The following is a 53926-nucleotide window of genomic DNA, read 5'->3' on the forward strand; positions in this document are numbered from 1 at the left end:
GCTCCTGCGTCGTCGCCGCCTTCGCCGACGCCATCAGCGCGCTGTTCGCCGACACCGGGCAGGAGCTGTTCAACGCCGGCGTGCTGCTGATCGCCGTGGTGATGCTGGCCTGGCACAATGCCTGGATGGCGCAGCACGGCCGCGAGCTGGCGCGCGACATGAAGGCCGTCGGCCATGCGGTGCGGAGCGGCGAGAGGTCGTTGGCGGCCCTGGCGATCGTCATCGGCGTCGCCGTGCTGCGCGAAGGGTCGGAGGTGGTGCTGTTCCTGACCGGCATCCTGGCGTCGGAAGAGGGTGGCATCGCCACCGTCGCCGCTGGGGGGCTGGGTGGCATGGCGCTGGGCGCGCTGGTGTCCGTGCTCCTCTATGCCGGTTTGGTGCAGATCCCGACGCGCCACCTGTTCTCCACCACCACATGGCTCCTGACCCTGCTGGCAGCCGGCATGGCTGCGACTGCGGTCAGTTTCCTGGCGCAGGCCGGCATCCTCATGACGGGCGGAACCATCCTGTGGGACAGCTCCGGCATCCTGCGCGACAACAGCCTGATCGGGCAGGCCCTGCATGTGCTGGTCGGCTATACGGACCGTCCGACCGAGGCGCAGTTGATCGCCTACGTCGCGGTGGTCGCTGGAATCCTGCTGCTGACCCGCTGGGCGGCCCGCAATTCCCCCCGCATCGCCAGCTCGGTCCGGTGATTCAATAGACACAAGGTATAGCCGGGCTGACAGTTAAGTGTCTGGTGCCTGCCCCGGCAATCGCGCCATAGTCCCCCGATGACAGACGGACGGCGGGGGCTATGGCGGAACTGGTGACGTTGGTTGTGCTGCTGGCGGCGATGGTGGTCGCGGTGCCGGTGGCAAAAAGGTTCGGATTCGGTGCGCCGCTCGGCTATCTCGCCGCCGGTCTGGCCGTGGGGCCGGCAGGTTTGGGGCTGGTCACCAATGTGTCGGCGATCGCCCATGCCTCGGAACTCGGCGTCGTGATGCTGCTGTTCCTGATCGGGCTGGAGTTGAGGCCGGCCCGCTTGTGGGTGATGCGCAAATCGGTGCTGGGGCTGGGCGGGGCGCAGGTTGCGGTCACCGGCGCCGTAATCGCGGGATTGTGCGGCTGGGGCCTGGGTCTGGCTTGGCCGACGGCGGTGGTGCTGGGCTTCGGCTTCGCCCTGTCCTCCACCGCCATGGCCCTGCCGATGATGGCGGAGCGCGGGTTGCTTGCCAACCAGTCGGGGCGCAATGCCTTCTCCGTGTTGCTGTTCCAGGACCTCGCCATCATCCCGGCTGTGGCGCTGTTGCCCCTGCTGGGCAACGGGACCGTGCCCCAGGCAGGCGGAGCATGGCTGGCGGTCGGCAAGGCGGCGGTCGCCGTCGTCGTGGTGCTGATCGGCGGGCGCTATCTGCTGCGCCCGATCTTCCGCGCCGTCGACCGGGCGGGGGCTCCGGAGATCTTCACCGCCACCGCCCTGCTGATCGTCATCGGCACCGCCGTGCTGATCCAGGAGGCCGGGCTGTCCATGTCGCTGGGCGCCTTCATGGCCGGCGTGTTGCTGTCCGACTCCGAATACCGGCACGAGGTGCAGGCGGATATCGAGCCGTTCGAAGGCCTGCTGCTCGGCCTGTTTTTCGTTTCGGTGGGGATGGGCGCCGACATCCCGGCCTTGCTCGAGCACCCGATCCGCTTCCTCGGCCTCGCCCTGGTGCTGCTGCTGGTGAAGGGGCTGGTGATGATGGTGCTCGCCCGCATCGCCGGGGTGCCGTGGGCCGGTGCGATGCGAATGGCGACGGTGCTGAGCCAGGGCGGCGAGTTCGGGTTCGTGCTGTTCGGGCTGGCGGTCGCCGGTGGGACGATGGCCGGGGAACAGGCCTCGGGGGCCATGCTGGTGGTCACCCTGTCCATGCTGGCCACCCCCTTCCTGTTTGCGGCGGAAGAGCGCTGGCTCGCCCCGCGCCTGATGACGGCGAAGCCCAAACGGCCATTCGATGCCTTGCCCGACGACAACCCGCGGGTCATCATCTGCGGCTTTGGCCGGGTGGGGCAGGTGGTCGGCCGCGTGCTGCGGATGCGCGGCATTCCCTTCACCGCGCTGGAGCAAAGCGCCGCCCAGGTGGATTTCGTCCGCAAGTTCGGCAGCCAGGCCTATTACGGCGATCCGACCCGGGTGGAGCTTCTCCGCGCCGCCGGGGCGGAGAAGGCCAAGGTCCTGGTGATTGCGCTGGACGACATGGAGCAGTCGTTGCGCGTGGTGGAGATGGCGACGCGCCATTTCCCCAACCTGACCATCTTTGCCCGCGCCCGCAACCGCCGCCATGTCCACCACCTGATGGACCGCGGCGTCACCCACATCGTGCGCGAGACCTTCGATTCCAGCCTGCGCCTGACTGGTGATGTGCTGCGCCAGATGGGGTTGGCGGAAGGGGAGGTGACGCGGACGCTCGAGACCTTCCGCGCCCATGACGAACGCACCCTGGTCCGCCAGCATGCCGTCCATAATGACGAGACCAAGCTGATCCAAAGTTCCCGCGATGCCGCCGCGGAGCTTCTGTCGCTGTTCGAGGCGGACCGGGAAGACGACGTGGACGGCGAAGCCAGGTCGAAGGCCAAGGCCTAACCGATCAGCAGACTGTCGTCGCTGATCTCCATTCCGCCGCGCTGCTTGGCGAACAGCGCCAGCAGGTGCGGGACGTCCAGGCCGGCGCGCTCGTCGCCGGCCACGTCCAGCACGACGCGGCCCTCGTGCAGCATCAGCGTGCGGTCGCCATAGTCCAGCGCCTGCCGCATGGAATGGGTGACCATCAGCGTGGTCAGCCGGTTGTCGCGGACGATGCGCCGGGTCAGGTCCAGCACGAAGTCGGCGGTGGCGGGATCGAGGGCGGCGGTGTGCTCGTCCAGCAGCAGGATCTTGGAGCCGGCGAGCGTCGCCATCAGCAGGCTGACCGCCTGGCGCTGGCCGCCCGACAGCAGGCCCATGCGGTCGTGCAGCCGGTTCTCCAGCCCGAGGCCGAGCGCGGCGATGCGGTCGCGGAAGCTCTTGCGCCGGTCGCTGCCCAGCGCCAGACCCAGGCCGCGGCGGCGCCCGCGGGCAGCGGCGAGCGCCATGTTCTCCTCGATGGTCAGGGCGGCACAGCTGCCCGCCATCGGGTCCTGGAAGACGCGGGCGACCAGCCCGGCGCGGCGCGGCGTGTCCCAGCGGGTGACGTCGGTGCCGTCGATGGAGATGCGCCCCTGCTCCGCCAGCACGTCACCGGCCAGCGAGCCGAGGAAGGTCGACTTGCCGGCCCCGTTGGAGCCGATGACGGTGACGAACTCGCCCTCAGGGATGGTCAGGTCGATGCCGCGCAGCGCGTGCTTCTCCAGCGGCGTGCCGCGACCGAAGGTGACGTGGATGTCCTCGACGACGATCATTTGGCTACTCGTGCACTGCGTGATGCCTTGGCCTTCAGGCGCGGCAGGATCAAAGCGACGGCGACCAGCACCGCAGTCACCAGATTGAGGTCGGAGGCCTGCAGGCCGATGCTGTCGGCCGACAGGGCCACCTGCACCGCCAGGCGGTAGAGGATCGACCCGGCAACGCAGCCGATCAGCGCCAGCGCCAGGGCGCGGGCGGGCAGCACCGTCTCGCCGACGATCACCGCGGCCAGACCGACCACGATGGTGCCGATGCCGGTGGTGACGTCGGCGAAGCCGTTGGTCTGCGCGAACAGCGCGCCGGCAAGGCCGGTCAGTCCATTGGACAGCGCGATGCCGGCATAGACATGGGCGTCGGTGTCAACGCCCTGGGCACGCGCCATCCGGGCATTCACGCCAGTCGCCCGCATCGCCAGCCCGAACTCGCTCGCCAGGAAGCGGGCCAGCAGCAGGACCACCACCGCCACGATGAGGCCGACCACCAGCGGCCGGACGATATGGTCTGGAATCCCGAGCCCATAGAAGGGCGTCAGCACCGTGTCCTGCATCAGCAGCGCCACGTTCGGCCGCCCCATCACCCGCAGATTGACGGAGAACAGCGCGATCATCGTCAGGATGCTGGCGAGCAGGTGCAGGATCTTGAAGCGTACGTTCAGCGTCGCCGTGACCAGCCCGGCGACCGCGCCGGCCAGCGCCGCGGCAAGGCTGGCAAGCCAGGGATTGACCCCGGCGATCAGCAGCACCGCACAGACGGCCGCGCCCAGCGGGAAGCTTCCGTCGACCGTGAGGTCGGGGAAGTCCAGGATGCGGAAGGACAGATAGACGCCGATGGCGACCAGCGCATAGACGAGGCCGATCTCGATGGCGCCGAAGAGGGCGATTTCGGTCATTGCGGTGCTTTTGTGTAGGTGCAGGCACTTGCCCCCACCCCGACCCTCCCCCCGCTCTCAGCGGACCTTCGGTCCGCCTGTCGCGTCAGCACAAAGCGCAGCTTTGTGCGAGAGCTGGGCGGGGGAGGGGGCAGGATGCTTGTCGGCGTTCGGCAGAGTTCCCTCCTCCGCCCAGCGGGGGAGGGTTAGGGTGGGGGCATTCGGAGCCAGCAGCCTTACTGCCCGACCACCTTCGTCGCGCGCTTCACCACCGCCTCGGGCAGGGTGACGCCCATGGCGGCGGCGGACTTGGGGTTGACGAACAGGTCGGTGCCCTTGGCGAGGGCCACCGGCAGGTCGCCGGGCTTCTCGCCCTTCAGGACGCGGGCGACGATGGCGCCGGTCTGCTTGCCGACCTGGAAATAGTCGAAGCCGATGGAGGCCACCGTGCCGCGGGCGACGCTGTCGGTGTCGGCGGAGAAGATCGGCAGCTTGGCCTGCTGGCCGACCGCGATCACGCTCTCCAGAGCCGAGACGACCGTGTTGTCCAGCGGGATGTAGACGGCATCGGCCTTGCCGACGAGGCTGCGCACCGCCGGCTGGGCATCCGACGATTTCGGGACAGAGGCCTCGACCACCGTCAAGCCGGCCTTCGCCGCCTCGTCCTTCAGCGCCTTGATCAGCACGACGGAATTCGGTTCACCGGGGTTGTAGAGCACGCCGATCCGCTTGGCCTGCGGAACGATCTCGCGGATCAGCGCGACATGCTCGGCCACCGGGGCCATGTCGGACAGGCCGGTGATGTTGGCGCCGGGCTTGTCCATCGACTTCACCATCTGGGCCGAAATCGGATCGGTCACCGCGGTGAAGACCACCGGGATGTCGCGGGTCGCCGCCGCCACCGCCTGGGCCGAGGGGGTGGAGATCGGCACGATCACGTCGGGCCGCGATCCGGCGAACTGGCGGGCGATCTGGGCGGCGGTGGCCGGGTTGCCCTGCGCGCTCTGGTATTCGACCTTCAGGTTCTGGCCCTGGACGAAGCCGGCCTCCTTCAGCGCCTCCACCACGCCGTCACGCGTCGCGTCGAGCGCCGGGTGCTGGACGATGGCGGTGATGGCGACGGTCTTGCTCTGCGCCAGCGCCTCGACCGGGGCGGCGAACGGACCGACGAAGGCGGCGAGTGCCGCGGCGGCGCACAACAGACGGGTGAAGGACATGGCTGCGGATCTCCTGGACACGGAAGGCCTTCCCCTAGACCGCGGCGGCTCCGCCGTCAACTCGGCAGCGGGGCACCGGCGGCCGGAGATGGAACATTTGAAACGCTGTGAACCATAGTCCGGAGACTGTTTCACTGTTCCATCCGATGTTCGATCGAACATGTCCCTACGCAGCCGCAGACGGTCCGTGCCGTCATACCACGAGGCGGGACGTGCGATAAGAACGGCTTGAAAAAGCTTCGATTCCGACGGGAAGCAACTTGGCATGGCCGACCCGCCCGCAATCGGGGGTGTGGTTTGGCGGGCAAGAGGCTATATTGTCCGCAGCACGGAAGGAGTGGTCATGACCGTTGGAACCGAAGCGGCCCCGTCGAAGTTTCTCGCCTCCTTCCGCGGACTGATCGGCTGCTGCCCCAATTGCGGGCAAGGCCGGCTGCTGCGGAACTTCCTGAAGCCGGTCGATCGCTGCGCCGCCTGCGGCGAGGCCTATGGGCATCTGCGCGCCGACGACGCGCCGCCCTGGATGACGATCCTGATCGTCGGGCACATCGTCATCCCGGCCCTGCTGTCGGTCGAACAGAGCTACGAACCACCGACCTGGGTGCATCTGGCGGTGTGGCCGTTGCTGACCCTTGTGCTGACGCTGATCCTGCTGCCGCGCTGCAAGGGTCTGGTGCTGGGGCTGCTGTGGAGCACCGGCGCACCGGGGTCGGAGCGGGCCTGAGCGCCGACTCCCCTATTGCTTGAAATGGAACGGCCTGAAATGAAGAACGGCACCGCGCGGCGTCGCGCAGTGCCGTTCTCTTCACGTATGGCTGGACCTTCCCGAACCCGCTGCCGGGCGGGTTTATCGGTCAGCGCGCGCTCGGGCTCAGCGCCGCCGGACCGTGATGGTCACGGTCGCCGGACAGGGTGGCGCGCAGCTTGCCGAACAGTTCGCGCAGGTAGTCGGCGCGCATCTGGCGGGCCGCCAGCATGATTTCTTCGTGGCTGCGAGGATCGCGAACTTCATTGAAAAGCGTGTTCATGGCTCTGGGAATCTCCACGTGAGGTGAGAGACGTCCACTCCCTTGGAATTTGTTTGCCTTGTGAGGCTTAAGATAGGGCAGAGCCGTTGCCCTAAGAAGCGCGGTCCACGCAATGCCGCCTGACGTTTTCCGTATCAGCTTCCCCAATTAACGGAGGTGCGAACTATTGTCGCAGGCTATGGTCGGTCAACCTTCGACAACAGTTCGCCTGCCCGATTATTTGTCGTCCCTGGCTCCATCCACAGCGACATTGCGATCGGAGATGATCCGATCATCGGGCGCCGCCTCCCTCTGCCCCGCCGTTTGCCCTGCCCTTTGCCCCATTGGGCGATCGGGCTGGCGCGGCGGCAGCGGTCCTGTGCCGAGACCGCTGGCCTCTTCGCTGCCGGGGATGCCGAAATCCTCGTCGGGCTGGTCGATGGGACCACCCGCACCGGGACCGATCACGCGCTGAAAACCCTCGATCTCTTCGTCTACGTCCAGGTGATCGCGCGTTTCGCGGATGTCGAGCGGAATCGGACGTTCGTCGATGCCGCCGCTGTCGCTGGGTCCGGTGGCGTTGCCGATGTTCCTGTCGTCGCGGGGCCGGTCGTCACCGGTCCGGTCGCCACCGGTCCGGTCGGAGGCGTTGCGGCTGTCGATCTTGCCGCTGTCGATCTTGCGGTCGTTGGGGGCCATGGGCGCTCTCCCGTCTGCTGTGTGAGGTCTCGGTCTTCCTCAACAGGGCGGAAGCGCGCTCGTCACCGCATGCACGTCGAACCAGCCGCCGACGCTGTGGCGCAGGTCCTGTCGGCGGTCCTGTTCCGGCGCCGGGGCGATGTCCCACAGCCAGGACATGTCGGGCGCGGGCAGGGGAAGGCCCCAGGTCGACTCCTCCACCTCCATCACGGTGCCGCGGTCCAGCCAGGAACTGTCGATGTCCGTGAACAGAGCCGCCCGCTCGGCAATATCGGACAACCAGCAGAGATGGCCCTGGACCATGCGGCGGGCGAAGGCCAGCCGCTCGGCATCCGGCGTGTGCGGGGCGCGGCGCTCCACCGCCTCCAGCGGCAGAAGCGGCAGCTGGGACAGCAGGTTGCAGGACAGGGCGAAGCGGAAGGGCTCTCCGTTGATCGGCGGTGGCTCGAAGCCGGTGGGGAGGGGAGCGCCTCCGTCGAGTGCCGCGGCGAGCGGGGCGAGGGCACCGCTGACATCGAGTTCAACCAAGTGAACGTTCGGCAGACCGGTGGCGCGGCGACGGACCGCCCGGCTGTGCAGCATGTCCACCAGCACCACCTGGTCGAATCGCGCGGTCAGTGTTTCCAGGGGAACTTCGATCAGCAGCCCGGATCCGGCGACCAGGGCCCGGCCGCCCGGCTCCACCCGTTGGATCGCCTGTTCGATGAAGCGGTGGCAGGCGACCACATGCGGTGCCCAGGCCCGCCGCTGCCGCCGGTAACGGGCGCTGAGCGCCACCATCTCCGCCAGGTAGCCGAAGCGGCGGGCCAGCGGTGGGCAGGGCGTGGTCAGGTATTCGAACGCTTCGCGCAGCATGGCCGGTTGCTTCTCCCCCCTTGACCCGCGGCGGTGGCAAGGTACCTATGGCGGCATGGTCGAGATCAAGAGGAAAGCGGCCCTGGTCACTGGGGCCGGCAAGCGCATCGGGCGGGCCATCGCGCTCGATCTGGCGGGGCAGGGGTGGGACGTCGCCGTCCATTACCGAAGCTCCCGCGAGGAGGCCGATGCCGTCGTCGCGGAGATCGGGCGGGCAGGCGGCAGGGCCATGGCCTTCGCCACCGACCTGGACCGCGAGGCGGAGGTGAAGGCGCTGGTGCCCGCAGTGACCGAGCAACTCGGCCCGCTGACCCTGCTGGTCAACAACGCTTCCCGGTTCGAGCGCGACGAGGTCGCCGACGTCACCCGCGAATCGTGGGACGCGCATATGGAGGCGAACCTGCGGGCGCCCTTCGTGCTGTCGCAGGATTTCGCCTCACGGTTGCCGGAGAGCGAAGGCGGTCTGATCGTCAACATCATCGACCAGCGCGTGTGGAACCCGACTCCGCATTTCGTCTCCTACACCCTGTCCAAGATGGGGTTGTGGGCACTGACCCGCACGATGGCAATGGCGCTCGCCCCGCGCATCCGCGTGAACGGCATCGGCCCCGGCCCAATCCTGCGCAACGACCGCCAGACCGAGGAGGAGTTCTCCGCCCAGTGGGACTCGACCCCGCTCAAGCGTGGCAGCACGCCGGAGGAGATCTGTGCCGCTATTCGCTTCCTGATCGCCGCTCCGGCGGTGACCGGCCAAATGATCGCGCTGGATGGTGGAGAGCATCTGGGATGGGCGCAGCCGACGCATGGCTTCGACCCCAACGGATAGAAGCCTGTTACAAACCGGAAACGGCGCTGAGCCAAGCCGGGCATGGCCGGATCATGGCCCCGGCGTCCCTGCCGCCAGGAAAATGACCGCGCGTTTTACACAGGTGCCCCACCCCGCGCAAGAGGCGCCTGCGACCCCGCGACAATTTTGCGGCCACGCGCCAATTCCCTCCCTTGACTCGAGCCTGACCTAAAGAAATCAATGGGTTGGCGAAAATGACCAAAAAATAGGCAGAAGCACGGGAGCCCTTGCGGCGCCTAGCTCCGGACGTGCTACCCCCTCCGTTATCGACAAACTTATCCACAGGTTTCGTGGATATTCTTTCGGAGGGGTGAGTCGCTCCATTTGTTCCCTGCCTGTGCCCAACGGTTGACCCGCGCCGGCCGCTCGACGACATTCTGGTCATGTCCGAAACGCATTCCTCCGACCCCCAGGCTCCTGTCGCCGCAGAGCCGGCAGACGCCGCCGACGCCATGTCCTCCGCCGATGCGGCGGCCGGCGAAAGCGGTGCCGCGCGGCCGAAGCGGCGCCCGGCCGACATCGACCGGGGCGTCGAGATCATTCGTGAGCATCTGAAGACTCTGCCGCAGACGCCCGGCGTCTACCGCATGCTCGCGGGCGACGGGGCGGTCCTGTATGTCGGCAAGGCGCGCAACCTGAAGCGCCGGGTGACCAATTACACCCAGGTGGGAAAGCTGCCGGTCAGGCTCCAGCGCATGGTCGCGGAGACCGAGACGATGGAGTTCGTCAACACCCACACCGAGGTGGAGGCGCTGCTTCTCGAATCGAACCTGATCAAGAAGCTGATGCCGCGGTACAACGTGCTGTTGCGGGACGACAAGACGTTTCCGCACATCATGATCACCCGGGATCACGATTATCCGCAGTTGACCAAGCACCGTGGCGCCCGCGGGCGCGAGGCCGACTATTTCGGTCCCTTCGCCTCGGCCGGGGCGGTGAACCGGACCATCACGGCGCTGCAGCGCGCCTTCCTGCTGCGCAACTGCGCCGACACCGTGTTCGCCAGCCGTACGCGGCCCTGCCTGCAATACCAGATCAAGCGCTGCACCGCGCCCTGCGTCGGCCGGGTCACCCCGGCGGAGTATCAGGCCCAGGTGAACCAGGCGCGCGCCTTCCTGTCGGGCAAGAGCCGCGACATCCAGACGGAATTCGCCGACCGGATGATGGCCGCCTCGGACGACATGGATTTCGAGACGGCGGCGCGCTACCGCGACCGTATCCGCGCGCTGACCGCAATCCAGGCCCACCAGGACATTAATGTCGAGGGGGTGGTGGAGGATGCCGACGTCATCGCGGCCTATGCCGAGGGCGGCGTGACCTGCATCCAGGTCTTCTTCTTCCGCGGCGGGCGCAACTACGGCAATCGGGCCTATTTCCCCAGCCACGACAAGGCGGCGGAAACCGACGAGGTTTTGGCCGCCTTCATCGCCCAGTTCTATGAGAACAAGGCCGCGCCGCCGCTGGTGCTGGTGAGCCACGCCCTGCCTGAACTGGAGTTGCTGAGCGAGGCGCTGGCGGTTCGTGCCGGGCACAAGGTGGAACTGGCCGAGCCCAAGCGCGGCGAGAAGCGCCGGATCGTCGAGCATGCCCTGACCAATGCGCGCGAGGCGCATGGGCGGCGTCTGGCCGAAAGCTCCAGCCAGGCGCGACTGCTGGACGGGGTGGCCGCCGCCTTCGGCATGGATGCGCCGCCGGAGCGGGTCGAGGTCTACGACAACTCCCACATCCAGGGGGCGCACGCGATCGGCGCGATGATCGTCGCCGGGCCGGACGGCTTCATCAAGAACGCCTACCGCAAGTTCAACATCCGGGAGCAGGGCGCGGCCGGCGACGACTTCGCCATGATGCGCGAGGTGCTGACCCGCCGATTCGGCCGGGCGGTGAAGGAGGATCCGGAACGCAGCCTGGGAAGCTGGCCCGATCTGGTGCTGATCGACGGCGGGCTGGGCCAGCTGAACGTGGCGCTGGAGGTGTTTGCGGAGTTGGGAATCGACGACGTGACGCTGGTCGGCATCGCCAAGGGGCCGGATCGCGACGCGGGCCGAGAGCACTTCTTCATGGAGAATCGCCCGCCCTTCCAGATGGAGCCGCGCGACCCGGTGCTGTATTTCCTGCAGCGGCTGCGCGACGAGGCGCACCGCTTCGCCATCGGCACCCACCGGGCCAAGCGCACGAAGGCCATCGGCAAGTCGCCCATCGACGAAATCGCGGGCATCGGCCCCGCCCGGAAGAAGGCTCTGCTGCACCATTTCGGCAGCGGGGCGGCGGTCGCGCGGGCCGGACTGGCCGATCTTGAAGAGGTGGAAGGGATCAATCGTGCCGTTGCGAAAAAGATATACGATCACTTCCATCCCGATGGTTAGAATGCGGGCACCTTCGAACGGGCGGCTTCCTCAGGGGCGCCGTGCGGCGACATCCTCCAGCGGTTCGAGTTTTCCGTCATGCTGACCAGCCTGCCCAACCTGCTGACCCTGTCGCGCATCGCGGTGATCCCGGTGGTGGTCGGGCTGTTCTATGTGCCGGAGGCCTGGGCCGCCTATACCGCCTGCTCGCTCTATGCCGCCGCCTGCATCACCGACTGGTTCGACGGCTATCTCGCGCGCGCCTGGGCGCAGGAAAGCGTGATCGGCAAGTTCCTGGATCCCATTGCCGACAAGCTGCTGGTCGCGGCGACGCTGATCATGCTGGCGGGGTTTCACCGGCTGACCGGCCTGTCGATCCTGCCGGCGGTGGTTATCCTGCTGCGCGAGGTATTGGTGTCGGGCCTGCGCGAGTATCTGGCCGGCCTGCATGTCGGCGTTCCGGTGACCTGGCTGGCCAAATGGAAGACGACGATCCAGATGATCGCGCTGGGCTTCCTGATCGTCGGCGATTATGGTCCGGCTGAACTGCCGGTGACCATCATCGGCACGGTGGGTCTGTGGATCGCCGCGGCCCTGACCTTCTACACCGGGTGGGATTACATGCGTGCCGGACTGACCCACATGATGGCCGAACAGCCGGCGAAGCCCGGTTCCGCCCGTTCCGCCCGCAGCGCCGGTTGAGAGTTTCCGACAGGAAGAAATTCGGGCCATGAAGATTTTCGGACTGACCGGCTGGAGCGGCAGCGGCAAGACCTCGCTGATGGTGCGCCTGATCCCGGCGCTGACCGGCCGGGGCCTGCGCGTCTCGACGGTCAAGCATGCCCATAAGGGCTTCGACATCGACCATCCCGGCAAGGACAGCCACAACCACCGCGTCGCTGGTGCGACCGAGGTGCTGGTCAGCTCCCCCCGCCGCTGGGCCCTGATGCACGAACTGCGCGACGGCGAGCCGGAACTGACGCTGGAGCAGCTGATCGGCAAGGTGGCGCCTGTGGATCTTCTGCTGATCGAGGGCTTCAAGCGCGACCGGCACGAGAAGATCGAAGTGTGGCGGGCCGACGTGGACAAGGCACTGATCGCGCCGGACGATCCCACCATCGTCGCCGTGGCCAGCGACGGTCCGGTGCCTGGCTGTCCGGTTCCGGTGCTGGACCTGAACGACGCGGAAACGGTTGCGGCCTTCGTTGTGAAGCGCTGCGGATTGGGGTGATCAAAGCGGCTGTTGGTAACTGCTGCATTTGTAGGACGACATGGACATCGCACATTTGGACAGGCCGCAGGCGCTCGATCGCCGCGGCTACCAGCTCGCCGTCTTCGATTTCGACGGCACGCTGGCCGACTCGTTTCCCTGGTTCATCGGCGTACTGAACGGCGTCGCCGACCGCTACGGCTTCAACCAGGTGCGGCCGGACGAGGTCGAGCAGCTGCGCGGCTACGATGCGCGGCAGATCATGCGGCACCTGCGGGTCCCGAACTGGAAGCTGCCCTTCATCGCCAACCATATGCGCCGCCTGATGGCGCGCGACATCGACGGCATCCGGCTGTTCGACGGGGTGCCGGACATGCTGCGCGCGCTGAGCGACCGGGGCGTGACCGTCGCCATCGTCAGTTCCAATTCGGTCGAGAACATCCGGATGATCCTGGGACCGGACGCGGCGGAGCAGGTGGCCCATTACGGCTGCGGCGCTTCGCTGTTCGGCAAGGCGGCGAAGTTCCGCAAGATGCTGCAGATGACCGGCATTCCGGCAGATCGGGCGATCGGCATCGGTGACGAGGTGCGGGACATCGACGCGGCGCGGAAGCTCGGGATGGGATGTGCCGCCGTCACCTGGGGCTATGCACGCGGCGACGCCCTGGCCGCGCGGCGGCCGGACCGGCTGCTGACGCGGGTGGAGGAGATATCCGGGCTTTTCGGCGGCTAAGTGCCACGCTCCGGAAACCACGCCTTTTCCCTCTTCGCAGCCGGCGCCGCGACGGACTAGAGTGGCGGCCATGGTGCAACTCGACAATGATTGCTTCGCCTTCGGCGGGCCGATGATGGCGGTGGAGCCGGCGCTTGCGCTGCTGGCTGGACGGGTCGCGCCGGTGACGGCGACGGAAACGGTTCCGCTGAGCGGCGCGCTGGGCCGGGTGCTGGCCGCCGATCTGGTCGCGCCCTTCAGCGTGCCGCCGCACGACAACGCCGCGGTGGACGGCTATGCCGTGTTCTTCGACGATCTCGCCGCCGACGGTCCCACGGTCCTGCCGGTCACCGCGCGGGTCGCCGCCGGGCAATGGCTCGGCCGGCCGGCGGTGCGGGGGGAGGCGGTGCGCATCTTCACCGGCGCGCCGATGCCCAAGGGCATGGACACCGTCTTCATGCAGGAGGACTGCCGCAGCAGTGACGGTTCCACCGTCACGCTTCCGGCCGGCAACCGCCGCGGCGTGAACCGGCGGCTGGCGGGTGAGGATGTGCGCGAGGGATCGGTGGTGCTGGCCACCGGACGCCGCCTGCGGCCGGAGGACATCGCGCTCGCCGCCTCGCTTGGCCATGCGACGCTTGAGGTGCGCTGCAGGTTGCGGGTGGCGGTGTTCTCCACCGGCGACGAGCTGCGGCAGCCGGGGCAGCCGCTGGAGGCGGGTGCCGTCTATGATGCCAACCGCTACGCGCTGATCGCGCTGCTGACCCGGCTGGGCTGCGCCGTCACCGACCTCGGCATCCTGCCCGACCGGTTCGAGGCGATCCGCGACGCCCTGGCGGAGGCTGCGGCCGGCCATGACGCGCTGATCACCTCCGGCGGCATGTCCACCGGCGAGGAGGATCACGTCAAGCCGGCGGTCGAGGCGAACGGGCGGCTGGATTTCTGGCGGCTGGCGATCAAGCCGGGGAGGCCGGTGGCGCTGGGCCGTATCCGCGATGCCGTGTTCGTCGGGCTTCCCGGCAATCCGGTCGCGGTGGTGGTCACCTTCCTGCGCATCGCCCGGCCGATCCTGCTGCGGCTGATGGGGGCAATGGACGAGACGCCGCGGCCGATCCCGGTGCGCGCCGCCTTCGCCCACAAGAAGAAGCCGGGCCGGCGCGAGTTCCTGCGCGGATCGCTGACGAGGGGAGAGGATGGCGCGCTCTGCGCCACCAAATACCCGCGTGACGGGGCGGGCGTCCTGTCGTCGCTGGTCGACTCCGAAGGCCTGATCGAACTGCCGGAGGATCTTGCTCAGGTCGAACCCGGCATGATCGTCGACTTCGTGCCTTTCAAAGAATTCCTCTAGGGGACGCGTGATGAAGATTCTCTATTTCGCCTGGCTGCGCAGCAAGATCGGCGTGCCGACGGAGACGGTGGACCTGCCGGCGGAGGTCGCCACCGCCGGCGATCTCGTCGAGTGGCTGAAGACCCGCAGCCCGCGGCATGCCGAGGCGCTGGCCAACAGTAAGGTGGTCAAGGTGGCGGTGAACCAGGAGCATGTGCCCTACGACCATCCCATCGCGGCGACCGACGAGGTCGCCCTGTTCCCGCCGGTGACGGGGGGCTGACGCCATGGCGATCCGCGTCCAGGCCGGGGATTTCGACGTCGGCGCCGAATATGCCGCCTTCACCGCCGGCCGAACCAGCGTAGGCGGTGTAGCGATGTTCGTCGGGCTGGTGCGCGACATCGCCGGCGGCGAGGCGGTCAGCGCCATGACGCTGGAACACTACCCCGGCATGACCGAAAAGCAGCTGGAGGCGATCGAGGAGGAGGCGCGCAGGCGCTGGCCGCTGGACGACGTGCTGGTGATCCACCGCCATGGCCGGCTGGAGCCGGGCGACCGTATCGTGATGGTCGCCACCGCGTCGGCCCATCGCGACGCCGCCTTTGACTCCTGCCGCTTCCTGATGGACTGGCTGAAAACGAAGGCGCCGTTCTGGAAGCTGGAGGCCACCCCCGAGGGTGAACGCTGGGTGGAGGCGAAGGAAAGCGACGATGCCGCGGCGGCTCGCTGGGCGGAGTGAAGGGTAAGCGGAAGCGGGCCGGTCAGGCGTGACCGGCTTCGCCCGACAGCATGGAGACGCTGACGCCCAGCTTGCCGATCGCGCGTTCCCATTTGGCGTCGAGATCGGTGTCGAACAGGAGCTGTTCGTCGCAGGGCACGTTCAGCCAGCCGTTGGCCTGGAATTCGGCGTCCAGCTGGCCCGGCCCCCAGCCGGCATAGCCGAGCAGCAGGATGTTGCGGCGCGGCCCGCGGTCTTCGGAGATGGCGCGCAGGATGTCGATGGTGGCGGTCAGCGCCACGTCGTCGTTCACCACCAGCGTGCCGTCACGGACATAGTCGGTGGAGTGCAGGACGAATCCGCGGCCCGATTCCACCGGCCCGCCGTAATGGACCGGCAGGTTGTTCATCGGCTGCGGGATGTTCATGTCGAGCTGTTCCAGAAGGTCTTCGAACGTGATCGACCCGAACAGCCGATTCACCACCAGCCCCATCGCACCATCTTCATTGTGGGCGCAGACATAGATGACCGAACGCTGGAAACGCGGGTCCTCCATTCCGGGCATGGCGATCAGCAGCTGGCCGGTCAGCGATTCCGTGGTCTTGGAGTCCGGAGACTTGGTCAGGCGCGGCATGGTCGATTATCCTTGTCGTCGGTCCGGTGCGGTAAACCGCTTCCGTCCGTACCGTCGGTTGTGGTTGGCGCTCTGGCGACGCTTTCACCGGAGTGTGACAGCACCGGTCGAGCTTTGTCACCTATATATGGGCTATCATATAGGGTGAGGGGGACGCCGTTGCGCCCCTTCCTGGGAAGAGAACAGTGCGCGCGATGAAAAGACATGCCTCCCTCCTTCTGCTGCTGCTTGCCGTTCTGGCGGGCGGTATCGTTCCCGCTGCGGCACAGGATGGCGTCGGAGCCTGGGTCAAGGCGGGTCAGGTCGAGGCGCGGCTCGTTTCCGCCGTGCGCGGCACCGGCGACCTGACGGCGCTGCCGCTGGGGCTGGAACTGCGGCTGGAGCCGGGATGGAAAACCTACTGGCGCTCCCCCGGCGATGCCGGATTCGCCCCGCGGCTGGACTGGAGCCGGTCCGGCAATCTGGCCGGGGCGGCGCTGTCCTATCCGGCCCCGCACCGCTTCTCCGTCCTGGGATTCGAGACCGCCGGCTATGACACCGCCGTCCTGTTCCCGATCCAGGGCAAGCCTGCCGAGCCCGGCAAGCCGGTCGATCTCGCGCTGACCGCGGAACTGCTGGTCTGTTCGGACATCTGCGTGCCGCAGACGCTGAACCTCGCCCTTGCCCTGCCGGCAGGACCGGCGGAGCCGAGCGACGCCGCGAACGACGTGGCGCGCGCACAGGCCCTGGTGCCGCGTGGGCCGAACGGCCTGCTGCGCATCGACGCGGTGCGCGCCACCGGCACCACGCTGGAGGTGGAGGCGACCGCCGCCGACGGCTTCGTCACCCCGGACCTGTTCGTGGAGACCGAGCCGCCGTTGACCTTCTCCGCGCCCAAGACCGTTTTTTCCGACAATGACCGCCATGTCCGCCTGACGCTGACGGTGACCGAGCCGCAGCCGGGCCTGGATCTCGCCGGCCGCGCGATGACCCTGACGCTGGTCGACGGAGAGAAGGCGGTGGAAGCGCCGGCGACGGCGTCGGCCGGCGGTGCCTTGGCGGTTCCAGCGGGGGCCGGATTGGCGGCGATGCTGGGCGTGGCCCTGCTCGGCGGGCTGATCCTGAACCTGATGCCCTGCGTGCTGCCGGTGCTGTCGCTGAAGCTGATGTCGGTGGTCAAGCATGGCGGGCAGGCCCCGGCCGCGGTGCGTGCCGGCTTCCTGGCGAGTGCCGCCGGCATCCTGGCCTCCTTCCTGCTGATGGCGTCGGTGCTGGTCGGCGTGAAGGCGGCGGGCGGGGCGGTCGGCTGGGGCATCCAGTTCCAGCAGCCGCTGTTCCTGGTCTTCATGGTCGTGCTGGTCACCCTGTTTTCCGCCAATCTATGGGGATTGTTCGAGGTTCCGCTGCCGCGCGTGCTGGCCGACCGGCTGGGCGGGGAGGGGCTGGCCGGCCCCTTCGCCACCGGCATGTTCGCTACCCTGCTGGCAACCCCCTGCTCGGCGCCCTTCCTGGGTACGGCGGTCGGTTTCGCGCTGTCCAAGGGGCCGGTGGAGGTCTACGCCATCTTCGCCGCGCTGGGTGTTGGGCTGGCGCTGCCCTATCTCGCGGTGGCGGCATGGCCGCGGGTGGCCGGCTGGCTGCCGCGGCCCGGGCGCTGGATGGCGACGCTGAAAATGGTGCTGGGCTTCGCCCTGATGCTGACGGCGGTCTGGCTGCTGTCGGTGCTGACGGCGCAGATCGGCGAGGTCGCCGCAGCCACGGTCGGGCTGCTGATGGCCGGGTTGGTGCTGGCGCTGTGGATCGGGCGCAGCGCGCGGGGGGCCGCGCGGACCGCCGGACCGGCCCTCGCCGGTGTGCTGGCTATCGCCGCCTTCGCCATGCCGGCAGCGGTCGGACCCTCCGCCGGTGCGGCGCCGGTGGTCAGCGAGGCCAAGACGCGCTGGGTGCCCTTTGCGGAATCCGCGATCCGCGACCATGTGGCGGCCGGCCGTATCGTCTTCGTCGACGTCACTGCGGATTGGTGCATCACCTGTCAGGCCAACAAGAAGCTGGTGCTGAACCGTGACGAGGTCGCCAAGCGGATGGAGGATCCGTCCCTGGTGGCGATGCGCGCCGACTGGACCCGCCCGGACGCGGCGATCGCCAAGTTCCTGGCCGACCACGGCCGGTACGGCATTCCCTTCAACATCGTCTATGGCCCCGGCGCGCCGGAGGGCATTGCCCTGCCGGAACTGCTGAGCGACGGCGCGGTGCTGGAGGCGCTGAACAGGGCCGCCGGAAAGGGAGCCTGACCAGCCGTCCGGAAAAGGCCTATGGCAGCTGCGGCTATTCTGCGGTAACAGGGCGCCTTCGGGAGGTTCTCCCGCGCCATGAGGACGAAGATGGACGATCAGATCAACTGCCCACAGTGCGGTTCCGAAAACGCCTACAATGACGGAAGCCTGTGGAACTGCCCCGACTGCGGGCATGAGTGGAACCCCGATACGGCCACGGCCGCTGCGGACACCGAAGCCGGGCAGGGCGTGCGGGATGCCAACGGCAACCCGTTGACCGATGGCGACAACGTGACCGTCATCAAGGATTTGAAGGTCAAGGGATCGTCCCTGGTGGTGAAGGGCGGAACCAAGGTGAAGAACATCCGTCTGGTCGACGGCGCGGATGGGCACAACATCGCCTGCAAGATCGACGGCATCGGGGCCATGAACCTGAAGTCGGAGTTCGTGAAGAAGGCCTGATGCGCTCCGTTTAATCGGCCAACCGTTTCTTGCGGCTATTCGCCGCGGGGGATAGAAGGGATGCAGGGCCGGGTCCCGCCAAGAGGGCCCGGCCCGAACCAAAGGGCCAAACCCAAAAACGGGAAGGGCCCAAGAAAACGGGAAGGGTTAGAGACGATGAGCATCCAGGTTGGCGATACCATTCCGTCCGTCACGCTTAAATGGCTGACCGACAACGGCATGCAGGAAGTGAGCACGGACGAGTTGTTCAAGGGCAAGAAGGTCGTCCTGTTCTCCGTCCCCGGCGCCTTCACCCCGACCTGCTCCGCCAAGCATCTGCCGGGCTTCGTCCAGCAGGCCGACGCGCTGAAGGCCAAGGGCGTCGACAGCATCATCTGCCTCGCGGTCAACGATCCGTTCGTGATGCGCGCCTGGGGCGATAAGGGCGCCGTCGGCGACAAGGTGAAGATGCTGCCGGACGGCAACGCCACCTTCACCACGGCTCTCGGCCTGACCATGGACGGCTCGGCCCACGGCCTGGGCACCCGCGGCCAGCGCTTCGCCCTGGTGGCGGAGGACGGCAAGGTCACCCACGTTGCCGTCGAGGCCCCCGGCAAGTTCGAGGTGTCGTCGGCCGAGGCGGTGCTGGAGAAGGTTTGAGGTTACGCTTCCCTCTCCCGTCCCGGGAGAGGGAAGGGGCCCATGCGCAGCATGGGAAGGGTGAGGGGTGGCACAAAGAGCAATGCGGTTCGGGATTCTCGGGTTCCCCCTCCCCCTCCCCGCCTTCAGCGGGTCCCCTCCCTCTCCCGAGACGGGAGAGGGCTTAGTAGGTTACCCCCGCGCCCGCACGTCGGCCACGCCGCGCCGGGCTAGTTCGTCGGCGCGTTCGTTCTCCGGGTGGCCGGCGTGGCCGCGGACCCAGTGGAATTCGATCTGGTGCTGCCTCTTCGCCTCTTCCAGGCGCTGCCACAAGTCGACGTTCTTCACCGGCTTGCGGTCGGCGGTCATCCAGCCCTTGGCCTTCCAGCCATGGATCCACTTGGTGATGCCGTTCTTCACATACTCGCTGTCGGTGAAGAGGCGGATGGTCACCGGCTTCTTCAACGCCTCCAGCGCCATGATGGCCGCCATCAGCTCCATGCGGTTGTTGGTGGTCGCCGGTTCGCCGCCATACAGCTCCTTCTCCACATCGCCGTAGCGCAGGATCGCTCCCCAGCCGCCGGGGCCGGGATTGCCGCTGCAGGCGCCGTCGGTGAAGATGTCGACCGTCTTGCGGCCGGCTTCGGTCGGGGTGGAGTCTTCGGTCATCCGGTCAGATCCCGCCCGTTTCCGAGTCGTCGAGGAAATAGTCGCCCAGGCCGCGGACCGACTGGTGGAAGCGCAGCTTGCGCAGATATTCCAGCGGGTCCTTCGGCCGCACGAAAGCGCCCGGCGGATGGTTCAGCCAGTCGTAGAGACGGGTCAGCAGGAAACGCACTGCGCTGCCGCGGCAGAGCCAGGGCAGGGCGTCCAGCTCCGCCCGCGACAGCGGCCGGACCTTGCGGTAGTTGGACAGCAGCAGCCGCGCCTTGGTGGCGTTGAACGAGCCGTCGATCTCGAAGCACCAGGCGTTGATGCAGATCGCCACGTCGTAGACGAAGAAGTCGTTGCAGGCGAAATAGAAGTCGATCAGGCCGGACAGGCTGTCGCCACGGAAGAAGACGTTGTCCGGGAACAGGTCGGCATGGATGACGCCCGCCGGCAGACCGACCGGCCAATTGGCCTCCAGCGCCGCCAGTTCGGCCTCCAGCGTCGTGCGCAGGCCGGGCGCCACCTCGTCGGCGCGCTCGGCCGACTTGGCGAACAGGTCCTTCCAACCGGGCAGGGCCAGGGCGTTCGGCCGTTCCATCCGGAAATCGCCGACCGCCAGATGCAGGCGGGCCAGAGCCTCGCCCAGCTGGGCGCAATGCTGCGGCGTGATCCGGCGCGGCCACATGCCGGCCAGGAAGGTGACGATCACCGCCGGGCGGCCGCACAGCTCGCGCAGGGCCACGCCGTCGCGCGCCGCCACAGGCAGGGGACATGCAATGCCCTTCTCCGCCAGATGCTCCATCAGGCCGAGGAAGAAGGGCAGATCCTCCTTCCGCGTGCGCTTCTCGTAAAGCGTCAGGATGTAGGGGCCGCGTTCGGTCACCAGCAGGAAGTTGGAATTCTCCACCCCCTCCGCGATGCCCTTGCACGACAGCACCGCGCCCAGATCGTACTGGGCGGCAAAGGTGCTGAGATCCTCGTCGGTGACTTCGGTGTATACGGCCATGATGTGCAGCGCCTTACCGGGTTTCCGGGTTGCGGTCAATTTCGGGCGTGATCGGTTCGTAATATTCCGGGCCGAAGCCGGCCAATTGGCGGCTGTTGACGTTGAAGGGGCGTTTCAGCCCGCCACGGAAATGGCGTCCGACCAGCTCCTGCCACAGGGCGACCGGTTCCGCCCCGCGCTCGGCGCAGAGATGGACGAACCAGCGGCGGCCGGCGGCGACGTGGCTGATTTCCTCGTCATGGATGGTCTGCAGCAGGTCGGCGCTCTCCGCGTCGCCGAAATCGCGCAGGCGGCGCACGGTCCCGGGCGTGACGTCCAAACCGCGCGCCTCCAGCACCATCGGCACCACCGCCAGCCGGGCGGCGAGGTCGTGCGCGGTCTCCGTCGCCGCCTGCCACAGCCCGTCATGGGCCGGCAGGTCGCCGTAGGAGGAGCCGAGCGCGTTCAGCCGCGTCTCCAGCATCTGGAAATGCCGCGCCTCGTCGCCGGCCACCTGGACCCAGTCGTCGGTGAAGCCCTTCGGCAGGCCGAGATGCGCGAATCGGGTGACGATGTCCCAGGCGAGGTCGATGGCGTTCAGTTCGATGTGCGCCAGCGCGTGCAGCAGGGCGATGCGGTTCTGCGCACTGCCGCCGCGCCCGCGCTTGGGCATGTCGCGCGGAAGCTTCAATTCGGGCCGCTCGGGGCGGGCAGGGCGGTCGGGCGGCGGGGCCGGCACATCGGGTGACAGCAGGCCGTCACGCCATGCCGCGGCGAAGGAACGGGTGAGGCGCACTTTCTCCAGCGGCGCCGCGGTGGTCAGCACCGCAGTCGCCGCCTCGCCCAGGCACGTAACGGAAGAGGTCATTTCCAGCCGTAGGCGACGAAGTTCGGGTTCAGGATATCGTCCTTGCCATAGACGAGCGGCGAGCCGTCCGGCTGCTCCACCCGGCCGCCGGCGCCGATCAGCACCGCATGGCCGGCGGCGGTGTCCCACTCGCTGGTCGGTCCGAAGCGCGGATAGAGGTCGGCCTTGCCGCTGGCCACCGTGCAGAACTTCAGGGAGCTGCCGCAGGACACCCGGTCCTTGACGGTGAATTGGCCGAGGAACTCGTCCAGTACCGACCCGCTGCCATGGGAGCGGCTGGCGACGACGGTCAGCCCGTCGGCCGGCGGGTTGCGGACGGAGATGGCATGGTCATGCCGTCCCTCGGCGCAATGGACCGCCGTGCCGGGGCCGGCCGCGGTATACATGTCGCCGGTGGCCGGGGCATAGACGACGCCGAGCACCGGCACGCCATTCTCGATCAGGGCGATGTTCACCGTGAACTCGCCGTTGCGGGAAATGAACTCCTTGGTGCCGTCGAGCGGATCGACCAGCCAGAAGCGCCCGCCGGAGACGTCGGGCCGATGGCCGGCGGCCACCGCCTCCTCCGCGACCACCGGCACGCCGGGCAGAAGATGGTGCAGGGCCGGGATGATCACCGCCTCCGCCGCGTGATCGGCCTGCGTGACAGGGCTGCCGTCGACCTTGGTGGCCACGTCGATGCCGTCGTTGTAAAAGCGCAGGATGACCTGACCGGCCTCATGGGCGATGGTGCGGACCGTCGGCAGCAGGCTCGCCACAGCGGCATCGGGCATGGGGTGAACTCCCTTTGGTATGAACGGTCAGCATACCGTGCCCGCCAGCGGGCCGGAAGCTTTTGAACGGGTGTGGAACGGAGAAGGCGGATGACGGTGGGGGAGCGGTCGGAGGGTGGGCGGGTGGTCGGTGCAGGCGCATCGGCCCTATGGCGTGCTATGACCGCGGCCGATCTGGACCGGCTGCTTGCCATTGCGGACATCGTGCATCCGGCCTACCCGGAGGACCGCAGCGTGTTCGAGGAGAGGCTCGCGCTTTATCCCGCCGGCTGCCGCGTGGCGGAATGCCGCGGCGAGGCGATCGGCTACGGCGTCATGCATCCCGGCAAGCTGGGGGCGCCACCGCCGCTCGACACGCCGCTGGGGGAATTGCCGGCGGATGCGGATTGCCTGTACCTGCACGACATCGCGCTGCTGCCGGAGGCCCGCGGAACGGGGCTGGGGGCGGCGGTACTGGCCTTTGCGCATGGGCTGGCGGCGCGCGAGGGGTGGCGGTGGCTGGCCCTGACCTCGACGCCGGGCGCGCGCAGCTATTGGGACCGGGTCGGATTCACGCCCTATGCGGATGGCGGGCCGGCACTGGCGGCCAAGCTGGAAAGCTATGGCGGCGGGATGAGCTACATGACGGCGCCGGTGAAGGCGCCGGGCTGACGGATCAGGCGGCGAGCGCCGCCATTTCCGGTTCCGTCACCACCGCCTCGAATGCCGGCTTGGCGAACAGGTAGCCCTGCATGAGGGTGACGCCGAGATCGCGCAGGGTTTTGGCCTCGTCCGCCGTCTCGATGCCTTCGGCGATGGGGGTGATGGCGAGATCGTCGCACACCGCCAGTATCGCCTTGACGATGCTGCGCCGCGCCCGTTCGGTGTCGATGTTGCGGGTCAGTTCCATGTCCAGCTTGATGATGTCCGGCTGGAATTCCGCCAACAGGTTCAGGCCGGAGTAGCCGGAACCGAAATCGTCGATGGCGGTCAGGAAGCCCTGGCGCTTGTATTCGTTGAAGATGCTCTTCAGGTGGTCGTGGTCCACCACCCGCTCGTTCTCCGTCACCTCGAAGATGATGCGGTCGGTGGGGAAGCCGGTGCGGCGTGCGGCGGCCAGCGTCGCGCGGATGCAGGCCTCCGCCTTGTAGACGGCGTTCGGCAGGAAGTTGATCGACAGCCGGGCGCCGTTCATCGGCAGGGTCGAGGCCAGCTCGATCGCCTTGATGCGGCATGACTGGTCGAAGGCATAGCGGGTGGCATCGGTCACCTGCCCCAGAACCCAGCCGGCACCCTGGCCGGCTGTGCCGCGGACCAGCGCCTCATGCGCCCATACGGCACCACCGGCGACATCGACGATGGGCTGGAACGCCATCGTGAAGTCCAGATCGAGCCTGTCCGCGCACTGGCCGCCGCACCCGCCGTCCCCAAACGCCATCGCATTACCCCTGTCAGATCAAGAACCCCACCTTCAGGTAAGCGACAATGCCATGGATTTCATCCGCCGGAGGTGTGGCAAGTACCACACCTTCCGACTAGGACTTTCCCCTACGCCTCCGGTAAGAACTGCCAGCCTACTCCGCCGCCATGCGCGTTTCGGCGTGTCGTATTGCCGCCCACACGGCTTCCGGCGTCGCCGGCATGTCGATATGGGTGATGCCGAGGTCCGACAGCGCATCGACCACCGCATTGATGATCGCCGGCGGCGCGCCGATGGCCCCGGCCTCGCCGGCACCCTTCATGCCCAGCATGTTGGTGGTGCTGGGAACGCTGTTCAGCTTCACCTCGATCGGCGGCATGTCGACCGCCCGCGGCATCTGGTAGTCCATGAAGGACCCGGAGAGCAGCTGCCCGCTGTCGGGATCGAACACCACCCGCTCCTGCAACGCTTGGCCCAGCCCCTGGGCGACACCGCCATGGATCTGGCCGATCACCAGCATCGGGTTGATGACCGTGCCGAAATCGTCGACGACGCTGTAGCGCACCACCTCGATCACGCCGGTGGCGGGGTCGATCTCCACCTCCGCGACGTGGCAGCCGTTGGGGAAGGTGCTGGCCGGCGGAGTCCAGCGCGCCATCTCGGAAAAGGCGATGCCGCCGGTGCCGCCCTCGCTGCCGCCCTCTGCCGCCTTGGCGGCGACCTCCTTCAGCGACACCGCGCGGTCGGTGCCGACGACGGTGAAGCGGCCATCGGCGAACTCGACGTCGACCTCGGCGGTCTCCAGCAGGTCGGCGGCGACCGTGGTCGCGGCCTTCACCACCTTGGCCGCCCCCTCCGCCAGCGCCGAGCCGCCTACGGGCACGGAGCGCGAGCCGCCGGTGCCGGCGCCCCAGCTGACGCGATCGGTGTCGCCCTGGACCACCTCAACATCCTCCGGCGGCACGCCCAGCCGGTCGGCGAGGATCTGCTTGTAGGCGGTCTCGTGGCCCTGGCCGTTGGTCTGGGTGCCGATCAGCAGAACCACCTTTCCGTCGCCATTGACCTGGACGGTCGCCTGCTCCGGCCCGCCGCCCGAGCAGGCCTCGATATAGGTGGCCAAGCCGGCGCCGCGCAGCTTGCCGCGGGCCTTGGCCTCCGCCTTGCGGGCGGACAGGCCGGCCATGTCGGCGAGAACAAGTCCGTCCTCCAGATTCTGGACGAAGTCGCCGGTGTCGTAGACCTGCCCCATCGGCGTGGCGTAGGGCATGGCGGACGGCGGGATGAAGTTGCGCCGCCGGATCTCGGCCGGGCCGAGGCCGGTGACCCGTCCGGCATGGTCGATCAGCCGTTCTAGAAGATAGGCCGCCTCCGGCCGGCCGGCGCCGCGATAGGCATCCACCGGCTGGGTGTTGGTGAACACGCCCTTCACCCGCACATAGACCGCCGGCGTGCGGTAGGAGCCCACCAGCATCGCCGATCCGGCATCGGTCGGGATGAAGGGGCCGTAGTTCGACAGGTAGGCGCCCAGATTGGCAACCGTGTCCACCCGCAGCCCCAGGAAGCGGCCGTCGGCGTCGAGCGCCAGACGCGCCTTGCTGACATGGTCGCGGCCATGGTCGTCGCTGATGAAGCCCTCGATCCGGTCGGCCGCCCATTTCACCGCGCGGTTCAGCCGGCGGGCGGCGAACAGGCAGGCGACATATTCCGGGTAGTTGAACAGCTTCATGCCGAATCCGCCGCCGACATCGGTGGTCAGCACGCGGATGCGCTGTTCCGGCTCGTTCAGGATCTTGGCGAACTGCTTCTGCAGGCCGTGGACGCCCTGGCTGGTGACGTAGATCAGCAGGCGGCCGGGCGCGCCGTCGGCGCCGGACTCGACACCGGCGACGCAGGCGCGGCCCTCCATCGGGTTGGCGACGACGCGGTTGTTGACCAGTTCCAGCTCCACCACGCGGTGGGCGCCGGCGAGCGCCGCCTCCACGGCCGCCTCGTCGCCGGTGTCCCAGTCGAAGCAGAGGTTGCTGGGCGCCGCGTCCCACACCAGCGGACGGCCGGGCTCCAGCGCCTCCAGCGTTCCGGTGACGGAGTCGCGATCCTCGTAATCGACCATCACCAGTTCGGCCGCCTCGCGCGCGGCCTCCAGCGTCTCCGCCACCACCATGGCGACCGGATCGCCGACATGGCGGGCGAAGCCGCGGGCCAGCGCCGGGCGCGGGGTGCGAACATAGTTCGACCCGTCGCGCTGCTTCAGCACCGCCTGACAGGGGATCATGCCGATATTCTCCGCGTCCAGATCGGCGACGGTGTAGACCGCCAGCACGCCGGGCTGCGCCAACGCTTCCGACGCATCGACCGAGCCGATCGCCGCGAAGGCGTGGGGAGAACGGACGAAGGCCGCATAGGCCTGGCCGGGAAGAGACACGTCGTCGGTGTAGCGGCCGCCGCCGGTCAGCAGCCGGGCGTCTTCGGTGCGCGGAACCGCCTGTCCGATGCCGAACTTCATGGGTGAACTCCCGCCTTCCGGTTCGATGCGATTGTTGTGCTCCGCGAAGATAGGCCGGCTGAAGCGTGAGGGAAACCCCCGGCGGTGGCTAGCAGTGCGCGCCATTGCGGACTGGCGCCCACCGCCCGCAGCGACCATATTCCTGGGCATGTGTGGACGCATGCTACTCACCACCCCGGTCAGCGAGGTCCAGCGCCTGTTCGGCGTGCCCGAACGGCCGAACCTGATGCCGCGCTGGAACATCGCCCCGACGCAGGACATTTCCGTGATCCGGCGCGATGAGGACGGCCGCCATCTGTCGATGGTCCGCTGGGGACTGGTGCCGCCCTGGGCCGACGATCCGTCCATCGGCGGGCGGATGATCAACGCGCGCGGCGAATCGGTGGCGGACAAGCCGGCCTTCCGCGACGCCTTCCGCAAGCGCCGCTGCCTGATCCCGCTCGACGGGTTCTATGAATGGACCAGCGTGGGGGAGGGGGCGAAACCGCGCAAGCAGGGGCACGTCATCCGCCGCCGCGACCGCGGCCTGTTCGCGCTGGCCGGGCTGTGGGAGCGTTGGCGCGGTCCGAAGGGCGCCGCACCGCTGGACCCGCCGCTGGAAACCGCGACGGTGGTGACGACGGCGACCAACGCCACCCTGTCCTTCCTCCACGACCGCATGCCGGTGGTGCTGGATCCCGCCGACTGGGACGCGTGGCTCGACCCGGCGACCCCGCTTCCGGTGGTGGAAGGGCTGATCCGTTCGGCGCCGGACGACTGGCTGGACGTGGTCCCGGTGGGGCCGCGGGTGAACAGCGTGCGCAACGACGACTGTTCCTGCCTGGATCCGCCGGAAGAGGCGGCGGCCGTCACGGAAAAGCCCGTCGAGGGGAAGCAGGTCGAAGGGAAGCCGGCCAAAGGAAAGCCCGACGACAAACAGCCCAGCCTGTTCTGAGCCGATGAGGGTGGGGAGACTTACACTGGTCGTGCTCTGCGGTCTGGTCCTCGGCGGTCCCGCCGCGGCGCAGACCAACCAGGCTGCCAAGGGGCGCGGCCCCATCGCCAACACGCCGGACCAGGCCGTGACGGGCTCCGCCATGGCAGTGGAGGGGGATTTGCTGACCGTCAATGGCATGGCGGTGCGGCTGATGGGCATCGACGCGCCGGATCCGGGGCAGAAGTGCAAGAACCGCTACGGCCATGAACTCGACTGCTTCAAGGTCGCCACCGCCGTGCTCGCCAACATGGTGAAGGGCGAGGAGGTGACCTGCACCATCACCGAACAGGACCGTACCGGTGAGAAGAAGGGCGAATGCCGGGTGCGCGGGGTCGATCTGGGGGCGGCGATGGTGTCGCGCGGCTGGGCCTTTCAGTATGCCAGCCTGTCGCCCGCCTACCAGAAGGGCGAGGCCTATGCCCAGAGCAAGCGGATGGGGCTGTGGGCCGGGCAGGTGGAGAAGCCGTGGCAATGGCGCTCGCGCCAGTTGCGCGAGAAGGCAAAGTGAGCGAACCGACTTTCGGGCATCCTGAGCTTGTCGTTCGGGTCTGGCCCTTTGGCAGTGACTGACGGGCTGTGGCCGTTCGTTGGCGTGCCGCACCCCCATTTCCCATTCGACCGCCCCGAATGGCATGATAAGATTCCGACAAGATGAATAACGACCTCCACAGGCCGGCAGGTTTGCCAGGCGAACGATCGGAGAGGCTGAATCCCAGAGCGGTAACTCCCGGCAGGGAGCGGAGTCACGGGTATGCTCGTTTACGAATGTGAACTGTTCGAGGTGGTGCCGATCCTGCGCCGCTATGCGCGGGCGCTGACGGGTGCCACCGACCGTGGCGACGCGCTGGTGACGCGCTGTGTCGAAGCGGCGGTGATGGCACCGTCCCGGTTTGGCCTGGACCGCGGCGGCGATGGGTCGCGGCTGTCGATGTACGCCCTGCTGAACCTGCTGTTCGACCGCTCTCCGGAGGAGTTCGGCCCACCCGGCCGGCCGCTGCCATCGCCCCATCCCATCGAGCGCGCGCTGGCCGAACTGCCGGAGGCCGACCGCCGCCTGTATCTGCTGACCGCGCTGGAAGGATTGAGCATCCGGCAGGCGGCGAAGGTGCTGCAGCTGCCGGCGGGGGAGTCCATCGACCGGTTGAAGGCGGCCCGTGCCCGCGTGCGCGCCGCGATGGTCCAGCGGGTCATGGTGGTCGAGGACAACGCCCTGCTGGCGATGGAGCTGGGGGAATTGGTGGCCGACATGGGCCATGTCGTCTGCGGCACCGCAGGCAACGAGACGGAGGCGCTGGCCCTGCTGAAGGCGGAGAAGCCGACGCTGGCCCTGCTGGATGTCCGGCTGGCGGATGGCGGCAGCGGGATCGAGATCGCCCGCCGGCTGAAGCGCGTGCGCGACCTGCGCACCATCTTCGTCACCGCCTTCGATGACGATATCCGCGCCCTAGACGCCCGCCATCTGGGGCAGATCGTGCGCAAGCCCTTCACCAACGCCGGCATCCAGGCGGCCATATCGCGTGCCATCTTCATGCCGCAGCCGGTGGCGCTGGCCTGACGACTTTCGACGGTCAAGCCAATGAAAAAAGGGACCGCCGGCGATCCGGTGGTCCCTTTTTTCGTAAGGCGGCTTTCAGGCAAGCCGCCTTCAAACAGCGCCCGCTATACCGTGTGCCGGCGACCGGCGATCATGCGGTAGATGGCCAGGATGACGATCGCGCCGACGATGGCGCCGATGAATCCCGCTCCTTCACCCGGCCGGTACCAGCCGACGGCGGCCCCCAGATATGTCGCGACGAAGGCGCCTGCGATGCCCAGCAGCGTGGTGATGATGAAGCCGCCCGGATCGCGACCCGGCATCAGGAACTTGGCGACGATGCCGGCGATGAAGCCGATGATGATCGTCCAGAGAATGCCCATGGTTGTTTTCCCTTCCGTTGCGGGACCGTCTTCCCATGCCCAATAACGGGCAAAGCGGCGAATGGTTCTCCTTCCCGGCGGATCTTTTGGCCCGATGCTCTTTTGGACAGCCGGAACTTTTCGCATAGGCATCATGTTCTCCGCAGCACATGACCGCCGTCGCGCTTCGGTGCTGACGCGGTGGACCGGAACGCCTCCAGGCCTTGCCGGCCGGGCCGTTCCGCAAGGAAAGCTGGGAGAATTCTAATGACCAGGACGTTCATTTTCACCGCCATGGGCGCGGTTCTGCTGTCGACCACCGCGATGGCCCAGGTGGGCGGCGCGACCTCGCCGCAGGCCGGATCGAGCTACACCATGGGCACGCCGTCGGGCGGCATCCCGCCGCTGGACGCGCCGGCCCGCGGCCTGCCGGTCACCGACACGCCGCAGGGCGGCAAGGTGGTGGTGCTGGGCGAAGGCATCGGCGCCCGCCGGCTTGCCGAAGAGCGCCGCATGGAACAGCAGATGGCGACCGGCATCGCCGGGTCCACCGCCGGTGCGGGCGCGGCGATGACCGGCAGCAGCATCGCCGGCGGCAGCACGGCCGACCAGGACCGCGCCGCCCGCATGGCGCCGGTGGCCAGTGCGGCCGACTTCGTGAACCGCGCTTCGCAGAGCGACCTGTTCGAGATCGCGTCGAGCCGCATGGCCGTCGACCGCGCCACCACCGAGCCGGTGCGCCAGTTCGCCCGCCACATGATCATGGACCACACCACCACCAGCGAACTGGTGAAGACCCAGGCCCGCGCCAGCGGCCTTGAGCCGCCGGCCCAGCCGGATCTCGACCAGCAGCAGAAGCTGAGCCAGCTGCAGGGCCTTCGCGGTGTCGCCTTCGACCGCATGTATGTGAACCAGCAGGTGCTGGCGCACCGCGAGGCGGTCGACCTGTACGGCACCGTCGCCCGCAGCACCGATCCTGACCTGCAGCCCTACCGCAGCCTGGCACAGCAGACGCTGCCGAAGCTACAGCAGCACCTGAACCAGATCGAAGGCATCGCGGCCAGCGCCCCGCTCGCCAGCTCCCGCTGATCCGGCGAACCTGAGAGGCCGATAATGGAAACGGCCCCGTACCGCTCCCCCTTGGGGGCGGCGCGGGGCCGTTCCTGTTCTCAGGTTCCGATCAGCGCAGGGCGCTGATGTTGGCGGCGTACTGTTCCGGACCGCCGGTGAAGGTGGCGGTGCCGGCGACCAGAACGTCGGCACCGGCCTCGATCGCCAGGCGGGCGGTTTCCGGGTTGATGCCGCCATCGACCTCCAGGTCGATCTGCTTGCCAAGCGCATCGATGCGGGCGCGCAGGTCGCGGATCTTCGGCAGCTGGCTCTTGATGAAGCTTTGGCCGCCGAAGCCGGGGTTGACCGTCATCACCAGCACGAGGTCGATGTCCTCCAGCACATGCTGGATGGCGTCCACCGGTGTCGCCGGGTTCAGCGAGACGCCGGCCTTCTTGCCCAGCGACTTGATCAGCTGGATCGTGCGGTGAAGGTGCGGCCCGGCTTCCGGATGGACGGTGATGATGTCGGCGCCGGCCTTGGCGAATTCCGGAACGAAGAGGTCCACCGGCGAGATCATCAGATGCACGTCGAAGACCTTGGCGGAATGCGGCCGCAGCGCCTTCACCACGCCCGGCCCGATGGTGAGGTTCGGGACGAAATGCCCGTCCATCACATCGATGTGGATGTAGTCGGCGCCGGCGGCGTCGACCGCGCGGACCTCCTCGCCCAGCCGGGCGAAGTCGGCGGAGAGAATCGAGGGGGAAATCTTCACGGCGCGCATGGGAAGTTCCTGAAGCAGAGGGAGGGCTGGGACCGGGTCCGATTCGCCGCACTTCCTATCACGGGCCGGCGCGGCAAGTCATGACATGATGTGAATTCCGCAAGGCCGCGGGAAGGACCCCGGCCGGGCTCCCACAGCGCGAGCCCGGCCGTTTGCCCTTTACCGCAACCGCGAAGCGTTGTATCCATCTGGATATAGGTGCAGCATCAGGCATGGCAGGAGATGACGATGGTCGGTGTGCGTTCGATCCTGGGAAGGAGCGGGTTCAGACTTGCGATGTCGGCGGCGGTGCTGGGCTTCAGCCTCACCCTCGCGGCCCCGGCGGCAATGGCGCAGGACGTGCTCGTTCTGGCCGCCGCCTCCACCAAGAATGCGGTGGACAAGCTCGCGTCCCAGTTCAAGGCGAAGACCGGCCTGTCGGTCACATCGTCTTTCGCCGCGTCCTCCGCTCTTGCCAAGCAGATCGAGAACGATGCGCCGGCCGACATCTTCATCTCGGCCGATCTCGACTGGATGGATTATTTGCAGAAGCGCAATCTGATCAAGATCGACAGCCGGACGAACCTGCTGGGAAACGAGCTGGTGGTGGTGGCGCCGAAGGGGACGGCACTGAAGCCGGACCTGTCGAAGGGCGGCAAGTTGGCCGAGCAGCTGGGCGACGGGCGGCTCGCCACCGGCGACCCGTCGAACGTTCCGGTCGGGAAGTACGCCAAGGCTGCACTGGAGTCCCTTGGCCAATGGAAAGCGGTCGAGCCGAGGCTCGCGCGGGCCGACAGCGTGCGGGCGGCGCTGGTGCTGGTCAGCCGGGGCGAGGTGCCGATGGGCATCGTCTATCGCACCGACGCCGCCATCGATCCGGGGGTGGAGGTCGCCGCCGTGTTTCCGCCGGACAGCTACCCGCCCATCGTCTATCCGGCAGCGCTGGTAGCGGCATCCAAAAACGCCGGCGCCGCCGCTTTCCTCGACCACATGAAGTCGCCGGAGGGCATGGCGGTGTGGACGGAATTCGGCTTCGTTCCGGCGCCCAAAGCACCGTAAGCTCTGCGGCATGGATATCCTGACGCCGATGGAGACCACCGCGTTGCTGCTGAGCCTGCGTGTCGCAGGCGTCGCTATCGCGTTGGGGTTGCCGGTTGCCGTGCTCGCCGCCTGGGTGCTCGGGCGCTATTCCTTTCCGGGCAAGACGCTGGTCGATGGGCTGGTCCATCTGCCGCTGGTCCTGCCGCCGGTGGTCACCGGCTATATCCTGCTGGTGACGATGGGGACCAAGGGGGTGGTCGGCGGCTGGCTGTACCAGACCTTCGGCATCAAGCTGATCTTCACGGCGGAAGGTGCGTCGCTGGCGGTCGCCGTGACGTCCTTCCCGCTGATGGTGCGGGCGATCCGCCTGTCGGTGGAGGCGATCGACGGCGGGCTGGAGGCGGCGGCGCGCACGCTGGGCGCCGGTCCGGTCGACCGCTTCTTCACCATTCTGCTGCCTCTGATGGCCCCCGGCCTGCTGTCCGGCGCCATCGTCGCCTTCGCGGCGGCGATGGGCGAGTTCGGGGCGGTCATCACCTTCGTCTCCAACATTCCCGGCCAGACGCAGACCCTGCCGCTGGCGATCTATGCCGCCACCCAGGAACCGGGCGGCGACGCGGTGGCGGCGCGGCTCGCGGCCATATCCTTCGGCGTCGCCCTGGTCGCACTGATGCTGTCGGAGTTCCTGGCGCACCGTGTCCGGCGGCTGATCGGGCAGACGTGACCATGCTTGACCTTTCGATCCGCCAGACGCTGGGCGCCTTCACGCTCGACATCGCCTTCACCGCGGAAGAGCGCGGGGTGACGGCCCTGTTCGGCCGTTCGGGGTCCGGCAAGACCTCCGTCATCAACGCCATCGCCGGGCTGACGCGGCCCGACGCCGGCCATATCCGCATCGCCGATACGGTGTTCTTCGACAGTGCGCGGCGTATCGACGTGCCGGTGGAAAGGCGGCGCATCGGCTATGTCTTCCAGGATGCGCGCCTGTTCCCGCACATGACCGTGCGCAGCAATCTGGAATTCGGCCTGCGCCGGGTGCCGGCCGCGGATCGCCGCATCGCCTTCGGCCCGGTCGTGGAACTGCTGGGGTTGGGCCATCTGCTGGACCGCCGTCCGCGCGGGCTTTCGGGCGGGGAGAAGCAGCGGGTAGCCTTCGGGCGCGCCCTGCTGGCTCAGCCGCGCCTGCTGCTGATGGACGAGCCGATGGCCTCGCTCGACGCCGCCCGCAAGGCGGAGATCATGCCCTACATCGAGCGTCTGCGCGACGAGATGAACATCCCCATCGTCATGGTCAGCCACGCGCTGGACGAGGTTGTGCGCCTCGCCACGACGATGGTGCTGATCGGGGAGGGCAGGGTGCGCGCCGTCGGGCCGGTGGGCACGGTGATGGGCCGGCTCGACCTGTCGGCGGTGACCGGTGCGCAGGATGCCGGCGCGGTGCTGGACCTGACGGTGGAGCGCCATATCCCGGACGACGGCCTGACCGTGCTGGCCTTCGACGGCGGGCATCTGACCGTGCCGCGGGTGGAGCGTGCGCCAGGCGCCTCGGTGCGCCTGCACATCCATGCCCGTGACGTCATCGTCGCCTTGCAGCAGCCGGTCGGCGTGAGCGTGCGCAACGCGCTGGCGGCGACGGTTGTGGAAGTCGCCGAGTCGGGACCATCCTCCGCCGACGTGCGGCTGGCGGTCGGCGGTTCATTCCTGATCGCGCGCATCACCCGCGCGGCCGTTCGGGAGTTGGACCTGACGCCCGGCCGCCCCGTAGTGGCGCTGGTAAAGGGCATCGCCTTCGAACCGGGCAGCACCGGTGCCCCCGCGGAAGGGCGGCGGGTGGTCGATGTGTGACTCTGTCCGGCAGTCGGAACATCCCCTCTCCCACCGCGGGAGAGGGGATGTTCCGCAGGCTTGCTGACCTGACCGCCGGAACTTACTGGCCGCCGGACGGGGTTGCCGAGCCGCCGGTGCTGGCGCCGCCGCCGGCAGATCCGCCGGCCGTGGAGCCGCCCGGCACCGTGGTGGTGGCGCCGCTGCTGTCGTTCATCGAGTTGCCGGAGGTTCCGCCTTGAACCGGAACGCCGGTGGAGGGCGGCGGAACCGTGGTTGAACCGCTGCTGGACCCGCTGCTGGTGGTCGGGCTGGTCTGGTTCGCCGCGTTGGAGTTCTGGGCGTTTTGGTCGTCGCAAGCCGCCAGCCCCAGAAGCAGGGCGGGAAGGGCCGCGATCAGAAACTTGCTGCGCATGGAGTGCGTCTCCTCAGCCATTGGGCGGCGCCGCCCTGGAAGCCGGCAACCGGAAGCGCATTCGCTGACCCGGCACGGCTCCGGCAACGCCGTGTGGGTCCAAACACGCCACCGCCGGTTTCATTCCATCCGTCCTTAGCACTATGTCGAGTGGGTGCCGTCCGACGGCGGGGCAGGGCGCACCGGAGGGGCGGCCGGAATATCCTACCGGGGGGCGCGGAGAACTTTCACGGAACGTTCTGACAACTTGTGGCGCAGGCGTGGCCGGTACCCATTACTGGGTTGCGCAAAGAACACGACACTTTTGCGACTTGGCTGTTCCATCTTTTTCGTTTGACCGGTGGAAAGTCGCTGTGATTCCATCCAACCACCATGACGATGATCGCCGACTTCACCGACACGCTCGCCCGCGCTGCCAAGAGCGCGATCCGCCAAGCCATCATGCCGGCGCTGTGCGCCTGCGTGGTCGCCTACTTCGCCTACTACGCGATCCATGGCGATCGCGGGCTGGTGGCGATGAAGCAGATCCAGGGGGAGATCGCCCAGGCCGAAGAGGTCCTGAACCAGCTCCGCACCGAACGGGAGGAGATGGAACGGCGCGCCCAGCTTCTGCGCGGCGACGGGCTCGACCGCGACATGCTGGAGGAGCGGGCGCGGCTGATGCTGAACTTCTCCAACCCGCGCGACGTCATCGTCAAGCTGCCCAAGCTGGTCGAGCCGGAAGGGTCCCCGGTGCATAAGTAAGGGGAAATCAGCCGATTAACCGGAATCCGGTTAATCGAAAATAGCGCTGCAAAAACAGGCATTTGCGCGGGCCAAAAAGCTCGTGTAGTGTGCGCGCCATATTCGCTTCCGGTGCGGGCTCTCGCATGCCCGCAACGCGTGGCGGCAAGGGTTGTTTAAGGCCCATTGCCGCGTGAACCCTGGGGAGGAATCATGGCCGCGTCCCGACGCCGTCCGACCAAGGCGCAGACCGACACCGCGCCCGCTCAAGCCGTCTCTTCCGAAGAGCTTCTTCATTACTACCGCGAGATGCTGCTGATCCGCCGCTTCGAAGAGAAGGCGGGCCAGCTGTACGGCATGGGCCTGATCGGCGGCTTCTGCCATCTCTACATCGGCCAGGAAGCCGTCGTGGTCGGCGTGCAGGCCGCCCTGAAGCAGGGTGACACCGTCATCACCAGCTACCGTGACCACGGCCACATGCTGGCCTGCGGCATGGAGGCCAATGGCGTGATGGCCGAGCTGACCGGCCGCATCGGAGGCTACTCCAAGGGCAAGGGCGGCTCGATGCACATGTTCAGCCGCGAGAAGAACTTCTACGGCGGCCACGGCATCGTCGGCGGGCAGGTTCCGCTCGGCACCGGTCTGGCCTTCGCGCACAAGTACCTCAATGACGGCGGCGTGTCCGCGGTCTATTGCGGCGACGGCGCCATCAACCAGGGCCAGGTGTACGAGAGCTTCAACATGGCGGCTCTTTGGAAGCTGCCGGTGCTGTTCGTCATCGAGAACAACAAGTACGCCATGGGCACCTCGCAGGAGCGCGCCTCGGCCGGTGAACTGCACCAGCGCGGCGCCGCCTACGGCATCCCCGGCTATCAGGTCAACGGGATGGACGTGCTCGAGGTGAAGGCCGCCGCCGACCAGTGGGTGAACTACATCCGCGAAGGCAACGGCCCGGTCATCCTTGAGATGAAGACCTACCGCTACCGCGGCCACTCCATGTCCGATCCGGCCAAGTACCGGACGAAGGAGGAGGTCGAGAAGATGCGGTCGGAATCCGATCCCATCGACCAGCTGAAGGCCAAGCTGCTGGGCGGCGGCCATGCCGACGAGGACAAGCTGAAGGAGATCGATCGCGCGGTGAAGGCGATCGTCACCGAATCGGCCGAGTTCGCGCAGCAGAGCCCCGAGCCCGATCCGTCGGAACTGTGGACCGACATCCTGGTCGAGACCTGATCGTCGAATCCACCGTCTGGTCCTGACGTCAACGAAAAGCAGGAGCGGCGCCGACCGGAACGGGTTGCCCCCAGATTGGGAGCGGCAACCGGGTTCCCCCGCGCCGCCGGAGGTTGAGGAATGCCGATCGAAGTGCTGATGCCGGCCCTGTCGCCCACCATGACCGAGGGCAAGCTGGCGAAATGGCTCAAGAAGGAAGGCGACGCGGTGAAGTCCGGCGACGTGCTCGCCGAGATCGAGACCGACAAGGCCACCATGGAAGTCGAAGCGGTCGATGAAGGCCGCGTCGGCAAGATCCTGGTGCCGGAAGGCACCGACAACGTCGCGGTGAACACTCCCATCGCCATGCTGCTGGAAGAGGGCGAGGACGAGAGCGCGCTGCGCGAAGGCGGCAACAAGCCGACCGTCGCCGGCCCGACCAACGCCGTCCCGGCTTCCGAAGAGACCAAGGCCGCCCCGTCGGCGGTGCAGGCCGCTGCTCCGGCTCCCACCCAGGCACCCACCGTGCCGGCCGCCCCGGTGTCGGCTCCGGACTCGGACGAGGACAAGTTCTTCGCCAAGACGGTGAAGAAGACGGTCCGCGAAGCCCTGCGCGACGCGATGGCCGAGGAAATGCGCCGTGACGACAAGGTTTTCGTCATGGGCGAGGAGGTCGCGCAGTACCAGGGCGCCTACAAGGTGACCCAGGGCCTGTTGCAGGAGTTCGGCGAGCGTCGCGTCATCGACACGCCCATCACCGAGATCGGCTTCGCCGGTCTTGGCGTCGGCGCCTCCTTCAAGGGGCTGAAGCCGATCGTCGAGTTCATGACCTTCAACTTCGCCATGCAGGCGATCGACCACATCATCAACTCCGCCGCCAAGACGCTCTACATGTCCGGCGGCCAGATGGGCAGCCCGATCGTCTTCCGCGGCCCGAACGGCGCCGCCGCCCGCGTCGCCGCCCAGCATTCGCAGTGCTATGCCTCGTGGTATGCGCATTGCCCGGGCCTGAAGGTGGTCTCCCCCTGGTCGGCGTCCGACGCCAAGGGCCTGCTGAAGGCGGCGATCCGCGATCCGAACCCGGTCGTCTTCCTCGAGAACGAGATCCTCTACGGCCAGAGCTTCGAGGTTCCCGAGGACGAGGAATTCGTCCTGCCGATCGGCAAGGCCAAGATCGAGCGTCAGGGCAAGGACGTGACGATCACCGCCTTCTCGATCATGGTCGGCCATGCGCTGGCCGCCGCCGAGGAGCTGGCGAAGGAAGGCATCGACGCGGAGGTCATCAACCTGCGCACGATCCGTCCGCTGGACACCGCCACCATCGTCAACAGCGTCAAGAAGACCAACCGCCTCGTCTCCGTCGAGGAAGGCTGGCCCTTCGCCGGCATCGGTTCGGAAATGTGCGCGCTGATGATGGAGCAGGCGTTCGACTATCTCGACGCGCCGGTGGCCCGCGTGGCCGGCCTGGACGTGCCGATGCCCTACGCCGCCAACCTGGAAAAGCTGGCGCTGCCGCAGGTCGCCGACATCGTCAAGGCCGCCAAGCAAGCCTGCTATCGCTGAGAGGAGGGCTGATAGGATGACCGTTCAGATTCTGATGCCCGCCCTCTCGCCCACGATGACCGAGGGCAACCTCGCCAAGTGGCTGAAGAAGGAAGGCGACACGGTGAAGTCCGGCGACGTGCTCGCCGAGATCGAGACCGACAAGGCCACCATGGAAGTCGAAGCGGTCGATGAAGGCCGCATCGGCAAGATCCTGATCCCGGCCGGCAGCCAGGGCGTGGCGGTGAACACCCCCATCGCCATCCTGCTGGAAGAGGGCGAGGACGAGAGCGCGCTGGCCTCGGCCGGCTCCGCTCCCGCCCCGGCGGCTGCCGCCGCTCCGGCTGCGGCTCCCGCTCCGACCGCTGCGGCTCCGGCTGCGGCTCCGGCCCCCGCCGCCGCTCCGGCGCAGGCGGCTTCCGGTGAGCGCGTGTTCGCCAGCCCGCTGGCCCGCCGCATCGCCGAACAGGCCGGCGTCGACCTGAAGACCGTCAAGGGCACCGGCCCGCACGGCCGCATCGTCAAGGCCGACGTCGAAGCCGCCAAGGCCGCCGGTCCGGCCAAGGCCGCTGCCGCTCCCGCGGCGGCTCCCGCGCCGGCCGCCGCCGCTCCGGCTCCCGCCGCGGCTGCGGCCCCGGCGAAGGCCGAGGGTGTGGACGCCAAGGCGCTCGCCGACAAGCTGGGCATGGCCTACACCGCCGTGCCGAACAGCGGCATGCGGAAGACCATCGCCAAGCGCCTGGGCGAGGTGAAGCGCACGGTTCCCGACTACTTCCTGACGGTGGATGTCGAGATCGATGCGCTGATGAAGGTCCGCGCCGAGCTGAACGGCCGGTCCGACGCCTACAAGCTGTCGGTGAACGACTTCATCATCCGCGCCGTGGCGCTGGCGCTGAAGAAGGTTCCGGCGCTGAACGCCGCCTGGACCGACGAGGCGATGCTGCAGTTCCAGCATGCCGACATCTCGGTTGCCGTCGCCACCCCGACCGGGCTGATCACCCCGATCGTCAAGAAGGCGGAAACCAAGGGTCTGGCCGACATCTCCAACGAGATGAAGGCGCTGGCCAAGAAGGCGCGCGACAACGCGCTGAAGCCGGAAGAGTATCAGGGCGGCACGATTTCCATCTCCAACCTGGGCATGATGGGGATCAAGCAGTTCCAGGCGATCATCAACCCGCCGCAGGCCTGCATCCTGGCGATCGGCGCCAGCGAGCAGCGCCCGGTGGTGAAGGACGGCGCTCTGGCCATCGCAACGGTGATGAGCCTGACCGGCACCTTCGACCACCGCGTCGCCGATGGCGCCGTCGGTGCGGAATTCCTCGGAGCGGTGAAGAAGCTGCTCGAGGATCCGCTCTCGATGCTGCTCTGACGGTTTGAGGACCGGATCCATGTCGAAAAGCCTTGCCCCGCTCCGCGCCGAAATCGACGCCATCGACGACGAGATCGTCGCGCTGCTGGGCAAGCGCCTGTCCGTCGTCCACCGCGTCGCAGCGGTGAAGATGGCGGAGAACCTGCCGGCCGTCCTGCCCGACCGCGTCGAAGCGGTGAAACGGCGGGCGGCCGAGGCGGGCTTGGCCTACGGCCTGGATCCGGACTTCATGGCCACCCTGTACCAGACGATCATCGACGAGGCGTGCCGGGTCGAGGAAGGCATCTTTGCCGCCGGCCGCGAGGATGCGCCTCGCTCCTGAATTGGGAGAACACCCTTGGCCGACATGAATTACGACGTCATCGTCATCGGCGGCGGGCCGGGCGGCTACGTGGCGGCGATCCGCGCCGCGCAGCTGGGCCTGCACACCGCGGTCATCGAGCGTGAAAACCTGGGCGGCATCTGCCTGAACTGGGGCTGCATCCCGACCAAGGCGCTGCTGCGCTCGGCCGAGGTGCTGCATCTCGCCAAGCACGCTGCCGACTATGGCCTGGTCATCCAGAACCCGTCCTTCGACCTGGACAAGGTCGTCGCCCGCTCGCGCAAGGTCGCGGGCCAGCTGAACGGCGGCGTCAAGCACCTGCTGAAGAAGAACAAGGTCGCGGTGATCGAAGGCTCCGCCAAGCTGATCGGCAAGGGTCAGGTGGCGGTCTCCAAGGGCGACGCCCCGGTCGGCACCTTCGGCGCCAAGCACATCATCATCGCCACCGGTGCCCGCGCCCGCACGCTGCCGGGCCTGGAGGATGACGGCAAGCTGGTCTGGACCTATCGCAAGGCGATGACCCCGGACGCCATGCCGAAGTCGCTGCTGGTCATCGGGTCCGGTGCCATCGGCATCGAATTTGCCAGCTTCTACAATGCCCTGGGCGCCAAGGTTACCGTGGTCGAGGTGATGGACCGCATCCTTCCGGTGGAGGATGAGGAAATCTCCGCAATGGCCCGGAAAGCCTTCGAAAAGCAGGGCATGCGCATCATCACCGGCGCCAAGGCCGGCAACCTGCGCAAGGCCGCCGACAGCGTGACCGTGGCCGTGGAGGCCGGCGGCAAGACCGAGGACATCACGGTCGACCGCGTCATCGTCGCCGTCGGCATCAGCCCGAACACCGAGGGGCTCGGCCTGGAAAACACCAAGGTCAAGACCGACCGCGGCCATATCCAGACCAACCCGATGTGCGAAACGGACGAGCCGGGCGTGTACGCCATCGGCGACGTGACCGGCGCCCCCTGGCTCGCCCACAAGGCCAGCCACGAGGGCGTGATCGTGGCCGAGCACATCGCCGGCAAGCACCCGCATGCGCTGGACGTCCGCAACATCCCGGGCTGCACCTACTCGCACCCGCAGATCGCGTCGGTCGGCCTGACGGAGAAGAAGGCCAAGGAAGCCGGCTACGAGATCAAGGTCGGCCGCTTCCCCTTCGTCGGCAACGGCAAGGCCATCGCACTCGGCGAACCGGAAGGCCTGATCAAGACCATCTTCGACGCCAAGACCGGCGAGATGCTGGGCGCCCACATGATCGGCGCGGAAGTGACCGAGCTGATCCAGGGCTACGGCATCGCCAAGTCGTCGGAGCTGACCGAGGCCGAGCTGATGCACGCGGTGTTCCCGCATCCGACCCTGTCGGAAATGATGCATGAGTCGGTCCTTGATGCCTATGGCCGGGCGATCCACTTTTAAATAAGATTTTCCGAGGTGACGTTTTCTCCCTTTGGACGGAGCCATGGACCGCAGCAGCGCCGCTTATGACGAGGATTTCTACGCCTGGACCCAAGCCCAGGCGCAGGAGCTTCGACGTGCCGGCGCCGAGCGGAACAACGCCCCGGTCGACTGGGAGAACGTCGCCGAGGAGATCGAGTGCATGGGCCGCAGCCAGAAGTCCGAGATCGACAGCCGGCTGACCGTGCTGTTCGTGCATCTGCTGAAATGGCTGTACTGTCCCGATCTGCGGGAACGTTGCGAGCGGGGCTGGAGGCTGACCATCCGGGAGCAGCGGGAAAAGCTGATCGAGGAGATCGCCGCGAGCCCCAGCCTGCGGCCGTTCTGCGAGTCCATCTGCGACAAGGTTTATCGTCGCGCCCGCCTGCGGGCCGCCGTCGAGGCGGATACCCCTGACGGCCATTTCCCGGTCGAACCGCCTTTCACGCTTGACCAGGCACTCGATCCGGCCTATCCGGCCGAGCTGTTTCCGCCGGAATGGCGGGTTTGACATCCTCATCGCACCTATTGTCGGGGCCGGGGCATCGCGTCGGCCATCGGGAGCTTTAGACCATGACCCTCGTCGACCAGACCGAGAAGCTGCGCCACCCCGAGAAGGCCCATAAGCCCGACAACCCGATCCAGCGCAAACCGGCCTGGATCCGGGTCAAGGCGCCGATGAGCCAGGAATACAACGAGACCCGCCAGTTGATGCGCGGGCTGAAGCTGAACACCGTGTGCGAAGAGGCCGCCTGCCCGAACATCGGGGAGTGCTGGAAGCACAAGCACGCCACCTTCATGATCCTGGGCTCCATCTGCACGCGCGGCTGCGCCTTCTGCAACGTCGAGACCGGGCGCCCGGACCTGCTGGACCCGCATGAGCCCGACAATGTGGCCGAGGCGGTCGGCAAGCTGAAGCTCAGCCACGTCGTCATCACCTCCGTCGACCGCGACGATCTGGCCGACGGCGGTGCCGAGCATTTCGCCCGCACCATCCGCGCCGTCCGTGCCGCGTCGCCGACGACGACCATCGAAATCCTGACCCCCGACTTCCAGAAGAAGAAGGGTGCGGTCGAGGTGGTGGTGGAGGCCAAGCCCGATGTCTTCAACCACAATCTGGAGACGGTTCCGCGCCTCTACCCCAACATCCGTCCGGGTGCCCGCTATTTCGCCTCGCTGCAGTTGCTGGCGCGGGTGAAGGAGCTGGATCCGACGATCTTCACCAAGTCCGGCCTGATGGTCGGGCTGGGGGAGACCAAGGAGGAGATCGGGCAGGTGATGGACGATCTGCGCTCTGCCGATGTGGACTTTCTGACGATTGGGCAGTATCTCCAGCCCACGCCCAAGCATGCGGCGGTGGATCGCTTCGTGACTCCCGAGGAGTTCGACGGTTATTCCACTGTCGGCCGCGGCAAGGGCTTCCTGCTGGTGGCCTCGTCGCCGCTGACGCGCTCGTCCTATCATGCGGGCGCCGATTTCGAGAAGCTGCGCGAAGCCCGGCTGCGCAAGCTGGGGGTCGCGGCCGCCTGATGCAGGCGGCTCAATAAGAAAGGATATGGTACGGGCATGCCCACGCACGCGGAAAAGAAGGTTCTTCCCTACACCCCCCGGCAGATGTACGACCTTGTCGCCGATGTGGAGAAGTATCCGGAGTTTCTGCCCTGGTGCCTGGCGGCCCGCATCCGCAAGCGCGAAGGCAACGTCATGTTCGCGGACCTGATCATCGGTTTCAAGATGGTCCGCGAACGCTTCACCTCGCGGGTGGAACTGAGCGAATCCGCTTGCCGGATCGACGTGCAATACACCGACGGTCCGTTCCAGTACCTGAACAACCACTGGATCTTCAGCGAACATCCCGGCGGCTGCTGCGTCGACTTCTTCGTCGATTTCGAATTCCGCTCGAAGATGCTGCAGAAGATCATGGGCCTGCTGTTCAACGAGGCGGTGCGCCGCATGGTGCAGGCCTTCGAGACGCGGGCGGCACAACTGTATGGACCGGGCAGGGCGACGCAACCGGCGTGACGCCCTGCGGGCCAGATGGTAGAAGCTTGGGTCAGGGCGGGCGGGTCAGGTCTTGTCCGACCACAACTCCCCGCCGCTGGCCCAGTCGCTCTTCTTCACGTCCTGGAAGATGATGTCCACCGCCGAGGGCGAGCAGCCGAGCACCTTGACGGTGGCCTCGGTCAGCGCCTTGGCGTATTCGCGCTTCTGCTCGATCGTGCGGCCTTCGAAAAGCTGGATATTGATGGTCGGCATCGAACCTTTCCCCTTTGTGTGAAGAGCTTGCAGACGTTTCTTCAGCGCAGGCTTCCGTTCGGGCGGGCAAGCCGCAACCGCTCCAACGCCGCTTGAACGGTCGCCATCCGCACGGCGTCGCGGTCGCCGGGGAAGGTGTATTCCTTGGCCTTGGCCGCACCGCCGCGGACCGCGGTGGCGATATAGACGCGGCCGACCGGCTTGGTCTCGGTGGCGCCGCCGGGGCCGGCGATCCCCGTCACCGCCACGGTCACGTCTGCCCGCGACTTCGCCAGCGCGCCCACCGCCATCGCGACCGCCACCTCCGGGCTGACGGCGCCATGGGCATGCAGCAGGCTGGCCGGAACGCCCAGCAACTCGGTCTTGGCGATGTTGGTGTAGGTGACGAAACCACGGTCCACCACCTTGGACGACCCGGCGATGTCGGTCAGCGCGCCGGCGATCAGCCCGCCGGTGCAGGACTCGGCTGTCGCGATCATGTAGCCGGCAAGGCCGTATTCAGCCAGCGTCTGGGCGGCAAGCTCGCGGATGGATTCGGGAAACATGACGGCCTCTCCCGGTTGGTGGCGTCGCAGGATCTTAGCCGGGAAGCCGGATGGTCGCCACCGCCTGCGCGGCGATGCCCTCCCGGCGGCCGGTGAATCCCAGCTGTTCGGTGGTGGTCGCCTTGACGCTGACCCGCCCGATCTCGATGCCCAGAATTTCGGCAATCCGCTCCGCCATCGCGGCGCGGTGGGGACCGACCTTGGGCCGCTCACAGATGATGGTCACGTCGGCATGGGCGATGACGCCGCCGCGCTCCGCCACCAGATCGGCGGCATGGCGGAGGAACCTGGCGCTGTCCGCCCCGCGCCAGCGCGGATCTGTCGGCGGAAAGTGGCTGCCGATGTCGCCGGCGGCCAGCGCGCCAAGGATCGCATCGGTCAGCGCATGCAGGCCGACATCGGCATCGGAATGGCCTTCCAGCCCGTGGTCGTGCGGCACGCGCAGGCCGCAGAGCGTCACGAAGTCGCCGTCGGTGAAGCGGTGGACATCGAAGCCGCTGCCGGTGCGGATATCCCACAGGCTGCTCATGATCGCGCGGGTGGCACGGGTCAGGTCGTCGGGGGTGGTCACCTTGAAATTGTCCTCCTTGGACGGCACCAGGGCGACGGCCACCCCGGCGCGCTCCGCCACCGCGGCATCGTCGGTCAGCGACAGGCCGGCGGCGGCGCGGTGCGCCTCCAGAATGGCGGGGAAGCGGAAGCCCTGCGGGGTCTGCGCGCGCCACAACCCTTCGCGGTCCACCGTCGCGCTGATTACGCCGTCCTTGCCACGCTTCAGCGTGTCGGCCACCGGCACCGCGGCGATGGCGCCGGGCTGCTCGTCCAGCGCGGCGACCACCGCGCCGATGGTGGCCTCATCGATCAGGGGGCGGGCGGCATCATGGATCAGGACAAGGTTGGGGGCGCCGTCGGCGGCCAGCGCCTCCAGCCCGTTGCGCACCGAGTCCTGCCGGCTGGATCCGCCAGCCACCGGATCGGGCAGGCCGAGCCCCGCGACCGCGGCGTCATAGGCGTCGCGCCAGGCGGGGTCGATGACGACACGGACGCCATCGACCTGCGGATGGCGCAGGAAGGCCTCCACCGTGCGGCGCAGCACCGGCTTCCTGGCAAGGTCGAGATATTGCTTCGGCCGTTCGGCTCCGAACCGCTGGCCGGATCCACCGGCGACGATCAGTGCGATGCAGGTGGGCGCGATGCAGGTGGGCATGAGGCAAACCGTAAGATATGATAGCCACTTGACGGAAACGTCGCGGAGCCTAGCCTGTCGCCGTGGTTCCGCCAAGTGCCGAGCCTGCCTGTTTCATCGCCGGACGGTTCCCGGCGGGCCAATGGCCACATGACGGGGCCACATGACAGGGCGGCATGTCGGGGCGGAAAGACAGGAGTGCGTTCGGGTCCATGTCGCAGAACATCCTCTTGAGCCTGACGGCGCTGGTGACCCTGGTGCCGGCCGCCTTCTATCCTTACCGGCGCATCGCAGGGCAGGGGGCGGACGGGCGCGGCTGGTCCTTCTGGGGCGCCCTGCTGCTGGCCGCCGCCGGCCCCGGAATCTGGGCGCTCCTGCAGGTCGCGGGGCAGTGGCACACCGGCTTTTCCACCGCCCTCTGGGTGACCACCGCCGCCTGCATGGCGCTGTTCATCGGGCTCAGCCTGTTCCATGGCACGGCCTGGAGGCTTGCGCCGCTGCTGCTGCCCTATCTGCTGGTCGTCTGCCTGTTCGCCACCCTGACGGAGGATGCGCCGGCTCCGGTCATGCGCGGCAACGCCCCCGGCGTTTGGATCGATCTGCACATCGCGGTGTCGGTCTTCACCTATGCCCTGCTGACGCTCAGCGCCGTGGCGTCGCTGGCCGCGGTGCTGCAGACGAGGGCGTTGAAGACCAAGCGGCCGACCCCGCTCAGCCGCTTCTTGCCACCGGTGGCCGAGAGCGAGCGGCTTCAACTGCGCCTGCTGATCGCGTCGGAGGTGGTGCTGGGCGCGGGTCTGGCCACCGGCATGGCGGTTTTGTATTTCGAGCAGGGACAGCTGTTCCGCACCGATCACAAGAGCCTGCTGTCGCTGGCGACCTTCGTGGTGATCGGCATCCTGCTGCTGGCGGAATACCGTACCGGCGTGCGCGGGCGGACGGCGGCGCGGACGATGCTGATCGTCTATCTGCTGGCGACGCTCGCCTATCCCGGCGTGAAGTTCGTGTCCAACGTGCTGATCGGGCAGTGGACTTGGTAAGGGGTGCCTGACCGTTGCCGTGGGCTTCGCCCTTGCACCGCGCCGTACCTGCGTGATAACTTGCTTAAAATGTTGGCACTTTGTTGTTTTGCCCATCAATCGGGCAGGTGAGAATGACCATACAAATCGGACCCATCACGCTCGCCGGACCGGTGATCCTGGCGCCCATGTCGGGCGTGTCCGACCTGCCGTTCCGCCGGTTGGTGAAGCGCGCGGGCTGCGGTCTCGTGGTGTCGGAGATGATCGCCAGCCAGGCGATGATCCGCGAGAACCGCCAGACCCTGCGCATGGTGGAGACCGAGCCCGAGGAATTCCCGATGGCCGTCCAGCTCGCCGGCTGCGAGCCGGAGGTGATGGCCGAAGCCGCGAAGTTGAACGAGGATCGCGGCGCCGCGGTTGTCGACATCAATTTCGGCTGCCCGGTGAAGAAGGTGGTCAACGGCCATGCCGGCTCCTCCCTGATGCGGGACGAGGCGTTGGCCGGCCGCATCCTGGAGGCGGTGGTGAAGGCCGTCGGCATCCCGGTGACGCTGAAGATGCGGCTGGGCTGGGATGAGACCAACCGCAACGCCCCGAACCTCGCCCGCATCGCCGAGCAGTGCGGCATCAAGATGGTGACGGTCCATGGCCGCACCCGCATGCAGTTCTACACCGGCACCGCCGACTGGACCTATGTCCGCCATGTGAAGGACGCGGTGTCGATCCCCGTCGTGGTCAACGGCGACATCACCAGTTTCGAGGCGGTGGACCAGGCATTGGCGGAGTCCGGCGCCGACGGCGTGATGATCGGCCGCGGCAGCTACGGCCGTCCCTGGTTCCCGTCCCAGGTGATGCACTACCTGCGCACCGGCGAAAGGCTGCCCGACCCGCCGCTACTTGATCAGATGGACACGCTGCTGGAGCATTTCGACAGCATGCTGAGCCATTACGGCACGGACGGCGGCATCAAGGTCGCCCGCAAGCATGTGTCCTGGTATTCGACCGGCCTTCGCGACTCCAACGAGTTCCGGCAGGAGGTCAACCGGCTGGGCGATCCCGACGCGGTGCGTGACCGCATCCGTGCCTTCTACGAACCGGCAATCGAAAGGATGGCCGCCTGATGGACCCCGTACCCATGACCAGCCGCGGCACCGCCCCGGGCCAGCGTGGCCGCAACCGGTCGGGTGCCTTGCGGGCGCCGCGGCTGGATTCCCTGGTGGTGCTGAACAGCTTGCCCGATCCGGTGCTGGTGGTGGACGGCAACGGAGAGATCCGCTTCGTCAACCTGGAAGGGCAGGAGTTCTTCGACCTGTCCGCCAACGCCATGGAAGGCATGCCGCTGCCCGATTTGCTGCCGCCTGACAGCCCGGTGATGGGGCTGATCGAGCAGGTGCGCCGCGGCAGCCGCCGGGTGTCGCAGGACGGCGTCGTCATCGATACGCCCCGCATCGGCCCGCACCATGTGACGGTGCAGGTGGCGGCCATGGGCGATCCGCCCGACCATGTGGTGCTGACCATCCATGAGCGCTCGCTGGCCCGCAAGATCGACCATTCGCTGACCCATCGCCACGCCGCGCGCTCCGTCACCGCCATGGCGGCGATGCTGGCGCATGAGGTGAAGAACCCGCTGTCGGGCATCCGCGGCGCCGCCCAGCTGCTGGAGGAGAATGCCGGCGACCAGGACCGCGTGCTGACCCGGCTGATCTGCGACGAGGCCGACCGCATCGTGGCGCTGGTCAACCGGATGGAGGTGTTTTCCGACGAACGGCCGCTGGAACGGGCCGCGGTGAACATCCACACCGTGCTGGAGCATGTGCGCAAGGTCGCCCAGAGCGGGTTTGCCCGAAAAATACGCTTTGTCGAGCGTTACGACCCGTCACTGCCTCCCGTTTACGGCAATCGCGATCAACTTGTGCAGGTTTTCCTGAATCTGATCAAAAATGCGGCAGAGGCTGCACCGGAATCAGGCGGCGAGATCACGCTGACGACCTCCTACCAGCATGGTGTGCGCATGGCCCTGCCGGGTGGCGACACGCGCAGGCATCTGCCGCTGCTGGTGACGGTTCAGGATAATGGCGACGGCATTCCGGAAGACCTGCAGTCGAACCTGTTCGATCCCTTCGTGACCAGCAAGGTGAACGGGACTGGCCTTGGTCTTGCATTGGTGGCGAAACTCATAGGCGACCATGGCGGAACCATCGAGTTCGACAGCCAGCCTCGCCGGACAGTCTTCAAGGTGTCGCTGCCGATGTACGATGATTCGAAATACGAAGACTCGAAACTTACCGGGAATTCGAAGATTTCTGACGCTGGCTCGCAGTCCAAGGGCGGCCGGGGGAGTCGTTGATGAGCGCGGCGACCATTCTCATCGCGGATGACGACCGCGCCATCCGCACCGTCCTGACGCAAGCCCTCGCCCGCCTGGGGCACGAGGTGCGCACCACCGGCAACGCCGCGACCCTGTGGCGCTGGGTTGCGGACGGGCAGGGGGATCTGGTCATCACCGACGTGGTGATGCCGGACGAAAACGGCCTGGACCTGATCCCGCGCATCAAGAAGCTGCGGCCGGAATTGCGCGTCGTCGTGATGAGCGCGCAGAACACGCTGATCACCGCGGTGAAGGCGGCGGAGCGGGGAGCCTTCGAATACCTGCCCAAGCCCTTCGACCTGAAGGAACTGGTGTCGGTCGTCGAACGCGCGCTGAACGCCAACAACGCCCCCGCCGCCATGCCCGGCGGCGATCAGGAGAGCGAGGAACAGCTTCCCCTGATCGGCCGGTCGCCGGCGATGCAGGAAATCTACCGGGTGCTGGCGCGCCTGATGGGCACCGACCTGACGGTGATGATCACCGGCGAGTCCGGCACCGGCAAGGAACTGGTTGCCCGCGCGCTGCACGATTACGGCAAGCGGCGCAACGGCGCCTTCGTCGCCATCAACATGGCGGCCATCCCGCGCGAACTGATCGAATCCGAACTGTTCGGCCACGAGAAGGGGGCCTTCACCGGTGCAACCAACCGGTCGACCGGCCGGTTCGAGCAGGCGCAGGGCGGCACGCTGTTCCTGGACGAGATCGGCGACATGCCGCTCGACGCCCAGACCCGCCTGCTGCGCGTGCTGCAGGAGGGCGAATACACAACGGTCGGCGGGCGCACCGCGATCAAGACCGACGTCCGCATCATCGCAGCGACCCACCGCGATCTGCGCACGCTGATCCGCCAGGGCCTGTTCCGCGAGGATCTGTTCTACCGCTTGTGCGTGGTGCCGATCCGCCTGCCGCCGCTGCGCGAGCGCACCGAAGACATCCCGCTGCTGGTCCGCCATTTCCTGAACATCGGCATCGCCCAAGGGCTTCCGGCCAAAAGCATCGATCAGGCGGCGATGGACCGGCTGAAGCGCTACCGCTGGCCGGGCAACGTGCGCGAACTGGAAAACCTCGTCCGCCGGCTGGCCGCCCTCTATTCGCAGGAGGTCATCGGCCTGGATGTGATCGAGGCGGAGCTTGCCGACGCCACCCCCGCCGCCCAGCCGGTGGAGGAGCCGCAAAGCGAAGGGCTGTCGTCCGCGGTCGAACGTCATCTGAAGGACTATTTCGCCGCGCACAAGGACGGCATGCCGTCCAACGGCCTGTATGACCGCGTCCTGCGCGAGATCGAACGGCCGCTCATCTCTCTCAGCCTATCGGCGACCCGCGGCAACCAGATCAAGGCCGCCCAGTTGCTGGGGCTGAACCGCAACACCCTGCGCAAGAAGATCCGTGACCTGGACATCCAGGTGATGCGCGGCATCAAATAGCGGTCCCGCCACACCACCGCAACCGATCCGTGCCAAAATTGTGACACAGTCTTGGCACGGACGGATGCGCATCTTACGGCGCACATCCGTCCCTGCAGCCCATATCGGCCGGCATATCGACGCCCTGTCCGAAAGACAGAGCCATTGCATCTTGGCAGGGCCGCAACAGAGGTGTATCTTTCCGGCAACAGATTGGCGCCGGAACATGCCCCTGACAACCGACACCCCTGCGGCCGGCCAGATGCCGGTTTGGCAGAAGTTCCTTCAATGGTCCCGGCGGGTCGGCCTGGGCAAGCGGCTGGCCTTTGCCCTGTCGCTGGCGGCGCTCGCCGCCGGCTTCGCCACCTATGCGGCGATGACCGAAAGCGCGCCCTTCGGGCAGGCCAACCCGCGCACGGTCACGCTTCTGCTGACGCTCGACCTCGCGATCCTGCTGACGCTGGGCGTGCTGATCGCCCGGCGCATCGTGGCGATCCTGATCGGGCGGCGGCGCGGGCTTGCCGGTTCGCGGCTGCACACCCGGCTGGTGCTGGTGTTCAGCGTGCTGGCGGTGGCGCCCGCCATCATCATGACCGTCTTCTCGACCCTGTTCTTCTATGTCGGGGTGCAGAGCTGGTTCAGCGACCGCGTCCGCACGGCGGTGAACGAATCCCTGGTGGTCGCCAGCGCCTATCTGCACGAGCACCAGCAGAACATCCGCGCCGATGCCCTGGCCATGGCCAACGACCTATCGCAGGAGGCGCGCTTCTCCAGCGATCCGCAGCGGTTCGAGCAGGTCGTCGCCACCCAGGCGATGCTGCGCGCCCTGTCGGAGGCCATCGTCTTCAACGGCACCACCGGCGCCATCGTCGCCCGCGTCGGCTACACCTTCACCCTTGAGTTCGAGCCGATCCCGGAAGAGAAGCTCCAGCAGGCCCGCAACGGCGAGGTCGCGCTGATCGTCAAGGAATCCGACGACCGCGTGCGCGCGCTGGTCAGCCTGGACCGGATGTCCGACACCTTCCTCTATGTCGGCCGCATGGTGGAGCCGCGGGTGCTGCAGCACATGGCGGCGGCCGAGGGGGCGGTGAAGGAATACAGCGCACTGGAGAACCAGCGCGGCAGCCTGCAGATCACCTTCACCCTGATCTTCCTGGTCGTGGCGATGCTGCTGCTGCTGGCCGCGGTGTGGGCCGGCCTGAACTTCGCCACCCGGCTGGTCCGCCCCATCAGCGCGCTGATCGGCGCCGCAGAGCGGGTGCGTGCCGGCGACCTGACCGTCCGCGTGTCGGAACCGCCGGGAGAGGACGAGTTCGTCCTGCTGTCCCGCGCCTTCAACCGCATGACGACCGAGATCGAGGGACAGCGTCGGGAGTTGCTGTCGACCAACCGCCTGCTGGACGAACGCCGCCGCTTCACCGAGACGGTGTTGTCCGGTGTGTCGGCCGGCGTGCTGGGCCTGGATGCCGACGGCGTCATCAACCTGCCGAACCTGTCCGCCGCGCGCCTGCTGGGCGAGGACGATCCGGAGCGGCTGGTCGGCCTGCCGTTGGTCGAACTGCTGCCGGACATGGGCGAATTGCTGGAGAACGCGCCGAAGAAGCCCGGCCGCGTCGTGCAGGACCAGATCCATGTCCGCCGGCCGGGCAAGCCGATGCTGACCCTGCTGGTCCGCATCGCCGCCGAGGTGCGGGACGGCAATGTGCGCGGCTATGTCGTCACCTTCGACGACATCACCGAACTGGTGTCGGCGCAGCGCAAGGCGGCCTGGGCCGACGTGGCCCGCCGCATCGCGCATGAGATCAAGAATCCGTTGACGCCGATCCAGCTTTCGGCCGAACGGCTGCGCCGCAAGTATCTGAAGGAGATCTCCAGCGATACGGAGGTCTTCACCATGTGCACCGACACCATCGTGCGGCAGGTGGACGACATCCGCCGCATGGTGGACGAGTTCTCCGCCTTCGCGCGCATGCCGCAGCCGGTGATGAAGCCGGTCAACATCAACGATCTCGTCCGGCAGGCGGTGTTCCTGCAATCCAGCGCGCACACCGGCAGGATCCGGTTCGAGACGCGGCTGCCGGCGGGCCCGCTGACGGTGGCCTGCGACAGCCGTCAGATCTCGCAGGCGCTGACCAACCTGCTGCAGAACGCGGCGGACGCCATCGAAGGGCGCGGCCAGCCCGCCGACGGGTCGGAACTGCCGCCCGGCGAGGTATCGATCGCGGTGGAGGATGACGGCGAGAAGGTCGTCGTCACCGTCGAGGACAACGGCAAGGGCCTTCCCGGCGGCGAGCAGCGCGACCGGCTGACCGAACCCTATGTGACGACGCGGGCCAAGGGCACCGGGCTGGGGCTCGCGATCGTCAAGAAGATCATGGAGGACCATGGCGGCGTGCTGACCCTGGAGGACCGCGAAGGCGGGACCGGGGCGCGCGTGACCCTGGTCGTTCCGCACCCGGTTACGGCCGCGAACGACGCGGGCGGCCGTGACGACAGGCCGGCGGAGACCGGCGGAGAGATGAGGCACGAAGCCCATGGCGCATGACATTCTGATCGTCGACGACGAAGCTGATATCCGGATGCTGATCGCCGGCATCCTGAACGACGAAGGCATCAAGACCCGCGAGGCCGCCGACGCCGATCAGGCCTTCGCCCAGGTGGCGGCGCGCCGGCCGAGCCTCGTCGTGCTCGACATCTGGCTGCAGGGCAGCAGGCTGGACGGCCTGCAAATCCTGGAACAGCTGATGCGCGACCATGCGAACCTGCCGGTCATCATGATCTCCGGCCACGGCAACATCGAAACCGCGGTGCAGGCGATCAAGGTCGGTGCCTACGACTTCATCGAGAAGCCGTTCAAGGCCGACCGCCTGCTGCTGATGGTAGACCGTGCCATCGAGGCGGCGCGGCTGAAGCGCGAGAACCAGGAACTGAAGCTGCGCGCCGGCGGCGATGCCGAACTGATCGGCCGGTCATCGGCGGTCAACCAGGTGCGCCAGTCGATCGACAAGGTGGCGCCCACCGGCAGCCGCGTGCTGATCTCCGGCCCGCCCGGCGCCGGCAAGGAGGTGGTCGCACGCCTGATCCACGCCCGCTCCCGCCGGGCCGGCGGCCCGTTCGTCGGGCTGAACTGCGCCACCATGCGGCCGGAACGGCTGGAGATGGAGCTGTTCGGCACCGAGGCCGGCGTCGACGGCCCCGGCCGCAAGATCGGCACCTTCGAGCAGGCGCATGGCGGCACGCTGCTGCTGGACGAGGTCGCCGACATGCCGCTGGAAACCCAGGGCAAGATCGTCCGCGCCTTGCAGGAGCAGGTGTTCGAGCGCGTCGGCGGCGGCCAGCGGGTCGAGGTGGACGTGCGCGTCATCGCCACCTCCAACCGCGATCTCCAGGCGGAAATCGAGCAGGGTCGCTTCCGCCAGGACCTGTTCTACCGCCTGTCGGTGGTGCCGATCCGCGTGCCCTCGCTGGCAGAGCGGCGGGAGGACATCCCGGTGCTGGCCCGCCACTTCATGCAGCGCTCCGCCGAGGCATCCGGCCTGCCGATCCGCGAATTCGGCGAGGATGCGATGGCGGCCCTCCAGGCCTATGACTGGCCGGGCAATGTGCGCCAGCTGCGCAACGTGGTGGATTGGCTGCTGATCATGGCGCATGGCGACCCGAAGGAGCCGATCCGCGCCGACACCCTGCCGCCGGAGATCGGCGCCATCACACCGACCGTTCTGAAATGGGACAAGGGCGGCGAGATCATGGGCCTGCCGCTGCGCGAGGCACGCGAGGTGTTCGAGCGCGAATATCTGCTGGCCCAGGTCACCCGCTTCGGCGGCAATATCTCCCGCACCGCGTCCTTCGTCGGCATGGAGCGCTCCGCCCTTCACCGCAAGCTGAAGTCGCTCGGCGTCCACGGCAGCGAGAAGGGGAAGATGTTCATCGAGTGAGTGGTGCCTTTATCGACAATTCCGAGCCGGATTGCAGAGCGCAAGACCAAGATTCAGCAGTGGACTTGCGCTCTTCATCAGGTGTTGAATTCGAGATGACGCAACCATCCTTTTTCGACGCCGAAGCTATAGGCTGAGCAGAAGGTTGACGCCAGAACGATGATCAGTCCGACAACTCCAGACACTTCCGGAAAAAGTTCAAGAACTAGAAAATAATCGTCAATATATAGCTTTTCTCCCGAAAAATAACTCGCCGCAAATCCAAATACATTTGACGCGAGTATGATCTTAGGAAAAAC

At 67.5% G+C, this 53926-nt stretch carries 57 protein-coding genes (2 of these 57 only partly in view); 37 read left to right on the forward strand and 20 right to left on the reverse strand.

The features are described from left to right. Nucleotides 1-695, forward strand: the 3' portion of a protein-coding gene (locus tag ACWPKK_RS05550) for an FTR1 family iron permease (RefSeq protein WP_452001585.1). Its footprint begins 136 nt before the window's first position; only the last 695 of its 831 coding nucleotides appear in the window; its start codon lies off the left edge, out of view; the stop codon is at nucleotides 693-695. A gap of 101 nt (nucleotides 696-796) precedes the next feature. Continuing rightward, nucleotides 797-2605, forward strand: coding sequence for a monovalent cation:proton antiporter-2 (CPA2) family protein (locus tag ACWPKK_RS05555; RefSeq protein ID WP_452001587.1), 1809 nt, complete (start codon nucleotides 797-799; stop codon nucleotides 2603-2605). Here the strand turns inward: ACWPKK_RS05555 and ACWPKK_RS05560 are convergent. The 3 genes from ACWPKK_RS05560 to ACWPKK_RS05570 all read right to left on the reverse strand — a co-directional run bounded on the left by ACWPKK_RS05560 (nucleotide 2602) and on the right by ACWPKK_RS05570 (nucleotide 5488). Next, a complete protein-coding gene (locus ACWPKK_RS05560; RefSeq protein WP_452001590.1) occupies nucleotides 2602-3399 on the reverse strand; it encodes an ABC transporter ATP-binding protein in 798 nt (265 codons plus the stop codon). The two genes, ACWPKK_RS05555 and ACWPKK_RS05560, sit on opposite strands and share 4 nt — an antisense overlap. After that, on the reverse strand, nucleotides 3396-4292 hold the full coding sequence (locus tag ACWPKK_RS05565) for an ABC transporter permease (RefSeq protein WP_452001591.1): 897 nt from the start codon (nucleotides 4290-4292) through the stop codon (nucleotides 3396-3398). Before ACWPKK_RS05565 ends, ACWPKK_RS05560 begins: the two co-directional genes overlap by 4 nt. 215 nt (nucleotides 4293-4507) lie before the next feature. Continuing rightward, nucleotides 4508-5488 (reverse strand): ABC transporter substrate-binding protein, encoded by a 981-nt coding sequence (locus ACWPKK_RS05570; protein WP_452001592.1) that lies wholly within the window; start codon nucleotides 5486-5488, stop codon nucleotides 4508-4510. Between the two features lie 343 nt (nucleotides 5489-5831). On the opposite strand from ACWPKK_RS05570, the gene ACWPKK_RS05575 reads away from it, so the two are divergent. Beyond that, nucleotides 5832-6212 (forward strand): DUF983 domain-containing protein, encoded by a 381-nt coding sequence (locus ACWPKK_RS05575; protein WP_324872043.1) that lies wholly within the window; start codon nucleotides 5832-5834, stop codon nucleotides 6210-6212. A 130-nt stretch (nucleotides 6213-6342) separates the two neighbouring features. On the opposite strand, the gene ACWPKK_RS05580 is transcribed toward ACWPKK_RS05575, so the two are convergent. From ACWPKK_RS05580 to ACWPKK_RS05590, 3 genes are all read right to left on the reverse strand, one after another. Further along, nucleotides 6343-6516 (reverse strand): RSP_7527 family protein, encoded by a 174-nt coding sequence (locus ACWPKK_RS05580; protein ID WP_188092214.1) that lies wholly within the window; start codon nucleotides 6514-6516, stop codon nucleotides 6343-6345. Between the two features lie 216 nt (nucleotides 6517-6732). Next, nucleotides 6733-7194: a hypothetical protein gene (locus ACWPKK_RS05585; RefSeq protein ID WP_452001594.1), complete on the reverse strand. Its 462-nt coding sequence runs from the start codon at nucleotides 7192-7194 to the stop codon at nucleotides 6733-6735. Nucleotides 7195-7233: 39 nt separating this feature from the next. Further along, the gene (locus ACWPKK_RS05590; RefSeq protein ID WP_452001595.1) at nucleotides 7234-8049 is read right to left on the reverse strand and encodes a hypothetical protein; all 816 of its coding nucleotides are present in this window, start codon (nucleotides 8047-8049) and stop codon (nucleotides 7234-7236) included. A 55-nt stretch (nucleotides 8050-8104) separates the two neighbouring features. Here ACWPKK_RS05590 and ACWPKK_RS05595 point away from each other — a divergent pair, with 55 nt between their 5' ends. From ACWPKK_RS05595 to moaE, 8 genes are all read left to right on the forward strand, one after another. Next, nucleotides 8105-8875, forward strand: coding sequence for an SDR family oxidoreductase (locus ACWPKK_RS05595; protein ID WP_452001596.1), 771 nt, complete (start codon nucleotides 8105-8107; stop codon nucleotides 8873-8875). A 404-nt stretch (nucleotides 8876-9279) separates the two neighbouring features. Beyond that, nucleotides 9280-11259 (forward strand): excinuclease ABC subunit UvrC, encoded by a 1980-nt coding sequence (gene uvrC / locus ACWPKK_RS05600; protein ID WP_452001598.1) that lies wholly within the window; start codon nucleotides 9280-9282, stop codon nucleotides 11257-11259. Between the two features lie 78 nt (nucleotides 11260-11337). Then, a complete protein-coding gene (gene pgsA / locus ACWPKK_RS05605; RefSeq protein ID WP_014247629.1) occupies nucleotides 11338-11940 on the forward strand; it encodes a CDP-diacylglycerol--glycerol-3-phosphate 3-phosphatidyltransferase in 603 nt (200 codons plus the stop codon). A gap of 28 nt (nucleotides 11941-11968) precedes the next feature. Continuing rightward, nucleotides 11969-12469, forward strand: coding sequence for a molybdopterin-guanine dinucleotide biosynthesis protein B (mobB, locus tag ACWPKK_RS05610; RefSeq protein ID WP_452001600.1), 501 nt, complete (start codon nucleotides 11969-11971; stop codon nucleotides 12467-12469). Nucleotides 12470-12509: 40 nt separating this feature from the next. Continuing rightward, complete coding sequence (locus ACWPKK_RS05615) at nucleotides 12510-13181, forward strand: HAD hydrolase-like protein (RefSeq protein ID WP_452001602.1); 672 nt, start codon at nucleotides 12510-12512, stop codon at nucleotides 13179-13181. Nucleotides 13182-13251: 70 nt separating this feature from the next. After that, the gene (moeA, locus tag ACWPKK_RS05620; protein ID WP_452001604.1) at nucleotides 13252-14508 is read left to right on the forward strand and encodes a molybdopterin molybdotransferase MoeA; all 1257 of its coding nucleotides are present in this window, start codon (nucleotides 13252-13254) and stop codon (nucleotides 14506-14508) included. Between the two features lie 10 nt (nucleotides 14509-14518). Next, nucleotides 14519-14770: a molybdopterin converting factor subunit 1 gene (gene moaD / locus ACWPKK_RS05625; RefSeq protein WP_149221676.1), complete on the forward strand. Its 252-nt coding sequence runs from the start codon at nucleotides 14519-14521 to the stop codon at nucleotides 14768-14770. A gap of 4 nt (nucleotides 14771-14774) precedes the next feature. Beyond that, nucleotides 14775-15227 carry a molybdopterin synthase catalytic subunit MoaE gene (gene moaE, locus ACWPKK_RS05630; RefSeq protein ID WP_452001606.1) on the forward strand — a complete coding sequence of 151 codons (453 nt, stop codon included), beginning with the start codon at nucleotides 14775-14777 and terminating at the stop codon, nucleotides 15225-15227. Between the two features lie 22 nt (nucleotides 15228-15249). Here the strand turns inward: moaE and ACWPKK_RS05635 are convergent, their stop codons facing one another. After that, the gene (locus tag ACWPKK_RS05635; protein ID WP_149221674.1) at nucleotides 15250-15840 is read right to left on the reverse strand and encodes a YqgE/AlgH family protein; all 591 of its coding nucleotides are present in this window, start codon (nucleotides 15838-15840) and stop codon (nucleotides 15250-15252) included. A gap of 194 nt (nucleotides 15841-16034) precedes the next feature. On the opposite strand from ACWPKK_RS05635, the gene ACWPKK_RS05640 reads away from it, so the two are divergent. The 3 genes from ACWPKK_RS05640 to ACWPKK_RS05650 all read left to right on the forward strand — a co-directional run bounded on the left by ACWPKK_RS05640 (nucleotide 16035) and on the right by ACWPKK_RS05650 (nucleotide 19193). After that, nucleotides 16035-18110, forward strand: a complete 2076-nt coding sequence (locus tag ACWPKK_RS05640; protein ID WP_452001609.1) for a protein-disulfide reductase DsbD family protein — start codon at nucleotides 16035-16037, stop codon at nucleotides 18108-18110. 90 nt (nucleotides 18111-18200) lie between these two features. Next, complete coding sequence (locus tag ACWPKK_RS05645) at nucleotides 18201-18554, forward strand: zinc ribbon domain-containing protein YjdM (RefSeq protein ID WP_452001611.1); 354 nt, start codon at nucleotides 18201-18203, stop codon at nucleotides 18552-18554. A gap of 156 nt (nucleotides 18555-18710) precedes the next feature. Then, nucleotides 18711-19193, forward strand: a complete 483-nt coding sequence (locus ACWPKK_RS05650) for a redoxin family protein (protein WP_452001614.1) — start codon at nucleotides 18711-18713, stop codon at nucleotides 19191-19193. Nucleotides 19194-19364: 171 nt separating this feature from the next. Here ACWPKK_RS05650 and rnhA read toward each other — a convergent pair whose 3' ends face one another. Genes rnhA through cysQ form a run of 4 tightly spaced genes read right to left on the reverse strand, consistent with a single transcriptional unit; the run spans nucleotide 19365 to nucleotide 22449 of the window. Next, nucleotides 19365-19841 carry a ribonuclease HI gene (gene rnhA, locus ACWPKK_RS05655; protein ID WP_452001617.1) on the reverse strand — a complete coding sequence of 159 codons (477 nt, stop codon included), beginning with the start codon at nucleotides 19839-19841 and terminating at the stop codon, nucleotides 19365-19367. Nucleotides 19842-19845: 4 nt separating this feature from the next. Then, the gene (locus ACWPKK_RS05660) at nucleotides 19846-20829 is read right to left on the reverse strand and encodes a homoserine kinase (protein ID WP_452001620.1); all 984 of its coding nucleotides are present in this window, start codon (nucleotides 20827-20829) and stop codon (nucleotides 19846-19848) included. A gap of 13 nt (nucleotides 20830-20842) precedes the next feature. After that, on the reverse strand, nucleotides 20843-21676 hold the full coding sequence (locus ACWPKK_RS05665; RefSeq protein ID WP_452001623.1) for a ferritin-like domain-containing protein: 834 nt from the start codon (nucleotides 21674-21676) through the stop codon (nucleotides 20843-20845). Beyond that, nucleotides 21673-22449: a 3'(2'),5'-bisphosphate nucleotidase CysQ gene (gene cysQ, locus ACWPKK_RS05670; RefSeq protein WP_324872028.1), complete on the reverse strand. Its 777-nt coding sequence runs from the start codon at nucleotides 22447-22449 to the stop codon at nucleotides 21673-21675. The genes ACWPKK_RS05665 and cysQ overlap by 4 nt, the downstream gene beginning before the upstream one ends. Before the next feature lie 90 nt (nucleotides 22450-22539). Here cysQ and ACWPKK_RS05675 point away from each other — a divergent pair, with 90 nt between their 5' ends. Further along, on the forward strand, nucleotides 22540-23100 hold the full coding sequence (locus ACWPKK_RS05675) for a GNAT family N-acetyltransferase (RefSeq protein ID WP_452001626.1): 561 nt from the start codon (nucleotides 22540-22542) through the stop codon (nucleotides 23098-23100). 4 nt (nucleotides 23101-23104) lie between these two features. Here the strand turns inward: ACWPKK_RS05675 and ACWPKK_RS05680 are convergent, their stop codons facing one another. Beyond that, nucleotides 23105-23803, reverse strand: coding sequence for an EAL domain-containing protein (locus tag ACWPKK_RS05680; protein WP_324872026.1), 699 nt, complete (start codon nucleotides 23801-23803; stop codon nucleotides 23105-23107). Between the two features lie 199 nt (nucleotides 23804-24002). Next, a complete protein-coding gene (locus tag ACWPKK_RS05685) occupies nucleotides 24003-26351 on the reverse strand; it encodes a xanthine dehydrogenase family protein molybdopterin-binding subunit (RefSeq protein ID WP_452001629.1) in 2349 nt (782 codons plus the stop codon). Nucleotides 26352-26511: 160 nt separating this feature from the next. On the opposite strand from ACWPKK_RS05685, the gene ACWPKK_RS05690 reads away from it, so the two are divergent. From ACWPKK_RS05690 to ACWPKK_RS05700, 3 genes are all read left to right on the forward strand, one after another. Next, a complete protein-coding gene (locus ACWPKK_RS05690; protein ID WP_452001632.1) occupies nucleotides 26512-27285 on the forward strand; it encodes an SOS response-associated peptidase in 774 nt (257 codons plus the stop codon). 4 nt (nucleotides 27286-27289) lie between these two features. Continuing rightward, the gene (locus ACWPKK_RS05695; RefSeq protein WP_452001635.1) at nucleotides 27290-27835 is read left to right on the forward strand and encodes a thermonuclease family protein; all 546 of its coding nucleotides are present in this window, start codon (nucleotides 27290-27292) and stop codon (nucleotides 27833-27835) included. 243 nt (nucleotides 27836-28078) lie between these two features. After that, on the forward strand, nucleotides 28079-28882 hold the full coding sequence (locus ACWPKK_RS05700) for a PhyR family response regulator anti-anti-sigma factor (protein WP_452001638.1): 804 nt from the start codon (nucleotides 28079-28081) through the stop codon (nucleotides 28880-28882). A 104-nt stretch (nucleotides 28883-28986) separates the two neighbouring features. On the opposite strand, the gene ACWPKK_RS05705 is transcribed toward ACWPKK_RS05700, so the two are convergent. Continuing rightward, on the reverse strand, nucleotides 28987-29244 hold the full coding sequence (locus tag ACWPKK_RS05705; protein ID WP_014247651.1) for a GlsB/YeaQ/YmgE family stress response membrane protein: 258 nt from the start codon (nucleotides 29242-29244) through the stop codon (nucleotides 28987-28989). Between the two features lie 246 nt (nucleotides 29245-29490). Between ACWPKK_RS05705 and ACWPKK_RS05710 the strand changes: the two genes are divergently transcribed. Next, nucleotides 29491-30312: a DUF4142 domain-containing protein gene (locus tag ACWPKK_RS05710; protein ID WP_324872020.1), complete on the forward strand. Its 822-nt coding sequence runs from the start codon at nucleotides 29491-29493 to the stop codon at nucleotides 30310-30312. Between the two features lie 91 nt (nucleotides 30313-30403). Here ACWPKK_RS05710 and rpe read toward each other — a convergent pair whose 3' ends face one another. Then, the gene (gene rpe / locus ACWPKK_RS05715) at nucleotides 30404-31057 is read right to left on the reverse strand and encodes a ribulose-phosphate 3-epimerase (protein ID WP_324872019.1); all 654 of its coding nucleotides are present in this window, start codon (nucleotides 31055-31057) and stop codon (nucleotides 30404-30406) included. A 228-nt stretch (nucleotides 31058-31285) separates the two neighbouring features. Here rpe and modA point away from each other — a divergent pair, with 228 nt between their 5' ends. From modA to modC, 3 genes are read left to right on the forward strand one after another with little or no spacing between them, the layout of a single operon-like run. Further along, nucleotides 31286-32095 (forward strand): molybdate ABC transporter substrate-binding protein, encoded by an 810-nt coding sequence (gene modA / locus ACWPKK_RS05720; RefSeq protein WP_452001643.1) that lies wholly within the window; start codon nucleotides 31286-31288, stop codon nucleotides 32093-32095. Between the two features lie 10 nt (nucleotides 32096-32105). Continuing rightward, on the forward strand, nucleotides 32106-32801 hold the full coding sequence (modB, locus tag ACWPKK_RS05725) for a molybdate ABC transporter permease subunit (protein WP_452001646.1): 696 nt from the start codon (nucleotides 32106-32108) through the stop codon (nucleotides 32799-32801). Nucleotides 32802-32803: 2 nt separating this feature from the next. After that, the gene (gene modC / locus ACWPKK_RS05730; protein ID WP_452001649.1) at nucleotides 32804-33922 is read left to right on the forward strand and encodes a molybdenum ABC transporter ATP-binding protein; all 1119 of its coding nucleotides are present in this window, start codon (nucleotides 32804-32806) and stop codon (nucleotides 33920-33922) included. A gap of 82 nt (nucleotides 33923-34004) precedes the next feature. Here modC and ACWPKK_RS05735 read toward each other — a convergent pair whose 3' ends face one another. Then, the gene (locus ACWPKK_RS05735) at nucleotides 34005-34316 is read right to left on the reverse strand and encodes a hypothetical protein (protein ID WP_452001651.1); all 312 of its coding nucleotides are present in this window, start codon (nucleotides 34314-34316) and stop codon (nucleotides 34005-34007) included. A gap of 372 nt (nucleotides 34317-34688) precedes the next feature. On the opposite strand from ACWPKK_RS05735, the gene ACWPKK_RS05740 reads away from it, so the two are divergent. The 9 genes from ACWPKK_RS05740 to ACWPKK_RS05780 all read left to right on the forward strand — a co-directional run bounded on the left by ACWPKK_RS05740 (nucleotide 34689) and on the right by ACWPKK_RS05780 (nucleotide 42937). Beyond that, complete coding sequence (locus ACWPKK_RS05740) at nucleotides 34689-35060, forward strand: FtsB family cell division protein (protein ID WP_452001654.1); 372 nt, start codon at nucleotides 34689-34691, stop codon at nucleotides 35058-35060. Between the two features lie 192 nt (nucleotides 35061-35252). Continuing rightward, the gene (gene pdhA, locus ACWPKK_RS05745; protein ID WP_310113615.1) at nucleotides 35253-36272 is read left to right on the forward strand and encodes a pyruvate dehydrogenase (acetyl-transferring) E1 component subunit alpha; all 1020 of its coding nucleotides are present in this window, start codon (nucleotides 35253-35255) and stop codon (nucleotides 36270-36272) included. A 120-nt stretch (nucleotides 36273-36392) separates the two neighbouring features. Continuing rightward, a complete protein-coding gene (locus ACWPKK_RS05750) occupies nucleotides 36393-37814 on the forward strand; it encodes a pyruvate dehydrogenase complex E1 component subunit beta (protein WP_452001660.1) in 1422 nt (473 codons plus the stop codon). A gap of 16 nt (nucleotides 37815-37830) precedes the next feature. Continuing rightward, nucleotides 37831-39162, forward strand: a complete 1332-nt coding sequence (locus ACWPKK_RS05755) for a pyruvate dehydrogenase complex dihydrolipoamide acetyltransferase (protein ID WP_452001663.1) — start codon at nucleotides 37831-37833, stop codon at nucleotides 39160-39162. 19 nt (nucleotides 39163-39181) lie between these two features. After that, the gene (locus ACWPKK_RS05760) at nucleotides 39182-39484 is read left to right on the forward strand and encodes a chorismate mutase (protein ID WP_063634466.1); all 303 of its coding nucleotides are present in this window, start codon (nucleotides 39182-39184) and stop codon (nucleotides 39482-39484) included. Nucleotides 39485-39499: 15 nt separating this feature from the next. Beyond that, nucleotides 39500-40897, forward strand: a complete 1398-nt coding sequence (lpdA, locus tag ACWPKK_RS05765; protein WP_452001666.1) for a dihydrolipoyl dehydrogenase — start codon at nucleotides 39500-39502, stop codon at nucleotides 40895-40897. Nucleotides 40898-40940: 43 nt separating this feature from the next. Further along, nucleotides 40941-41426, forward strand: coding sequence for a DUF29 domain-containing protein (locus ACWPKK_RS05770; RefSeq protein WP_452001669.1), 486 nt, complete (start codon nucleotides 40941-40943; stop codon nucleotides 41424-41426). Nucleotides 41427-41488: 62 nt separating this feature from the next. Continuing rightward, the gene (gene lipA, locus ACWPKK_RS05775; protein WP_109085480.1) at nucleotides 41489-42445 is read left to right on the forward strand and encodes a lipoyl synthase; all 957 of its coding nucleotides are present in this window, start codon (nucleotides 41489-41491) and stop codon (nucleotides 42443-42445) included. A gap of 36 nt (nucleotides 42446-42481) precedes the next feature. Beyond that, nucleotides 42482-42937, forward strand: coding sequence for a type II toxin-antitoxin system RatA family toxin (locus tag ACWPKK_RS05780; protein ID WP_452001672.1), 456 nt, complete (start codon nucleotides 42482-42484; stop codon nucleotides 42935-42937). A gap of 45 nt (nucleotides 42938-42982) precedes the next feature. Here the strand turns inward: ACWPKK_RS05780 and ACWPKK_RS05785 are convergent, their stop codons facing one another. The 3 genes from ACWPKK_RS05785 to ACWPKK_RS05795 are packed head-to-tail and all read right to left on the reverse strand — an operon-like array spanning nucleotide 42983 to nucleotide 44923. Beyond that, nucleotides 42983-43171, reverse strand: a complete 189-nt coding sequence (locus tag ACWPKK_RS05785) for a 4-oxalocrotonate tautomerase (RefSeq protein ID WP_324872007.1) — start codon at nucleotides 43169-43171, stop codon at nucleotides 42983-42985. A gap of 41 nt (nucleotides 43172-43212) precedes the next feature. Further along, nucleotides 43213-43716, reverse strand: a complete 504-nt coding sequence (locus ACWPKK_RS05790) for a CinA family protein (protein WP_324872006.1) — start codon at nucleotides 43714-43716, stop codon at nucleotides 43213-43215. A 34-nt stretch (nucleotides 43717-43750) separates the two neighbouring features. Continuing rightward, nucleotides 43751-44923, reverse strand: a complete 1173-nt coding sequence (locus ACWPKK_RS05795) for a bifunctional 2-C-methyl-D-erythritol 4-phosphate cytidylyltransferase/2-C-methyl-D-erythritol 2,4-cyclodiphosphate synthase (RefSeq protein WP_452001676.1) — start codon at nucleotides 44921-44923, stop codon at nucleotides 43751-43753. A 191-nt stretch (nucleotides 44924-45114) separates the two neighbouring features. On the opposite strand from ACWPKK_RS05795, the gene ACWPKK_RS05800 reads away from it, so the two are divergent. From ACWPKK_RS05800 to ntrX, 6 genes are all read left to right on the forward strand, one after another. Then, nucleotides 45115-45942, forward strand: a complete 828-nt coding sequence (locus ACWPKK_RS05800) for a cytochrome C assembly family protein (protein WP_324872004.1) — start codon at nucleotides 45115-45117, stop codon at nucleotides 45940-45942. A 113-nt stretch (nucleotides 45943-46055) separates the two neighbouring features. After that, nucleotides 46056-47042, forward strand: a complete 987-nt coding sequence (dusB, locus tag ACWPKK_RS05805; protein ID WP_452001679.1) for a tRNA dihydrouridine synthase DusB — start codon at nucleotides 46056-46058, stop codon at nucleotides 47040-47042. Continuing rightward, a complete protein-coding gene (locus ACWPKK_RS05810; RefSeq protein WP_452001682.1) occupies nucleotides 47042-48268 on the forward strand; it encodes a two-component system sensor histidine kinase NtrB in 1227 nt (408 codons plus the stop codon). Before dusB ends, ACWPKK_RS05810 begins: the two co-directional genes overlap by 1 nt. After that, nucleotides 48268-49713 carry a nitrogen regulation protein NR(I) gene (gene ntrC, locus ACWPKK_RS05815; RefSeq protein WP_452001684.1) on the forward strand — a complete coding sequence of 482 codons (1446 nt, stop codon included), beginning with the start codon at nucleotides 48268-48270 and terminating at the stop codon, nucleotides 49711-49713. Before ACWPKK_RS05810 ends, ntrC begins: the two co-directional genes overlap by 1 nt. Nucleotides 49714-49918: 205 nt before the next feature. Continuing rightward, on the forward strand, nucleotides 49919-52237 hold the full coding sequence (locus ACWPKK_RS05820; RefSeq protein WP_452001687.1) for an ATP-binding protein: 2319 nt from the start codon (nucleotides 49919-49921) through the stop codon (nucleotides 52235-52237). After that, nucleotides 52227-53627, forward strand: coding sequence for a nitrogen assimilation response regulator NtrX (gene ntrX, locus ACWPKK_RS05825; protein WP_149221641.1), 1401 nt, complete (start codon nucleotides 52227-52229; stop codon nucleotides 53625-53627). Before ACWPKK_RS05820 ends, ntrX begins: the two co-directional genes overlap by 11 nt. A gap of 77 nt (nucleotides 53628-53704) precedes the next feature. Here ntrX and ACWPKK_RS05830 read toward each other — a convergent pair whose 3' ends face one another. Next, on the reverse strand, nucleotides 53705-53926 hold the 3' portion of the coding sequence (locus ACWPKK_RS05830; RefSeq protein ID WP_452001690.1) for a hypothetical protein. Its footprint extends 465 nt past the window's final position; only the last 222 of its 687 coding nucleotides appear in the window; its start codon lies off the right edge, out of view; it ends in the stop codon at nucleotides 53705-53707.

It is taken from the genome of Azospirillum largimobile (assembly GCF_977007025.2).

Excerpts from the sequence above, each read along its gene's own strand:
- ACWPKK_RS05780 (WP_452001672.1), top strand. The coding sequence starts at position 42,482 with ATGCCCACGCACGCGGAAAAGAAGGTTCTTCCCTACACCCCCCGGCAG.
- ACWPKK_RS05635 (WP_149221674.1), bottom strand. The coding sequence starts at position 15,840 with ATGCCGCGCCTGACCAAGTCTCCGGACTCCAAGACCACGGAATCGCTG.
- ACWPKK_RS05565 (WP_452001591.1), bottom strand. The coding sequence starts at position 4,292 with ATGACCGAAATCGCCCTCTTCGGCGCCATCGAGATCGGCCTCGTCTAT.
- moaE (WP_452001606.1), top strand. The coding sequence starts at position 14,775 with ATGGCGATCCGCGTCCAGGCCGGGGATTTCGACGTCGGCGCCGAATAT.
- ACWPKK_RS05555 (WP_452001587.1), top strand. The coding sequence starts at position 797 with ATGGCGGAACTGGTGACGTTGGTTGTGCTGCTGGCGGCGATGGTGGTC.
- ACWPKK_RS05795 (WP_452001676.1), bottom strand. The coding sequence starts at position 44,923 with ATGCCCACCTGCATCGCGCCCACCTGCATCGCACTGATCGTCGCCGGT.
- ACWPKK_RS05690 (WP_452001632.1), top strand. The coding sequence starts at position 26,512 with ATGCTACTCACCACCCCGGTCAGCGAGGTCCAGCGCCTGTTCGGCGTG.
- ACWPKK_RS05680 (WP_324872026.1), bottom strand. The coding sequence starts at position 23,803 with ATGGCGTTCCAGCCCATCGTCGATGTCGCCGGTGGTGCCGTATGGGCG.
- ACWPKK_RS05640 (WP_452001609.1), top strand. The coding sequence starts at position 16,035 with ATGAAAAGACATGCCTCCCTCCTTCTGCTGCTGCTTGCCGTTCTGGCG.
- ACWPKK_RS05810 (WP_452001682.1), top strand. The coding sequence starts at position 47,042 with ATGGACCCCGTACCCATGACCAGCCGCGGCACCGCCCCGGGCCAGCGT.
- ntrX (WP_149221641.1), top strand. The coding sequence starts at position 52,227 with ATGGCGCATGACATTCTGATCGTCGACGACGAAGCTGATATCCGGATG.
- ACWPKK_RS05705 (WP_014247651.1), bottom strand. The coding sequence starts at position 29,244 with ATGGGCATTCTCTGGACGATCATCATCGGCTTCATCGCCGGCATCGTC.
- ACWPKK_RS05570 (WP_452001592.1), bottom strand. The coding sequence starts at position 5,488 with ATGTCCTTCACCCGTCTGTTGTGCGCCGCCGCGGCACTCGCCGCCTTC.
- modA (WP_452001643.1), top strand. The coding sequence starts at position 31,286 with ATGGTCGGTGTGCGTTCGATCCTGGGAAGGAGCGGGTTCAGACTTGCG.
- dusB (WP_452001679.1), top strand. The coding sequence starts at position 46,056 with ATGACCATACAAATCGGACCCATCACGCTCGCCGGACCGGTGATCCTG.
- ACWPKK_RS05755 (WP_452001663.1), top strand. The coding sequence starts at position 37,831 with ATGACCGTTCAGATTCTGATGCCCGCCCTCTCGCCCACGATGACCGAG.
- ACWPKK_RS05685 (WP_452001629.1), bottom strand. The coding sequence starts at position 26,351 with ATGAAGTTCGGCATCGGACAGGCGGTTCCGCGCACCGAAGACGCCCGG.
- ACWPKK_RS05760 (WP_063634466.1), top strand. The coding sequence starts at position 39,182 with ATGTCGAAAAGCCTTGCCCCGCTCCGCGCCGAAATCGACGCCATCGAC.
- ACWPKK_RS05785 (WP_324872007.1), bottom strand. The coding sequence starts at position 43,171 with ATGCCGACCATCAATATCCAGCTTTTCGAAGGCCGCACGATCGAGCAG.
- ACWPKK_RS05820 (WP_452001687.1), top strand. The coding sequence starts at position 49,919 with ATGCCCCTGACAACCGACACCCCTGCGGCCGGCCAGATGCCGGTTTGG.
- mobB (WP_452001600.1), top strand. The coding sequence starts at position 11,969 with ATGAAGATTTTCGGACTGACCGGCTGGAGCGGCAGCGGCAAGACCTCG.
- pgsA (WP_014247629.1), top strand. The coding sequence starts at position 11,338 with ATGCTGACCAGCCTGCCCAACCTGCTGACCCTGTCGCGCATCGCGGTG.
- ACWPKK_RS05750 (WP_452001660.1), top strand. The coding sequence starts at position 36,393 with ATGCCGATCGAAGTGCTGATGCCGGCCCTGTCGCCCACCATGACCGAG.
- modB (WP_452001646.1), top strand. The coding sequence starts at position 32,106 with ATGGATATCCTGACGCCGATGGAGACCACCGCGTTGCTGCTGAGCCTG.
- ACWPKK_RS05735 (WP_452001651.1), bottom strand. The coding sequence starts at position 34,316 with ATGCGCAGCAAGTTTCTGATCGCGGCCCTTCCCGCCCTGCTTCTGGGG.
- ACWPKK_RS05710 (WP_324872020.1), top strand. The coding sequence starts at position 29,491 with ATGACCAGGACGTTCATTTTCACCGCCATGGGCGCGGTTCTGCTGTCG.
- ACWPKK_RS05590 (WP_452001595.1), bottom strand. The coding sequence starts at position 8,049 with ATGCTGCGCGAAGCGTTCGAATACCTGACCACGCCCTGCCCACCGCTG.
- ACWPKK_RS05580 (WP_188092214.1), bottom strand. The coding sequence starts at position 6,516 with ATGAACACGCTTTTCAATGAAGTTCGCGATCCTCGCAGCCACGAAGAA.
- ACWPKK_RS05800 (WP_324872004.1), top strand. The coding sequence starts at position 45,115 with ATGTCGCAGAACATCCTCTTGAGCCTGACGGCGCTGGTGACCCTGGTG.
- ACWPKK_RS05695 (WP_452001635.1), top strand. The coding sequence starts at position 27,290 with ATGAGGGTGGGGAGACTTACACTGGTCGTGCTCTGCGGTCTGGTCCTC.
- ACWPKK_RS05615 (WP_452001602.1), top strand. The coding sequence starts at position 12,510 with ATGGACATCGCACATTTGGACAGGCCGCAGGCGCTCGATCGCCGCGGC.
- rnhA (WP_452001617.1), bottom strand. The coding sequence starts at position 19,841 with ATGACCGAAGACTCCACCCCGACCGAAGCCGGCCGCAAGACGGTCGAC.
- moeA (WP_452001604.1), top strand. The coding sequence starts at position 13,252 with ATGGTGCAACTCGACAATGATTGCTTCGCCTTCGGCGGGCCGATGATG.
- ACWPKK_RS05650 (WP_452001614.1), top strand. The coding sequence starts at position 18,711 with ATGAGCATCCAGGTTGGCGATACCATTCCGTCCGTCACGCTTAAATGG.
- moaD (WP_149221676.1), top strand. The coding sequence starts at position 14,519 with ATGAAGATTCTCTATTTCGCCTGGCTGCGCAGCAAGATCGGCGTGCCG.
- ACWPKK_RS05665 (WP_452001623.1), bottom strand. The coding sequence starts at position 21,676 with ATGACCTCTTCCGTTACGTGCCTGGGCGAGGCGGCGACTGCGGTGCTG.
- ACWPKK_RS05770 (WP_452001669.1), top strand. The coding sequence starts at position 40,941 with ATGGACCGCAGCAGCGCCGCTTATGACGAGGATTTCTACGCCTGGACC.
- ACWPKK_RS05700 (WP_452001638.1), top strand. The coding sequence starts at position 28,079 with ATGCTCGTTTACGAATGTGAACTGTTCGAGGTGGTGCCGATCCTGCGC.
- ACWPKK_RS05585 (WP_452001594.1), bottom strand. The coding sequence starts at position 7,194 with ATGGCCCCCAACGACCGCAAGATCGACAGCGGCAAGATCGACAGCCGC.
- cysQ (WP_324872028.1), bottom strand. The coding sequence starts at position 22,449 with ATGCCCGATGCCGCTGTGGCGAGCCTGCTGCCGACGGTCCGCACCATC.
- ACWPKK_RS05595 (WP_452001596.1), top strand. The coding sequence starts at position 8,105 with ATGGTCGAGATCAAGAGGAAAGCGGCCCTGGTCACTGGGGCCGGCAAG.
- lipA (WP_109085480.1), top strand. The coding sequence starts at position 41,489 with ATGACCCTCGTCGACCAGACCGAGAAGCTGCGCCACCCCGAGAAGGCC.
- ACWPKK_RS05675 (WP_452001626.1), top strand. The coding sequence starts at position 22,540 with ATGACGGTGGGGGAGCGGTCGGAGGGTGGGCGGGTGGTCGGTGCAGGC.
- ACWPKK_RS05575 (WP_324872043.1), top strand. The coding sequence starts at position 5,832 with ATGACCGTTGGAACCGAAGCGGCCCCGTCGAAGTTTCTCGCCTCCTTC.
- ACWPKK_RS05660 (WP_452001620.1), bottom strand. The coding sequence starts at position 20,829 with ATGGCCGTATACACCGAAGTCACCGACGAGGATCTCAGCACCTTTGCC.
- uvrC (WP_452001598.1), top strand. The coding sequence starts at position 9,280 with ATGTCCGAAACGCATTCCTCCGACCCCCAGGCTCCTGTCGCCGCAGAG.
- ACWPKK_RS05790 (WP_324872006.1), bottom strand. The coding sequence starts at position 43,716 with ATGTTTCCCGAATCCATCCGCGAGCTTGCCGCCCAGACGCTGGCTGAA.
- rpe (WP_324872019.1), bottom strand. The coding sequence starts at position 31,057 with ATGCGCGCCGTGAAGATTTCCCCCTCGATTCTCTCCGCCGACTTCGCC.
- ntrC (WP_452001684.1), top strand. The coding sequence starts at position 48,268 with ATGAGCGCGGCGACCATTCTCATCGCGGATGACGACCGCGCCATCCGC.
- ACWPKK_RS05645 (WP_452001611.1), top strand. The coding sequence starts at position 18,201 with ATGGACGATCAGATCAACTGCCCACAGTGCGGTTCCGAAAACGCCTAC.
- ACWPKK_RS05740 (WP_452001654.1), top strand. The coding sequence starts at position 34,689 with ATGACGATGATCGCCGACTTCACCGACACGCTCGCCCGCGCTGCCAAG.
- pdhA (WP_310113615.1), top strand. The coding sequence starts at position 35,253 with ATGGCCGCGTCCCGACGCCGTCCGACCAAGGCGCAGACCGACACCGCG.
- modC (WP_452001649.1), top strand. The coding sequence starts at position 32,804 with ATGCTTGACCTTTCGATCCGCCAGACGCTGGGCGCCTTCACGCTCGAC.
- ACWPKK_RS05560 (WP_452001590.1), bottom strand. The coding sequence starts at position 3,399 with ATGATCGTCGTCGAGGACATCCACGTCACCTTCGGTCGCGGCACGCCG.